The sequence below is a fragment of the Bacillus sp. mrc49 genome (assembly GCF_002803435.1).
Window position 1 is genome coordinate 287,283 of sequence record NZ_PHNG01000688.1, and the last position, 57,671, is coordinate 344,953.

Annotated in this window: 57 protein-coding genes and 1 riboswitch (2 of these 58 cut by a window edge); of the genes, 47 read left to right on the forward strand and 10 right to left on the reverse strand. The window is 41.8% G+C overall.

Annotation, left to right across the window (positions count from 1 at the left end; genetic code table 11):
- Window positions 1-123 carry the 5' portion of a DUF2294 domain-containing protein gene (locus tag CVN76_RS12685; RefSeq protein WP_100531529.1) on the reverse strand. It extends 252 nt beyond the left edge of the window, so the window shows 123 of its 375 coding nt (coding positions 1-123); it begins with the start codon at window positions 121-123; its stop codon lies beyond the left edge, outside the window.
- Between the two features lie 280 nt (window positions 124-403).
- Window positions 404-544: riboswitch (cyclic di-AMP (ydaO/yuaA leader) on the forward strand.
- Between the two features lie 391 nt (window positions 545-935).
- Here CVN76_RS12685 and CVN76_RS12690 point away from each other — a divergent pair.
- From CVN76_RS12690 to CVN76_RS12730, 8 genes are all read left to right on the forward strand, one after another.
- A complete protein-coding gene (locus CVN76_RS12690; RefSeq protein ID WP_100531530.1) occupies window positions 936-1,319 on the forward strand; it encodes a hypothetical protein in 384 nt (127 codons plus the stop codon).
- Between the two features lie 168 nt (window positions 1,320-1,487).
- A complete protein-coding gene (locus CVN76_RS32380) occupies window positions 1,488-1,562 on the forward strand; it encodes a potassium-transporting ATPase subunit F (RefSeq protein ID WP_442857571.1) in 75 nt (24 codons plus the stop codon).
- A gap of 25 nt (window positions 1,563-1,587) precedes the next feature.
- Window positions 1,588-3,261 (forward strand): potassium-transporting ATPase subunit KdpA, encoded by a 1,674-nt coding sequence (gene kdpA / locus CVN76_RS12700; RefSeq protein WP_100531532.1) that lies wholly within the window; start codon window positions 1,588-1,590, stop codon window positions 3,259-3,261.
- Between the two features lie 23 nt (window positions 3,262-3,284).
- Window positions 3,285-5,324, forward strand: a complete 2,040-nt coding sequence (kdpB, locus tag CVN76_RS12705; RefSeq protein WP_100531533.1) for a potassium-transporting ATPase subunit KdpB — start codon at window positions 3,285-3,287, stop codon at window positions 5,322-5,324.
- Window positions 5,325-5,348: 24 nt separating this feature from the next.
- Window positions 5,349-5,906: a potassium-transporting ATPase subunit KdpC gene (kdpC, locus tag CVN76_RS12710; RefSeq protein ID WP_100531534.1), complete on the forward strand. Its 558-nt coding sequence runs from the start codon at window positions 5,349-5,351 to the stop codon at window positions 5,904-5,906.
- A 228-nt stretch (window positions 5,907-6,134) separates the two neighbouring features.
- Window positions 6,135-8,309, forward strand: a complete 2,175-nt coding sequence (locus CVN76_RS12715; protein ID WP_100531535.1) for a DNA topoisomerase III — start codon at window positions 6,135-6,137, stop codon at window positions 8,307-8,309.
- A gap of 104 nt (window positions 8,310-8,413) precedes the next feature.
- Window positions 8,414-8,842, forward strand: coding sequence for a transcriptional regulator MntR (gene mntR / locus CVN76_RS12720; RefSeq protein ID WP_100531536.1), 429 nt, complete (start codon window positions 8,414-8,416; stop codon window positions 8,840-8,842).
- 308 nt (window positions 8,843-9,150) lie between these two features.
- Window positions 9,151-10,497 carry an FAD-binding oxidoreductase gene (locus tag CVN76_RS12730; protein ID WP_100531538.1) on the forward strand — a complete coding sequence of 449 codons (1,347 nt, stop codon included), beginning with the start codon at window positions 9,151-9,153 and terminating at the stop codon, window positions 10,495-10,497.
- 424 nt (window positions 10,498-10,921) lie between these two features.
- Here CVN76_RS12730 and CVN76_RS12735 read toward each other — a convergent pair whose 3' ends face one another.
- The 3 genes from CVN76_RS12735 to CVN76_RS12745 form a co-directional block, all read right to left on the reverse strand.
- The gene (locus tag CVN76_RS12735) at window positions 10,922-12,217 is read right to left on the reverse strand and encodes a hypothetical protein (protein WP_100531539.1); all 1,296 of its coding nucleotides are present in this window, start codon (window positions 12,215-12,217) and stop codon (window positions 10,922-10,924) included.
- 227 nt (window positions 12,218-12,444) lie between these two features.
- A complete protein-coding gene (argH, locus tag CVN76_RS12740; RefSeq protein ID WP_100531540.1) occupies window positions 12,445-13,764 on the reverse strand; it encodes an argininosuccinate lyase in 1,320 nt (439 codons plus the stop codon).
- 32 nt (window positions 13,765-13,796) lie between these two features.
- Complete coding sequence (locus CVN76_RS12745; protein ID WP_100531541.1) at window positions 13,797-15,368, reverse strand: APC family permease; 1,572 nt, start codon at window positions 15,366-15,368, stop codon at window positions 13,797-13,799.
- A 912-nt stretch (window positions 15,369-16,280) separates the two neighbouring features.
- On the opposite strand from CVN76_RS12745, the gene CVN76_RS12750 reads away from it, so the two are divergent.
- From CVN76_RS12750 to CVN76_RS12785, 7 genes are all read left to right on the forward strand, one after another.
- The gene (locus CVN76_RS12750; RefSeq protein WP_100531542.1) at window positions 16,281-17,324 is read left to right on the forward strand and encodes a LacI family DNA-binding transcriptional regulator; all 1,044 of its coding nucleotides are present in this window, start codon (window positions 16,281-16,283) and stop codon (window positions 17,322-17,324) included.
- A gap of 352 nt (window positions 17,325-17,676) precedes the next feature.
- Window positions 17,677-18,414 carry a class I SAM-dependent methyltransferase gene (locus CVN76_RS12755; RefSeq protein WP_100531543.1) on the forward strand — a complete coding sequence of 246 codons (738 nt, stop codon included), beginning with the start codon at window positions 17,677-17,679 and terminating at the stop codon, window positions 18,412-18,414.
- 391 nt (window positions 18,415-18,805) lie between these two features.
- Window positions 18,806-19,630, forward strand: a complete 825-nt coding sequence (locus tag CVN76_RS12760) for an SAM-dependent methyltransferase (RefSeq protein ID WP_100531544.1) — start codon at window positions 18,806-18,808, stop codon at window positions 19,628-19,630.
- Window positions 19,631-20,157: 527 nt separating this feature from the next.
- A complete protein-coding gene (locus CVN76_RS12765; protein WP_100531545.1) occupies window positions 20,158-20,493 on the forward strand; it encodes an ArsR/SmtB family transcription factor in 336 nt (111 codons plus the stop codon).
- 32 nt (window positions 20,494-20,525) lie between these two features.
- On the forward strand, window positions 20,526-21,524 hold the full coding sequence (locus CVN76_RS12770; protein WP_100531546.1) for an NADP-dependent oxidoreductase: 999 nt from the start codon (window positions 20,526-20,528) through the stop codon (window positions 21,522-21,524).
- A gap of 558 nt (window positions 21,525-22,082) precedes the next feature.
- Window positions 22,083-22,778, forward strand: a complete 696-nt coding sequence (locus CVN76_RS12780) for a class I SAM-dependent methyltransferase (RefSeq protein ID WP_100531548.1) — start codon at window positions 22,083-22,085, stop codon at window positions 22,776-22,778.
- Window positions 22,778-23,473 carry an AIM24 family protein gene (locus CVN76_RS12785; protein ID WP_061140401.1) on the forward strand — a complete coding sequence of 232 codons (696 nt, stop codon included), beginning with the start codon at window positions 22,778-22,780 and terminating at the stop codon, window positions 23,471-23,473. The genes CVN76_RS12780 and CVN76_RS12785 overlap by 1 nt, the downstream gene beginning before the upstream one ends.
- A gap of 115 nt (window positions 23,474-23,588) precedes the next feature.
- Here the strand turns inward: CVN76_RS12785 and metA are convergent, their stop codons facing one another.
- A complete protein-coding gene (gene metA / locus CVN76_RS12790; RefSeq protein ID WP_100531549.1) occupies window positions 23,589-24,497 on the reverse strand; it encodes a homoserine O-acetyltransferase MetA in 909 nt (302 codons plus the stop codon).
- Between the two features lie 162 nt (window positions 24,498-24,659).
- On the opposite strand from metA, the gene CVN76_RS12795 reads away from it, so the two are divergent.
- From CVN76_RS12795 to ilvD, 7 genes are all read left to right on the forward strand, one after another.
- The gene (locus CVN76_RS12795; protein ID WP_100531550.1) at window positions 24,660-25,193 is read left to right on the forward strand and encodes a hypothetical protein; all 534 of its coding nucleotides are present in this window, start codon (window positions 24,660-24,662) and stop codon (window positions 25,191-25,193) included.
- A gap of 84 nt (window positions 25,194-25,277) precedes the next feature.
- Window positions 25,278-25,754 (forward strand): glutathione peroxidase, encoded by a 477-nt coding sequence (locus CVN76_RS12800; RefSeq protein ID WP_100531551.1) that lies wholly within the window; start codon window positions 25,278-25,280, stop codon window positions 25,752-25,754.
- A gap of 113 nt (window positions 25,755-25,867) precedes the next feature.
- Window positions 25,868-26,713 (forward strand): DegV family protein, encoded by an 846-nt coding sequence (locus CVN76_RS12805; RefSeq protein WP_100531552.1) that lies wholly within the window; start codon window positions 25,868-25,870, stop codon window positions 26,711-26,713.
- A gap of 53 nt (window positions 26,714-26,766) precedes the next feature.
- Entirely contained in the window at window positions 26,767-27,411 is a 645-nt protein-coding gene (locus CVN76_RS12810) for an HD domain-containing protein (RefSeq protein WP_100531553.1), read from the forward strand.
- A complete protein-coding gene (locus tag CVN76_RS12815; RefSeq protein ID WP_100531554.1) occupies window positions 27,408-29,285 on the forward strand; it encodes an ABC-F family ATP-binding cassette domain-containing protein in 1,878 nt (625 codons plus the stop codon). Before CVN76_RS12810 ends, CVN76_RS12815 begins: the two co-directional genes overlap by 4 nt.
- A 129-nt stretch (window positions 29,286-29,414) precedes the next feature.
- Complete coding sequence (locus tag CVN76_RS12820) at window positions 29,415-30,554, forward strand: conserved virulence factor C family protein (protein ID WP_100531555.1); 1,140 nt, start codon at window positions 29,415-29,417, stop codon at window positions 30,552-30,554.
- A 285-nt stretch (window positions 30,555-30,839) separates the two neighbouring features.
- On the forward strand, window positions 30,840-32,525 hold the full coding sequence (ilvD, locus tag CVN76_RS12825) for a dihydroxy-acid dehydratase (protein WP_100531556.1): 1,686 nt from the start codon (window positions 30,840-30,842) through the stop codon (window positions 32,523-32,525).
- Between the two features lie 275 nt (window positions 32,526-32,800).
- On the opposite strand, the gene CVN76_RS12830 is transcribed toward ilvD, so the two are convergent.
- Window positions 32,801-33,235, reverse strand: a complete 435-nt coding sequence (locus tag CVN76_RS12830) for a hypothetical protein (RefSeq protein ID WP_442857572.1) — start codon at window positions 33,233-33,235, stop codon at window positions 32,801-32,803.
- A 281-nt stretch (window positions 33,236-33,516) separates the two neighbouring features.
- On the opposite strand from CVN76_RS12830, the gene CVN76_RS12835 reads away from it, so the two are divergent.
- Both CVN76_RS12835 and CVN76_RS12840 read left to right on the forward strand, forming a co-directional pair.
- Window positions 33,517-33,957 (forward strand): BrxA/BrxB family bacilliredoxin, encoded by a 441-nt coding sequence (locus CVN76_RS12835; RefSeq protein WP_100531558.1) that lies wholly within the window; start codon window positions 33,517-33,519, stop codon window positions 33,955-33,957.
- A gap of 66 nt (window positions 33,958-34,023) precedes the next feature.
- On the forward strand, window positions 34,024-34,812 hold the full coding sequence (locus tag CVN76_RS12840) for a class I SAM-dependent methyltransferase (protein WP_100531559.1): 789 nt from the start codon (window positions 34,024-34,026) through the stop codon (window positions 34,810-34,812).
- On the opposite strand, the gene ggt is transcribed toward CVN76_RS12840, so the two are convergent.
- Entirely contained in the window at window positions 34,803-36,491 is a 1,689-nt protein-coding gene (gene ggt, locus CVN76_RS12845; RefSeq protein ID WP_442857568.1) for a gamma-glutamyltransferase, read from the reverse strand. The genes CVN76_RS12840 and ggt overlap by 10 nt on opposite strands.
- 435 nt (window positions 36,492-36,926) lie before the next feature.
- Here ggt and CVN76_RS12850 point away from each other — a divergent pair, with 435 nt between their 5' ends.
- A complete protein-coding gene (locus tag CVN76_RS12850) occupies window positions 36,927-37,547 on the forward strand; it encodes a YpjP family protein (RefSeq protein ID WP_100531560.1) in 621 nt (206 codons plus the stop codon).
- A 196-nt stretch (window positions 37,548-37,743) separates the two neighbouring features.
- Window positions 37,744-38,514, forward strand: a complete 771-nt coding sequence (locus CVN76_RS12855) for a TerC family protein (protein ID WP_100531561.1) — start codon at window positions 37,744-37,746, stop codon at window positions 38,512-38,514.
- Between the two features lie 227 nt (window positions 38,515-38,741).
- On the opposite strand, the gene CVN76_RS12860 is transcribed toward CVN76_RS12855, so the two are convergent.
- The gene (locus CVN76_RS12860; protein WP_100531562.1) at window positions 38,742-38,984 is read right to left on the reverse strand and encodes a hypothetical protein; all 243 of its coding nucleotides are present in this window, start codon (window positions 38,982-38,984) and stop codon (window positions 38,742-38,744) included.
- A 200-nt stretch (window positions 38,985-39,184) separates the two neighbouring features.
- On the opposite strand from CVN76_RS12860, the gene CVN76_RS12865 reads away from it, so the two are divergent.
- From CVN76_RS12865 to CVN76_RS12915, 11 genes are all read left to right on the forward strand, one after another.
- Complete coding sequence (locus CVN76_RS12865) at window positions 39,185-39,895, forward strand: anthrax toxin lethal factor-related metalloendopeptidase (protein WP_100531563.1); 711 nt, start codon at window positions 39,185-39,187, stop codon at window positions 39,893-39,895.
- Between the two features lie 53 nt (window positions 39,896-39,948).
- The gene (locus tag CVN76_RS12870; protein WP_100531564.1) at window positions 39,949-40,743 is read left to right on the forward strand and encodes a thymidylate synthase; all 795 of its coding nucleotides are present in this window, start codon (window positions 39,949-39,951) and stop codon (window positions 40,741-40,743) included.
- On the forward strand, window positions 40,740-41,225 hold the full coding sequence (locus tag CVN76_RS12875; RefSeq protein WP_100531565.1) for a dihydrofolate reductase: 486 nt from the start codon (window positions 40,740-40,742) through the stop codon (window positions 41,223-41,225). Before CVN76_RS12870 ends, CVN76_RS12875 begins: the two co-directional genes overlap by 4 nt.
- Window positions 41,226-41,372: 147 nt before the next feature.
- Window positions 41,373-42,641 (forward strand): threonine ammonia-lyase IlvA, encoded by a 1,269-nt coding sequence (gene ilvA / locus CVN76_RS12880; RefSeq protein ID WP_100531566.1) that lies wholly within the window; start codon window positions 41,373-41,375, stop codon window positions 42,639-42,641.
- Between the two features lie 192 nt (window positions 42,642-42,833).
- Window positions 42,834-43,025: a twin-arginine translocase TatA/TatE family subunit gene (locus CVN76_RS12885; protein ID WP_061140421.1), complete on the forward strand. Its 192-nt coding sequence runs from the start codon at window positions 42,834-42,836 to the stop codon at window positions 43,023-43,025.
- A gap of 80 nt (window positions 43,026-43,105) precedes the next feature.
- Complete coding sequence (gene tatC / locus CVN76_RS12890; protein ID WP_061140422.1) at window positions 43,106-43,852, forward strand: twin-arginine translocase subunit TatC; 747 nt, start codon at window positions 43,106-43,108, stop codon at window positions 43,850-43,852.
- 155 nt (window positions 43,853-44,007) lie between these two features.
- Entirely contained in the window at window positions 44,008-44,253 is a 246-nt protein-coding gene (locus CVN76_RS12895; protein WP_332850635.1) for a DUF2535 family protein, read from the forward strand.
- Window positions 44,254-44,478: 225 nt separating this feature from the next.
- Complete coding sequence (locus tag CVN76_RS12900; RefSeq protein ID WP_100531567.1) at window positions 44,479-45,321, forward strand: DegV family protein; 843 nt, start codon at window positions 44,479-44,481, stop codon at window positions 45,319-45,321.
- Window positions 45,322-45,457: 136 nt separating this feature from the next.
- Window positions 45,458-46,048, forward strand: a complete 591-nt coding sequence (locus CVN76_RS12905) for an SCO family protein (RefSeq protein WP_100531568.1) — start codon at window positions 45,458-45,460, stop codon at window positions 46,046-46,048.
- Between the two features lie 446 nt (window positions 46,049-46,494).
- Window positions 46,495-47,337, forward strand: a complete 843-nt coding sequence (locus CVN76_RS12910; protein WP_061140426.1) for an SGNH/GDSL hydrolase family protein — start codon at window positions 46,495-46,497, stop codon at window positions 47,335-47,337.
- On the forward strand, window positions 47,334-47,918 hold the full coding sequence (locus tag CVN76_RS12915) for a YpmS family protein (protein WP_061140427.1): 585 nt from the start codon (window positions 47,334-47,336) through the stop codon (window positions 47,916-47,918). Before CVN76_RS12910 ends, CVN76_RS12915 begins: the two co-directional genes overlap by 4 nt.
- Before the next feature lie 52 nt (window positions 47,919-47,970).
- On the opposite strand, the gene CVN76_RS12920 is transcribed toward CVN76_RS12915, so the two are convergent.
- Complete coding sequence (locus CVN76_RS12920; protein ID WP_100531570.1) at window positions 47,971-48,714, reverse strand: DUF4397 domain-containing protein; 744 nt, start codon at window positions 48,712-48,714, stop codon at window positions 47,971-47,973.
- A gap of 222 nt (window positions 48,715-48,936) precedes the next feature.
- Between CVN76_RS12920 and msrA the strand changes: the two genes are divergently transcribed.
- Window positions 48,937-49,422 carry a peptide-methionine (S)-S-oxide reductase MsrA gene (gene msrA, locus CVN76_RS12925; RefSeq protein WP_442857573.1) on the forward strand — a complete coding sequence of 162 codons (486 nt, stop codon included), beginning with the start codon at window positions 48,937-48,939 and terminating at the stop codon, window positions 49,420-49,422.
- Window positions 49,419-49,847: a peptide-methionine (R)-S-oxide reductase MsrB gene (gene msrB, locus CVN76_RS12930; protein WP_100531572.1), complete on the forward strand. Its 429-nt coding sequence runs from the start codon at window positions 49,419-49,421 to the stop codon at window positions 49,845-49,847. Before msrA ends, msrB begins: the two co-directional genes overlap by 4 nt.
- Before the next feature lie 39 nt (window positions 49,848-49,886).
- Here msrB and CVN76_RS12935 read toward each other — a convergent pair whose 3' ends face one another.
- On the reverse strand, window positions 49,887-50,975 hold the full coding sequence (locus CVN76_RS12935) for an SGNH/GDSL hydrolase family protein (protein ID WP_157805656.1): 1,089 nt from the start codon (window positions 50,973-50,975) through the stop codon (window positions 49,887-49,889).
- Window positions 50,976-51,273: 298 nt separating this feature from the next.
- Between CVN76_RS12935 and CVN76_RS12940 the strand changes: the two genes are divergently transcribed.
- The 8 genes from CVN76_RS12940 to ablB form a co-directional block, all read left to right on the forward strand.
- On the forward strand, window positions 51,274-51,435 hold the full coding sequence (locus CVN76_RS12940) for a YjcZ family sporulation protein (protein WP_100531574.1): 162 nt from the start codon (window positions 51,274-51,276) through the stop codon (window positions 51,433-51,435).
- A 203-nt stretch (window positions 51,436-51,638) separates the two neighbouring features.
- Window positions 51,639-52,613: a S66 family peptidase gene (locus CVN76_RS12945; RefSeq protein ID WP_100531575.1), complete on the forward strand. Its 975-nt coding sequence runs from the start codon at window positions 51,639-51,641 to the stop codon at window positions 52,611-52,613.
- A 220-nt stretch (window positions 52,614-52,833) separates the two neighbouring features.
- Window positions 52,834-53,163 (forward strand): hypothetical protein, encoded by a 330-nt coding sequence (locus CVN76_RS12950; RefSeq protein WP_061140433.1) that lies wholly within the window; start codon window positions 52,834-52,836, stop codon window positions 53,161-53,163.
- Between the two features lie 177 nt (window positions 53,164-53,340).
- A complete protein-coding gene (locus tag CVN76_RS12955; RefSeq protein WP_100531576.1) occupies window positions 53,341-54,687 on the forward strand; it encodes an aspartate aminotransferase family protein in 1,347 nt (448 codons plus the stop codon).
- 11 nt (window positions 54,688-54,698) lie between these two features.
- A complete protein-coding gene (locus tag CVN76_RS12960; RefSeq protein WP_100531577.1) occupies window positions 54,699-55,418 on the forward strand; it encodes a CoA transferase subunit A in 720 nt (239 codons plus the stop codon).
- Window positions 55,385-56,050, forward strand: a complete 666-nt coding sequence (locus CVN76_RS12965) for a 3-oxoacid CoA-transferase subunit B (protein ID WP_100531578.1) — start codon at window positions 55,385-55,387, stop codon at window positions 56,048-56,050. Before CVN76_RS12960 ends, CVN76_RS12965 begins: the two co-directional genes overlap by 34 nt.
- A 17-nt stretch (window positions 56,051-56,067) precedes the next feature.
- On the forward strand, window positions 56,068-57,333 hold the full coding sequence (locus CVN76_RS12970; RefSeq protein WP_100531579.1) for a peptidase: 1,266 nt from the start codon (window positions 56,068-56,070) through the stop codon (window positions 57,331-57,333).
- 80 nt (window positions 57,334-57,413) lie between these two features.
- Window positions 57,414-57,671, forward strand: the 5' portion of a protein-coding gene (gene ablB, locus CVN76_RS12975; protein ID WP_100531580.1) for a putative beta-lysine N-acetyltransferase. 591 nt of this gene lie beyond the right edge of the window; only the first 258 of its 849 coding nucleotides appear in the window; it begins with the start codon at window positions 57,414-57,416; its stop codon lies off the right edge, out of view.

Here is a 57,671-nt window from a genome sequence, read left to right on the forward strand (position 1 = left end):
AATGACCATATCCTGTACAATGTATGTTTTCGCCTCTTGAGGACCTCGGCCCATAAGCTCTCGCTGAAATGTAATAAAGGCTGCACTTATTTCAGCCTCTAGTTTCTTTTTGGAATTCACCATATTGTCTCCCCTGCTTTTCTCCAAATTTATGCAACTTATCATAATGTCCGGCCTGATTCTTGTCAATAACATTCGAAAAAATGATTCTTAACTTGAAATAGTAAGATTTATAAAGAAAATAAGTTTTTTTAAACGGGAAAATTAGTGATATCATAAGGAAACATAAGGAATAATGAGAATATTATAGAATAAGTGGGAAAATTGGTCTTATTCGCCCCAAAATGCTAATTTACAAGTGGCAGGTAACGAGCTTAGAATAACAACATATTCAACACCAACAATTGCAATTCGGCTTAGTCCTGGGTGATCAGGAACGGAGGAACCAATTTTTTGGGGTTAATTCTGCTTATGCAGAAAGGATGAGAGAATCTTTCGCCATCCTACCCGTCAGCTAACTTCGTCGGCTAAAGCGAAGGAGGTCATGAGACCGCCTTAATCAAGGGGCTTTTTTGTTGTGAAAACGGCAAAAGGCAACTTGAATGATAAGTAGGTCTTTTTAATTTGCCTATTTTCATAAGAAGAAGGACCATGGAAGACAGAACGCAAAGGAAGCACATGCTGGCTGGGCGTTAAGTAGACCAATGAGTACTTTTTCTCCAATTATATTTGTTTGCTAATGCAGCGTATCCAATAACCGGTGCGTGAATCATTTTTGATTTGCGCGCGGATATGGATAGCTACTGCATGGCTGCATATATGGGGGAAAAGTAAGCATTGGTCTATTTTTTATGTTTTCAACTGGCAGGCTACACTTCCCCAGAAAGTATGCAGCTTGAAACTTGGTCACAAAAAGTAGTAATGAGGTGGATTGCATGGGAAAAGTATTGGTTGTTGGGAAAGGGGATTTATACAAATCTGTAAAGGGAAGTATAGGAGCCACCCACACGGATACAAGTAACTTGGAAATTGTAGATTATGAAGAAGAATGGTTGATGCCGACAAGAGAACTGGAGGATTGTGATGGATTAATGGTTGATAAATCGAACCAGTATAGCTGTATTTATTTGTTCCCAAATTGTCTACTTGATGGAATTAATCTTTTGAGGATCTTTTCAGGGCTCAAACATTTTAGGCTGTTTGTTGTCACTCATCATCATCGAAATTCCAGTCTATATAAAAAAATGGGAGCCGATTTTGTCATCGTCAGTAAACCAGACGGTAACAGCTATGACTGGCTGCTAACAAGCGGAACCTAATAACTTTAAGGGGGTGAGCCATTTTAATTGTTTAACATATTCATCGCTTGGAAGGAGAGATGATGATGGATCTTTTATCGGTGTCACTTACAACTTTTTCATTCTTGCTGTTTTTTGGATTTCTCCATTTTTGTAACAAAGTTATCGAAAAAAAAGGAGAGTAGAAGCATGCTTTTATTAATTATTGTTGGAGCACTTTCGTTGTACTTGGTTCATGCTTTAATTTATCCGGAAAAATATTAATCGCTACAAAACGGAGGAAATGCAAATGGATTATTTACAAATCGGTCTGGTATTGGCACTCGTTATTATTTTGGCCATACCACTGGCGAAATACTTAGTTAATGTTTATTCCCTTGAAACAACCAAACAAGATCGAATGTTTGGGGGAATAGAACGGGGCATTTTTAAACTATCTGGTATCCATACGGGTGATATGAACTGGAAGCAGTATGCTAAGGCCCTACTTTTGAGTAATATGGTCATGTTTATTATTTCGTACTTGATCCTTCGCTTTCAAGGCGGATTACCAGGTAATCCAAGTAATATAGCCAATATGGATCCGTTATTGGCATTCAATACCGCTGCAAGTTTCCTTACCAATACTAATTTGCAGCACTACAGCGGGGAATCGGGACTTTCTTATTTATCACAAATGGTCGTCATCATGTTTTTGATGTTCACGACACCGGCTACCGGCCTTTCGCTCTGTATGGCCTTTTTCAGAGGTCTGACCGGGCAGCGCAGTATGGGGAATTTTTATGTGGATTTAATTCGTTCCATCACCAGGATGCTTCTGCCGTTATCTATTTTAATCGGGCTTGTCCTAGTATCCCAAGGGGTGCCGCAAACCCTTGATCCCACAGCCGTTGCCACTACATTGGAAGGTGCGACACAGAATATTGCACGCGGACCTGTAGCGGCATTGGAGTCGATTAAACATTTAGGGACAAATGGCGGTGGATTCTTTGGTGTCAACTCGGCACATCCCTATGAGAATCCTAATGGTTTCACCAATATCTTAGAGATTCTATCTATGTTCCTGATACCTGTAGCTCTCCCGTTAACGTTTGGGTATATGGCAAAAAACAAAAAACTAGGGTGGATTCTTTTTGCGGCAATGGGATTAACGTTCCTTGTGTTTTTAAGTGTTACGTATTTCAGTGAACAAAATGGAAATCCATCATTAGAAAAAATGGGAATATCTCAAGAGAATGGAAGTATGGAGGGCAAGGAGGTTCGATTTGGAATCGCTCAGAGTGCCCTTTTCACAGCCGTAACGACAGCTGCTACGACAGGTACGGTCAATAATATGCATGATACGCTTACTCCGCTTGGCGGACTAGTGCCATTGGCAGAAATGATGTTGAACTGTGTGTTCGGCGGTGATGGAGTAGGTACGGTCAATATCCTTATGTACGCAATAATGGCAGTTTTCATTGCTGGATTGATGGTTGGACGTACGCCGGAGTTTTTAGGGAAGAAAATTGAAGGCAAGGAAATGAAACTAATAGCCATTGCCATCCTTTTACATCCATTATTCATCTTAGTTCCGTCAGCCATTGCTTTAGCTACACAAATGGGCACTTCGGCTATTTCTAATCCGGGTTTTCATGGAATTTCACAGGTTGTTTATGAGTTTACCTCCTCGGCAGCTAATAATGGCTCCGGATTTGAAGGTTTAGGGGATAACACTCCATTTTGGAATATATCCACCGGATTGGTCATGCTGTTTGGCCGTTACTTTTCCATGATTGCACTAATCGCTGTCGCAGGTTCTTTACTTACAAAGAAAGGAGTTCCCGAAACAATTGGAACGTTCAAGACGGATAATGGCACTTTCCTGGTCATTCTCTTGGCAACGGTTTCGGTTATAGGGGCATTGACGTTCTTCCCGGTCATTGCACTCGGACCAGTAGCAGAATGGCTGACAATTAGATAAACGAAGAAAAGGAGAATTCTAAAATGAGTACAAAGCGTAATGGGACTCTCAATAAGGAAATTGTCTGGAAAGCTATAAAAGATGCCTTTAAAAAGTTAGATCCAAGAATAATGGCTCGAAATCCTGTCATGTTTGTAGTTGAAATAGGATTTGTTATCACTCTTTTACTATCCATATTCCCGAACTTTTTTGGAGGAACATCGGATAGAGGTTATAACATTGCCGTAAGCGTAATATTGCTGGTTACAATACTCTTTGCTAACTTTTCCGAAGCATTAGCAGAGGGGCGGGGTAAAGCGCAAGCTGATAGTTTGAAAAAGACGAAACAGGATACTAAGGCAAAATTATTCCAAAAAGATGGTTATATAAAGATAGTGGATGCCACAGAACTCCGTAAAGGTGATATTGTCTTGGTGGAAACCAATGATTTAATTCCAACCGATGGTGATGTCATTGAAGGAGTAGCTGCTGTAGATGAGTCCGCAATCACTGGGGAATCAGCTCCCGTAATCAAGGAATCAGGTGGGGACTTCTGTTCGGTAACTGGAGGAACGAAAGTCATCAGTGACTTTATCAAAATTGTCGTCACTTCGGACCCAGGTGAATCCTTTCTTGATCGAATGATCAATCTCGTTGAAGGAGCTAAAAGACAAAAAACCCCTAATGAAATTGCATTGAGCACCCTGCTTGTCAGTTTGACCCTTATCTTTTTGCTTGTTTGCACGACACTAGTACCAATTGCTTCTTATATTAAAGTCACATTACCCATCACCACCTTAGTGGCATTACTGGTCTGTTTAATCCCAACGACTATAGGGGGCCTATTGTCTGCCATTGGGATAGCGGGTATGGATAGGGTTACTCAATTTAACGTCATTGCCATGTCGGGAAAAGCTGTCGAAGCAGCTGGTGACATTAATACCATCATCCTTGATAAAACAGGAACCATCACCCATGGGAACCGCATGGCTTCAGCTTTTTTACCGGTTAAGGGGATAAGCCAAGCTGAGTTAAATAAAGTGGCTGTTCATTCATCATTACACGATGAAACGCCTGAAGGCCGATCTGTCATCGAACTTGCTAAAAAAGCCGGTTTAGCTGATAAAGAATTAGATAAAACCGGGACAGTTGGAATTGAGTTCACGGCTGAAACCCGGATGAGTGGTACAGACTTTCCTGATGGTAGAAAAATCAGAAAAGGTGCTGCTGATTCAATAAGACAATATATACAGCAGCAAGATGGAAAAGTTCCTGGCGATTTAGAAAGCATTACGAATGAAGTCGCCACTGCTGGCGGTACTCCACTTGTTGTTGCAGACGGGAACTGTGTGTTGGGTGTCATTTACTTGAAGGATACAGTAAAACCAGGCATGAGGGAACGCTTTGATGAGTTGCGGAAAATGGGCATAAAAACCGTTATGTGTACCGGTGATAATCCATTGACAGCTAGTACCATTGCAAAAGAAGCGGGAGTAGATGATTTTATTGCTGAAGCGAAGCCTGAAGATAAAATTTCTGTCATTAAACAGGAACAAGCACAAGGCAAACTTGTGGCGATGACGGGAGATGGGACGAATGATGCTCCTGCATTGGCACAGGCAGACGTTGGATTGGCGATGAATACAGGAACCATCGCAGCGAAGGAAGCGGCGAATATGGTGGATTTGGATTCTGACCCTACAAAAATAATCGAAGTAGTGGCAATTGGGAAACAGTTACTCATGACACGGGGCGCTTTGACAACCTTCAGTATTGCTAATGATGTGGCCAAATACTTTGCAATTATTCCAGCTATGTTTATGTTGGCCATTCCTCAGATGAAGGCTTTAAACATTATGAATCTGGCTACACCACAAAGTGCCATTTTATCAGCTTTAATTTTTAATGCTATCATTATCCCCCTTCTCATCCCATTGGCAATGAAGGGTGTGAAATATGTTCCTATGAGTGCTTCAAAATTACTTAAAAAGAACTTGTTCATATACGGATTGGGCGGCGTAATCGTTCCTTTCATAGGAATTAAACTTATTGATATACTGCTGGTCATGCTACAAGTAGCTTAAAAATAAAAGTAAGGGTGGAAATTCATGATGAAAAATATTCGCTTAAGTTTAGTGCTCCTTGTTATGTGTGGAATTGCCTATCCGTTACTAATGACAGGTGTTGCTCAAGTTATAATGCCTGCAAAAGCAGATGGCAGTTTAATAAAAAACGAATCAGGAAAAATCATAGGTTCTGAACTAATTGGTCAATCTTTTAAAGACCCGGGGTATTTTCATGGTCGTGTTTCTTCTATAAAATATGATGCGACAGGATCAGGTACACCCAATTATGCCCCATCCAATGAGGACATGATCAAGCGCACAAAAAAAGATTTGGCAACATTTCTAAAAGATAACCCTACTGTCAAACAAGAGGAGATACCTGCTGATTTACTGACGAATTCCGGTTCGGGCCTTGATCCAAATATTTCATCCCAAGGGGCGAAAATTCAGGTATCACGCATTGCTAAAGAGCGAGGTGTATCTGAAAAAAGTATATATAATCTTGTTGATAAACATACTGAAGGACGGTCATTAGTAGTATTCGGGGATCCCCGGGTGAATGTATTAACGTTGAATATAGCATTGGACCAACTAAAATAGTGTAGAAAAGGAGGGTTCAAGGAACTCTCTTTTTTACTTCTTTTGGCTGGATCGGGGTATATAATGAACCTTTCGACCAGATAGCTTTTCCGATATTCGGTTGAGTTTTATGAATGTTCAATCATCATTTTCCTATTGTTTAATCCGAACTCATCTATAGCCGATTGAAATAATTAAGGTATAATAAATAGGGAAAGATATTTTGTTACGGATTAGGTGAAGATGAACATGAAGCTAATCATAGCGGAGAAACCGGATCAAGGTTCAACGTTGGCAGCTCAATTTAAAACGAAGAAGCAACAGGGATATATAGAAATCATGGCGAATGAACTTTTTCCCGATGGTGCTTATGTGACATGGGCAGTCGGGCATCTATGTCAACTCGTATCGCCGGAGACATATCATGCAAATTGGAAAAAATGGTCGCTGGATACGTTACCGATGATTCCAGAGAGGTTTCAATATGAAGTGACCAGGCAAAAGGCTAAGCAATTCAATGTCGTGAAGACGTTGCTTAGGAAGCAGGACGTCGATGAAATCATCCATGCCGGCGATGCAGGGCGTGAAGGAGAATTGATTGTACGCAATATCGTGAATTTATGCAGCATCCATAAGCCGATGAAGCGTTTATGGATTTCCTCTTTGACCCCGAAAGCCATTTATGAAGGATTCCAGAACCTGATCAGCGAAGAAAAAACAAGACCGCTTTATCATGAAGCCTATACAAGGGCATGTGCAGACTGGGTTGTTGGCATGAATGCATCCAGGGCGTATAGCATTTTATTGAAGCAGAAGGGTGTATCGGATGTTTTCTCAGCTGGACGGGTTCAAACTCCCACCCTCGCTTTGATCGTGAAGCGTGAAATGGAGATTGAACAGTTCAAGTCTGAACCGTTCTGGGAAGTGTTCGCTGACTTCAAGATGGATGGCAATAAATACCAGGGTAAATGGCAGCAGAACAACGATTCAAGAATAAAATCAAAAGAACTTGCTGAAAAGATTGCCGCATTCTGTAAGGACAAGGAAGCGGAAATAGCCGAAATGGCAACAGAAAGAAAGGAATTTCAGCCTCCTTTGCTGTTCAATCTATCGTCATTGCAGGCAACCGTGAATAAGATTTATAAATATTCACCAAAGCAGACTCTCGATATCGTTCAAAGCTTATATCAAAAAGGAATCGTCTCATATCCACGTTCCGACTCCAACTATGTGACAGAGGGGGAAGCCGCGACATTCCCTGATATCTTGCAAAAGCTAAGCGGCTTTTCGGAATATGAATCACTTTTCCCCTTGCCGCAGCCGAGTATCATGAATAATAAACGGTATGTAAATGAAAAGAAAGTGACGGATCACTATGCCATAATTCCGACGGAGCAGGTTACCGATCCTAAGCGTCTTTCCGCTGAAGAACGCAATATTTATGACTTGGTGGTCCTGAGGCTGATTGCCGCCCATTATGAGCAGGCGATTTTTGATTATACAACCATTAAGACGCTTGTCGATAGGCGTGCCGAATTCATTTCAAAGGGCAAGCAACAGATCCAAGAAGGATGGCGCAAGGTCATTTTCCAAAATGACAAAGAAGATGATGATGTCCTATTGCCGCAGGTTTCAAAAGGGGATTCCGGAAAGGTCGCCAAGATTAAGGTGAAGGAAGGAAAAACACAGCCGCCAAAGCGTTATACGGAGGGCCAGCTGATCACCTTGATGAAAACGGCAGGAAAACATCTGGATAATGAAGAGTTGGAAAAGGTCCTGATGAAAACGGAAGGCCTTGGCACCGAAGCAACACGAGCAGGCATCATTACCATGCTTAAAGACCGTAAATACATTGATGTCAAAAAGAACCAGGTATTTGCAACCGATAAAGGAAAAGTGCTGATCACAGCCATTGGGGAGAAAATCCTTGCCTCGCCAGAGATGACAGCCAAATGGGAACAGCGATTAAGGGAAATTGGTGAAGGGAAGGCTTCAGCCGGAGCGTTTATGGAAGCCGTTAAAAAAATGTCGGCAAAAATCATCAGTGATGCTGTGGAGTCGTCGGAAAGCTGGGATTTTCAAGGGCTGGATACCGAATCGATTCAAAGGAGCGGCCCTAAAAAGAGGAGTTCGGCATCCGTAGGCAATTGTAAGCTATGCGGTTCCAAAATTGTCGATAAAGGCGAGTTTTATGGATGTGTGAGTTATCAAAAAACGAAGTGTAACTTTACGATCTCCAAAAAAATCCTTAATAAGAAAATTAGCCAAGCCAATATCAAAAAGCTGCTGGCGAGCGGGGAAACGGACTTGATAAGCGGGTTTAAAAAAGGCGAAAAGACCTTTGATGCGATTTTATCCTGGTCCGAATCGGAAAAGAAAATCAATTTTACATTCCCGGCAGGACAAGCCGTCAAGCAAAATTAATCAAAAACTGCATTTAAATGGCGCCCTGAGACGATAACGGCTTGTTTCAGGGACGTATATATAGTAATATTTTTAGATATGCTTTTGAAATGGGAGGATTCCGAATGCCTACACCAAGCATGGAGGATTACATAGAACAAATTTATTTACTTATTGAAGAAAAAGGGTATGCAAGGGTTTCCGATATTGCTGAAAATCTTTCCGTCCATCCATCTTCTGTGACAAAAATGGTTCAAAAACTCGATCAAGAAAAATATTTGATATATGAAAAGTATCGTGGCCTCGTTTTAACGGCTAACGGGAAAAAAGTCGGGAAAAGGCTTGTATATCGTCATGAACTCTTGGAACAGATGCTAAGATTGATCGGGGTCAAGGAAGAAAATATTTATCATGATGTTGAAGGAATCGAACACCACCTTAGTTGGAATGCCATCGATAGGATTGGTGACCTTGTGGAATTCTTTGAGGAAGCTCCTGAGCGTGTCGAGGAACTACGAAAGATACAAAAAAGAAATGAAGAGAACCCAAAATAAGCTGCCGATGGCAGCTTTCAAAATGCAGACAAACTCGATAAAAATCGAATTTGTCTGCATTTTTTATGTCTGTACAATGTGGACGTTGATTTTAACGGGAGGAACTCGCTCATGAAGAGGCGGACCGCTACCGCCTGCGTGGTCCATCCTAGACGCGCTTTTCCCGCAATCAACTATGTTTTCACTCATAGATTATCCGGGAAGGTTAGTGGAAGAAGGGAATCCCGATCTCTAAATATTCTTCATAGTATTAATTCTCCATTCATACAATTGATAATCTACAAAAGTTTTGAATGGGAGTGGAATGCATGGGATCTAAAGAGTTAACAGGACGAGTAATTTTCATGGGAGACCCCGGCTATAAAGAAGCCATCAAGAATTGGAACCCTTATGTTGATACTCTTCCTTTGGTCTTTGTTTTTGCTCAAAATACCGTTGATGTAAGTAATGCCATTAAATGGGCACGTAAGAATAAAGCACCCGTGCGTGTGAGAAGTGGCCGTCATGCCCTTGATAAGGACCTCTCAGTCGTGAAGGGGGGAATTGTCATTGATGTTAGTGATATGCAAAAAGTGCACTTAAATAAAAAAAAGGCAACGGCGACCGTTCAAACAGGAATTCATGTAGGTCCGCTTGTAAAAGGATTAGCTAAAAAAGGGTTTATGGCTCCGTTTGGAGACAGTCCAACCGTTGGCATCGGGGGAATTACGATGGGCGGTGGATTTGGAGTGCTGTCACGATCGATTGGTCTTATAAGTGATAACCTCCTTGCACTGAAAACAGTGGATGCAGAAGGCAGGATCATTTTTGCAAATAAGGAGAAAAACAAGGATTTGTTTTGGGCTTCCAGGGGAGGAGGGGGAGGTAATTTTGGATATAATACCGAGTACACATTTAAAGTTCGCCGTGCCCCTAAAACCGCTACCGTCTTCAATATCATTTGGCCGTGGGAACAATTGGAAACAGTATGTCGTGCTTGGCAAAAATGGGCGCCGTTCGTAGATGAACGATTAGGGTGTATTCTTGAGATTTTCAGCAAAGTAAATGGATTGTGTCATGCCGAAGGAATTTTCCTCGGTTCAAAAACTGAGCTCATTAAATTATTGAAACCTTTAATGAATTCTGGAACACCAACGCAAATCGTTATAGAAACATTATCTTATCCAGACGCTATAGATTTCTTGGATCCTGACGAGCCAATCCCTGGTAGATCTGATCAGAATGTTAAATTCTCCTCGGCTTGGGGACTTAATCTTTGGCCGGAAAAACCAATTTCAATCATGAGGAAGTTTTTGGAGGAAGCGACCGGGACAGAATCCAATTTCTTTTTTATCAATTGGGGTGGGGCTTTAAGCAGAGTACCTAGCGATCAAACAGCCTTCTTTTGGCGTAATCCATTGTTTTATGTGGAATGGAATGCTAGTTGGGAAAAAAAATCACAAGAAGCTATGAATCTTGAATCGGTTGAAAGGGTGCGTAAGTTAATAAAACCATATGTAAAGGGTTCCTATGTTAATGTTCCAGACCAAAATATTAAAAATTTTGGAAAAGCATATTACGGCTCGAACTTTGCAAAACTTCAAAAAATAAAGGAGAAATATGATCCGAAAAATTTATTTCATTTTCCCCAGAGCATACCGCCATCCAACAAATGAGGTGTAGTTTTTGTATGGGGAAATTTACAATTCATTAAACTAGCATATACGTTAGTTTAGATCAGGGTGCTGCCATTGGGGGCTCTTTTTTCTTCATGAATTAAAGCGCAGCTGGAATGGAATAACCATTTCCCAATTTAAAGATGAAAACCCGTAGGAGAGATTTAACATTGGAAAGAAGTATACTCCTACCGCAAAGGCAGCAGAAAGTCTTAATTGAAAAGGCTTTTAATTTGTTATATCGAACGAATAATGGGATAAGGAAGATCCATATAAAATATCCAAAAAGGAGCTATTCAACAGCTCCTTTTTGGGTGGAAGGAGTGTGAACCATGATTTTTCAACACCGAAAAGCCATATTAAAGATTCATCATTGCGAAAGTGGAGTTCGTTGACCTAAAAAGCAAACCCGAAAAAGGCCTACTTATTTTAGACGATAAATTTTACTTGGCCTTCCGCGAGAAGAAGAAGACTCTTCACCAATGATTTCTGCTAAATTAACTTCACATAAATTTACTACAATACGCCGTGCATTACTTTCATCCCAATAGAGATGCGTCGTTAAATCTTTTATTGTAAAATCGTTCAATTTCAATCTTTTAACTAAAGCATATAATTTATTATAGTTTTTCACACTAATTTTGGCTTTTTTTAGTTTTTCCATAAAATCCTTGTCATCTATCCGGTAAGAAAAACGTAATTCCTTTTCTTCCCCCACGGATTGGATCATTGTTCCGTCCTCTTGTACGATAACGATGCCCTTCTCTGACTTTTCTTTAGAAAGTTGGATGGCACGCTGAGCGTTTATTTCTGCTGAGTGAAGTGTTTGGCCATATCCAATTCCTACGGTCACGGTAGCATTGGATTCGTTAGACAACAAAAAGACTGTATCTTTTAGATCTTTTATTTTGGATTCAATTGTACCTCGTGTACTAAAGATAAAATAACGGCCGTTCCCCTTCTCAACTAATGAACCTTCTAGCAGTTCGCAAAACCTAAGAAGGGTTTCTTTTAATTTTATCTCTAAAAATTGTAGATGGTACGAGCTTTTAGCTTTCTCAAATATTTTCTCGAAATGCTCAATTTCAATGATTTGGACACCGATTTGGGTGTCTCTAAAGTAAAAAGTTCTCGATTTTTCTGCAAGGATTCTTAATGATTGGCGAATTTCCATATCAGTTGTAGATATACGATAGGTCGGAACTCCTGCTTCTTTTAAATTTAGATATACGGCCTCGAAACAAGTCAGTGCACCTTCCGTTTTTCCCGATTTCCATAGGTCAAGATGGAATGCGATCAATTCTTCCGTGGTTGAATCAATATTGAAATTCTTTATATACATTTCTTTTGGTGTGATATCAATTTGTTTTAACGCCTGCTCTAAGTGGGTTGTCGTTATTTCATCGATACTCACTTTACTTAAAAATTCCTTTTGAAAATATCCCATATGCAAAAGACTTTTATAGATGCCAGATTCAGTATGATCGATATACAATAGATTTTCCCCTAGGCCTACCGTGTTTTTCGCGACCATATATGAAATTTGACCAGAAAAAAACCAAACATCCACATCTTTATTGAATGTCGAAACGATTTTTTCAGTTTCTCTGAAATCCTCATAGGGATAGGCTTTAAATTCCATGCTCGACGCATATTCTTTACCCAAATCAATAATGCGCTCAACAGATGAATAAGGACCGACTACTCCAATTTTATACATATTTTTCTCCTTGGTTCCCTAAGTTTAATTACTTTTAATAGTATCTTTAAATTAAAGGGAATTAAAGTTTAATCCTTCGTCATTTGGAAAATGTTTTAGTACTTGATTCTAAAAGGAACTTGATTATATGTTTTAAGAAGAATATAAAATGCGATCTAAAAAAGAGTCATAGGCATGGAACGTACTAATATTCCATGCCTATGGCTCCTCGATTGGAAGATGCTAGATCATTTTAATAAGTTCACCTTAATGCCTTTATTTAATATATTCTGATAGTCGATAAAGTCATATAAGTCTTCATCAATTAATGGATTCAAGCTCTTCAATTCGTCCAGTGTCAACTCTTCTATTGGTTTATTAGTATCTTCACAATAAATGACGATGGAGCCGACGATACTGTGTGCATCCCTGAATGCAACACCTTTGCTAACTAAATAATCGGCGACTTCTGTTGCATTGAGAAAGCCATATTTTACAGCTTTTTTCATATTTTCAGTATTCACCTTCATGGTGGAAATCATCTTGGACATGATCTCCAGACAAGACAAAACAGTATCCAACGCATCAAAAAATGGTTCTTTATCTTCCTGCATATCTTTATTATAAGCCAATGGCAACCCTTTCATCGTTGTTAAAAGTGAAGTAAGAGAACCGTATACCCGTCCTGTTTTTCCTCTTATAAGCTCTGCTGCGTCAGGATTTTTCTTTTGAGGCATAATACTGCTGCCTGTAGAATATGCATCATCGATACTAATGAATTTAAACTCTTGACTACTCCATAAAATCAGTTCCTCGCTTAATCTGCTAACATGCATCATGATGATGGAAAAACCAGACATCAATTCTAACAGGTAATCCCTATCGCTAACACCATCGAGGAAATTGTTCATGGGTTTTGAAAATCCCAACGCCTCTGCTGTCATTTCCCTGTCTATCGTATGAGTCGTACCAGCCAAAGCTCCGCATCCAAGTGGACTTTCGTTCATCATTTCAATTGCATTAAGAATTCTTTTTCTATCCCTATCCAGCATGCTAAAGTAGGCCATTAAATGGTGCTTAAGAGTTACGACTTGCGCTCGCTGAAGATGGGTGTATCCTGGCATGATCACATTGTTTGCTTTTGCCTTTTGTTCCAGGCTATGTTGAAGATCTTCTATATGCTCGATCACCTCTAATGCCTTATTTTTAGCGTAAAGCCTGATATCTAAAGCAACTTGATCATTACGACTTCTTGCTGTATGGAGTTTTTTTGCTGTTTCACCAATTCGTTTTGTTAAGGTTGCTTCAACAAAACTATGAATATCCTCAAAATCCCCTTCGATCAACAATGTTCCGTTCTCGATATCTTCCAATATCGAAAGAAGAGACTTTCTAATGCTTTCTCCTTCGCCCTGGGTAAGCAATTCACATTTCACAAGCATATTTACATGAGCAATACTTCCTTTAATATCTTCAGAATAAAGTCTTTTATCAACCTGAAGGGAACTATTAAAGTCCTCCATTAATTTGTTTTCTTCTTCTCTAAAACGCCCGCCCCATAACTTCATGACCATTTCTCCTTTTGTAATATCAAATTTATTCAACTATCGGTGTTATCCATATCTTGCAATTCTTGAATGTTCCCTTTGTTTCGCATATACCATACACCGTTATAAACAGCGAAGTAGTAAAAAACGAATCCGATTATTGCCACGATGTAAGACATGAATGGCTCTGGAATAATACCCTTGCCACCAAAATTTCCGATTGATGAAACACCGACGAGCATCAAAATATAAATAACCAGATAGATTCCACCGATGATTTCTATCGATTTATGTTTATTGATAAAATGAGTGATTAAATATCCGACAATTCCAATCGCTAATCCCCAAATGGCAAGTTGAATCCTACTCCAATTTGTCCAATAAATAAGAAGAGTGGCAAAAACAAAAGCTAAAGGAGCAATGAAATTCATGCCTGGGATACCGTTGTCTTTAGTTAACCCAACCTTACGAAACACCATTACTGTGACGCATGCTGAAGCATATTTGAAAATACCGATTGATCCGACAATGGCTACAATGGCAGTCCAACTCTTTAAAGGAAATAAGAAAAGCAGCCCAATAAGAAAATTGAGGGTAAGTGCACGTGTTGGAACTCCAAATTTTTTATTGATCGTTCCGAAATAAGATGGGAGGAATCGACTTTTAGCCATCCCAAAGACATGTCTTGAAGTTCCAGCAGTATAGGCTAGCGCTGATCCGGTTGGTGAAATCATTGCGTCTGCTGTTATGGTCCAAGACAACCAAACCATATTCGCCATAAGTGCTAAATTCGCAAATGGAGAGTCGAATTTAATTCCGCTCCAACCATTAGCCAGCATTTCAGGGGGCACGGCCCCTATAAAAACGATTTGAAGTAAAGCATATAAAATGGCTGAGACTCCCAGTGATGTGATAAGAGCAAGCGGAATATTCCGCCTCGGGTTTACCACCTCGCCACTCATCATTACGACATTCCCAAATCCGGTATAGGCAAAAAATATACCGCTAGTTAAGATTGCGCTTAATCCTGCGCCATATCCATTGGGGGCGAATCCATGACTTGTATAATTCTCTTCATGAAAACCTGTCATAAAAAAAGCAATGATGGTTAAGACAGGTACTAAAAATTTAATAGTGGTAATAATGGTGTTCGTGACTGCAAATAATTTGACTCCAAAATAATTCACCACAACAAAGAATACCATTAGGACAGTAGCTGCCAGAATTCCCGTTGTCGTTAGTTGTTCCTTGGATATATCATATAGGCCTGGCCAGAATTCATTGGCATATTGAATGACTCCAGATGATTCAACGGGTGCAGTGGCACAGTAACCAAGCCAAATAGAATAACTAGTCACTGTAGCAAGCAATCTTCCGTGGGAATAGAGGGGATAACGGCCTAACCCCCCGGTTTCTGGTCTTACCCTTGCTAATTCAGCATAAACAAGAGCTATTAGAGTGATGACGAATGCAGCAATAACCCAAGACATTATTGCAGCTGGTCCAGCCATTTTTGCTGTATTCCATGGTCCAAAAAGCCAACTCGATCCAATGATTCCTCCAAGAGATAGTGCAGTAAGTGACCAAAATCCCATTTTTTTCTTCAAATATTGCTCTTGATTCATGAATTTCCCTCTCTCTTAAATGGGGTATATTGATTTTCCCTGTAACTAGCATAATGATTCTTATACACATGAACGATGAATATTTTAATGATGTTCTCTAACTCCTTTCAAATTTATTAGTTAATACGCTGGAAACTAACTATCCTTAATGGGTCGAACATCATTTTATTTAACCATTAGGATCTTTTAGCTTAATCCATAAGCAATAACTCAGTTGGTATTTTTAAGGTAATAAAAGAGTAATTACCTTAAAATGATTTTATTTGATTTGCCGAAATTTCGCAATGCTAATTTTCGAAAATTCGAAAAACTAAACCGTGACATAGTTCATTCATTGAGTAAAGACATACACAATGCCCCATACAGGCAACAAAGCCCTCGGAAGAGAACTAGCGAATGGCATGTTTTCCCCTTCACTGGGTACTGTTTTATCTTGCTTAGGTTAACGTCTGGTTTGGCGGGCGCTCATTCTAAAAAGCAGCAAATGAGCGAAAAAGTTTCGTTCCAAGCCCTTCAAAGCGGGGCATGATGGTCATGAAACCCTCCTCCGGTAATGGATCTTTTAACAAAACTGCTTCCTTCATGCAGGAAAAGGGTTGATTTACTCTTAAGGGCTTCGTAGCAGATTTTTTATTTGAGTTAAGGTATGTCACGCGTGCGTTTAGTGATTCGAGTGTGCAAAAAGTTTAGCCAGAGTGCATTAATGAAGAATTTTATGCTATAGGGTGTGAAACTTTTTTATTTATTTTGCATAAAAAAGAGATTGAAATATTGAAATTTTTTGAATAAGATAAACGATATAAAGTATTTACATGTTATTCACACGAAAATAAATGACACTTCCAGTTAGAGAAGATTTTATTGATTCATCTTTTTATATAAATGTTAAAGAGGGGAGAGGGGAAACAGCGCATGGCCATCACGATAAAAGAAGTGGCACAAAGGGCGAATGTTGCTCCATCAACGGTTTCTCGAGTGATTTCGAATGATCCTCGTATAAGCGAAAAAACAAAGGTGCGTGTTCGAAAGATAATGGAAAGGTTAGGATATCATCCAAACTTTATAGCTCGAAGTCTTGCCAAACGATCAACCAGAATCATTGGCCTGGTCCTACCAAGTTCGTCAAACGTTTTTTATCAAAATCTATTTTTCCCTGCCATTCTCCAGGGTCTTAGTGAAGGGGCTCAAAAAGAGCAGTACTCCCTGTTATTAAGCACTGGGAAAACGGAAGATGAAATCTATGAGGGAGTCGTGAAGATGGTTCAAGGGGGAATAGTGGATGGGGTCATCCTTTTGTATTCAAGGATGAATGATCATATTCTCACCTATTTACGAGATAGGGCCTTTCCGTTCGTCAGTATTGGAAAACCATATGATTTCATTGAAGAGATCACGTATGTAGATAACGATAATGTCTTGGCTGCCGAACAAGCAACAGATTACCTTATTCAATTAGGACATGAAAGAATTGGATTCATTGGCGACGATTTAACCTTTGTCAAGACTTTAGATCGTTTATTTGGATACGAACGTGCATTGAAAAGGGCTGGTATCGTCCTAAGCGGGGAATATATCATACATGAGGATTTTTCACATGAAGGTGGACAAGCCGCTGCGAAAAGAATCCTATCAATCGACGAACCACCAACTGCTTTGGTAATGAGTGATGATTTTTTGGCACTTGGCGTTGTGCATTCTCTACGGGAAATGGGCCTACGGACTCCTGAGGAAATATCAATCGTCAGCTTCAATCAGGTTCTTTTCCCTGAACCATCATTCCATGGATTGACTTCTGTAGATATAAATATTTTCGATTTAGGATATCAGGCAGCTATAAGCATCATTCAGAAGCTGCAAACTGGAGATGCTTCGACTGGGTCTATCATTCCGCATCACTTTGTGGAGAGGCATTCATGCAAATCGATCAAGCGAACAGCGATGATGCTGACTAACTAAACAGAGCTGCGATATGCGTTAGCTTTATAAGAGGGCAGCCGGCTCGCTGCGTTTTGAACGTGGGATTTTTCATTGATGATGCATTCCATTTTAAATAAGAAGATTTTTATCGTTTTTCTTTGTAGTCCATTCCTAGGAAACCTTGCATGACCGTTGAAAATTGCTTGCAGGTTGCTTCACCTGTTGCATGAAGCAACCTGGATTACATGTCCATGCATCTGTTATGATTTAGGTAGAGACTTATCAAAAATATTGAGGTGAAAGATATGGTAAGAAGAAGATGGATAGCCTCCTGAAATAGATTGTTATTAATCTTAGGAGGCCATTTTAAAATATTGGAGATGTATATATAATGAAGCAAAACAAATACGATAATCCTGATTTCTTTTCTGCATATGAACAAATGCCGCGATCAATCAAAGGTCTTGAAGCTGCTGGAGAATGGCATGTATTAAAAAAGCTATTACCAGAACTGCGAAATAAAAGTATACTTGATTTGGGCTGCGGTTTCGGTTGGCATTGCCGATTTGCTCGCGAACAACAAGCAAGTTCTGTGATAGGTGTAGATATTTCTGCTAAAATGCTTCAAAAAGCCCGTGAAAAAACAGATGACCCTTTCATTTCATATATTGAAATGCCAATTGAAGACATCATTTTTTCGGACTCTACATTTGATGTAGTTGTAAGCTCGTTGGCTTTTCACTACATTAAGTCGTATGAAGCAATCAGCAAAAAGGTCTATGATTGCCTAAAGCCTGGGGGGACTTTTGTTTTTTCAGTTGAACATCCAATCTTTACTTCTCGAAACGATCAGGATTGGTATTTCGATGAACAAGGAAATCGTCTTCATTGGCCAGTGGATAACTATCAATCGGAAGGGGTACGGGAAACAACCTTCTTAACTGATAACGTTGTAAAATATCATCGAACGATTTCGACATATATAAATGACTTGATTGGTGCGGGGTTCAGCATAAGCGCAGTAAAGGAACCTATGCCTTCTGATGAAATGTTAAAAACTGTTCCTGAAATGAAAGAGGAAAACCGAAGACCTATGTTCCTAATCATCTCGGCAGTAAAGGTTGAATGAACGAACAGTACCTTACCGCCTTAAAAAGGCTGCCAATTGGCGGCCTTTTTAACGTATGATTCTTTAGACAATCTTACGAAATGTATATTTCATTAATAGTATCAATAAATTTATCCAAGGAGAATGAAATCCTGCGAATAAGTAAGTTTGTAAGTAAACCATGTGATTATTTTAATGAAATGGGTAATTGCAGTAATCTTGAAGATGATCTGGTAACGAGACTGGAAGCTTGTGAAATGGCGGTATCAAGGTTATCAGTAGTGAATATCAAGTTTCCCTTATCACTTATAACATTAATGAGCGAACTCGTGCATTACATCAATAAGGAAGGTTACTGAGGCAGCCTTTTCATTGCTGAATCAATACACAACAAATGTGGGGTGAATGATATTTGAAGTCATTTCAATTAAATGAAAAAACAAGATCTTTTTTATCCAACTATCAACTATTTGAAGAAGATTTGATACAACAAGTTCAGTTGCAGCACCGAATGGAATTAGTCGAAGCTTTTGGGATCCAAAAAGGAATGCGTGTATTGGAATTAGGATGTGGTCAAGGAGATACAACCGTTGCAATCGCAGACGCAGTAGGAGAAAACGGAAGAGTTGTCGCATTAGATATTGCTGGTCCCGATTACGGAGCACCATTAACAGTAGGTCAAGCAACTGGACGTATTAAGAAATCTCCACTAGGAGAACGGATTGACTTCCATTTGGAAATGGATTTTGACCTTTTTGAAGCAACCATACCATTTGACGTGGCGGTATTTTCCCATTGTTCATGGTATTTCAAGCAGCCGGAAGATTTATTGAATTATTTTAAAAAAATCCGAGGATTGGCAAAACATATATGCTTTGCAGAATGGGATCTCGATTTTACTTGCAGTACGCAACGTTCCCATTTTTTTGCAGTTTCCATCCAAGCCTTGCATTCAAACTTCGTAAAGAATGATGGGAATATCCAAAACCTTTTTCATAAAACGCAAATTCAACGGCTGCTCCAACAAGCAAATTTTGAAGTGGTCAAACAACTTACAGTCGATGCAAGCTTATTGCAAGACGGACGATGGGAAAAAAGCTATGCAAATGGCATCCGTGCAGATTTTATTAAAGTGCCTCCGATGATCCAAACGTTGATAACTGGTTATTATGAATTGATGAACACTTCAGATGGTAATGATCATTCATTAAATAGTTTCATTATTTGTGCTGAGTAAACCATTATGAACCAGGGATAATAAGGATTTTTTTATCTTTTGTCTTCGTGAAAAAAGGAAACAAAAATGATTCTCTAAGAAGCTTTGATTGTCTATTTTATTGCATTGTTTGCGCAAATTCAATGATAAGGGAAAGTGCTCTATCATCTCCCTTATGCGAATGGTGCTGGCAGATTTCACAGTAAACAAGTCAAAGGCGGACAATACAAGGAACCCTTTATTTTTAATAATTGAAGCTGAGAACATCGGGCACTTTTTAGTGCCTTTTTTAGCGCATAAGGTTGTGTCATCTCTGCACTAAAAGACAGATAACGGTTCAATACATATCGTGACAATAGACTCATCAAACATGGATTCCTTATCTTGGTCACTGAAAGTAAAGTTTATGATCTTCCGCTACTAAGATTTGATCCGTCTCGATTTACTTTCCCAATATTGCACAGAATACAATATTATTATATCGTTGTATCAATGATATGGTTCGTCAACTTAAACGATTGAACTGTTTATTGGAGGCAAATATTTAAATGAATAAATACGACCAACTAAATATTATTAGAGAAGATTTTATTAATTGTCAAAAAGTGCTTATGGCGATTGGCGATGAAACACGGCAGTCCATCTTGTTGGTTTTAATGGGAACGGACTGTGAAACAGGTTTGCGTGTAGGGGAAATCACTGAACAAACGCATCTTTCCCGTCCAGCGGTATCGCATCATCTTAAGATATTAAGGGATGCCGGTGTTATTTTAATGCGTAAAGAGGGCACGAAAAATTTTTATTATATTAATGTACGGACAAAATTAGATTTATTAAAAACACTAATGATGGATATTGATAAGTTTATGCTGGAGTTTTATTGAAAGTATCGCATCATTATTTGGAGGTATAGGCAATGAAAGCAATGGTTATTGATAAATACGGGAAAGCCCCACTTCGTCTGGCAGAAATGTCCACACCAGACATCGGTGAATATGAGGTACTCGCAGAAATTCATGCAGCTAGCATTAATCCTATTGATTTCAAGATACGAGATGGGAAAGTGAAATTGTTAATAAAGTATAAAATGCCGCTTATTTTGGGTAATGATTTTTCTGGGGTCGTGACGAAGGTTGGAGCAAAGGTGACCCGCTTTAAAGTCGGCGATGAAATATATGCACGTCCACGTAAGAGTAACATCGGAACTTTTGCCGAATTTATTTCAATTCATGAAAATGATACGGCCTTGAAACCTCATAATTTGAGCTTTGAGGAAGCGGCATCCATCCCATTGGTTGGCTTAACCTCGTATCAAGCCTTACATGACATCCTGCAATTACAAAAAGGACAAAAGATTTTGATCCAAGCTGGGGCTGGCGGAGTCGGTACCTTTGCCATTCAGCTGGCAAAACTAATGGGTGCCACTGTTGCCACGACTGCCAGTGATGCCGGCATGAATTTAGTGAAATCTCTTGGTGCAGATGTAATAATTAATTACAAGACAGAAAAATTTGAAGACATCCTGAAAAATTACGATGCGGTCTTTGATACACTTGGTGGCAATACTCTTGAAAAATCTTTCGAGGTTATAAAAGATGGAGGGAAAATTGTTTCCGTTTCAGGAATGCCAAATGCTCGTTTCGCTAAAGAATATGGTTCAGGATTATTTAAAAAAGTATTGTTTATAGCAGCAAGTAAGAAACTTACTGCACTTGAAAAAAAACATAATGTTCAGTATTCGTTTTTGTTTATGAAACCAAGCGGAGATCAATTGAGTGCGATAGCCAACTTTATTGAGTCTGGTAAAATCAAACCGATAATCGATAAGGTATTTCCATTTAATGATGCTCAAAAAGCGATGGAATATGCGGAGTCGGGAAGGGCTAAAGGAAAAATAATTTTAAAAATCAGGTAGCGTTTTCATTCAATAGCGCATGTTGCCTTTAACCATAAAAATCCATCTTGTAGAATGTTTGATCCCAATGGATTGTATTCACAATGGCTGTTTCGCATACTTTGTTGCTATTCACCAAGTAATGCGGTGTGGTTAAATTTCCTGCCATGTTCGCTTATCCAGAGGACGGGCGGTGAGGTCTCGCCTATACCGCTGCCCGCACGGGAGTCTCGCACTTCCGTTCAATCGTTTCGTAAAATAACAACCTTCCTATTAATCTTTATTTTTAAGATGCTTATGATAATAACGGTTTTCTCAGCTCCTAAAACGATCGATAAGTTTTTTTTGATTAAACCACTTCCCATATTCCAAGGTAAAGAAAAAGAAACCCCACGAGGCCCTTTCAGACATATTTTTTCCATTTATGATAATGCCTCTAAAAAAAGGTTTTATTGATGAGAAACAGAATAGTTATAATCAGGCCCTTGTATTTTGTGAGTCAATGATGGGCGATAGCCTAGTTTTGTGTGTGTTTCTGAAATTATTTTAAGGTCTGGTGGCTGGAAGGGAGTTTTTTCGATGAATATACATACTTGGCATAAGGAATCGAAAAAGGAATGGGATGACTTTGCGCCTATGTGGGTGAAGAATTCGCAAGAAATGTGGGGGACGGGTAGCCGGAAAAATATTATTCCGTTTATTTCCGGCTATGTGCAATCGGGTCTGAAAGTGGCCGACATAGGCTGTGGAGATGGAGTGGGCTCATTAAAACTTGCAGAAGCGGGATTTGAAGTGATTGGCGTCGATTTATCAAGTGTCATGATAGAATTTGCAAAAGGGAAAACGGCCAATCATCCCAATCTATCATTTCTTCAAGGAGATTTTACTAACCTGCCATTCAACGATGAAGAAATGGATGCGGCAATGGTCATTAATTCGTTGGAATACACGGGTGAACCTTTAACCGTGATGAAGGAAATCTGGCGGATCATGAAGCCCGGGGGGCATGTTTGTTTCGGGATACTTGGTCCGACAGCGGAACCGCGGAAACATTTCAGTTATCAACGGTTATTAGGGGACGAAGTGATCATGAATACCATGCTGCCATGGGAATTCGAAAAAATGGCAACGGAAATGGGATGGAAAACGGTCGCTGATACCGGAGTAGCGAAAAGAGGGGTCGACTATACTAAACTAGGACATTTCTCGAAGGATTTAAAGCAAGCGGTATCGTTCATGTGGTTATTCCTCCTTCAAAAAGAGGTGGCAGAGTGATGGAGAAGTATCAAATATATCAATTCGTCGAAAAGACGAAGCAGCAGGATAAAGGGCAGGGCTTATTCGAGTTAGAAACGGAACGAATTCTGGAAATCAACCTGGAAGAGCAAATCTGGGCAAAAATGGGGACGATGGTATCTTATCGGGGACAGATTAAATTCGAACGGGAAGGAATCTTGGAGCATGGTTTAGGTAAGCTCTTCAAAAAAGCGTTAACTGGCGAGGGTGCATCTTTAATGAAAGCGACCGGAACCGGCAAGCTATATGTCGCGGACCAGGGGAAGAAAATTTCAATTTTACAGTTGAATGGCGAATCCATCTGTGTCAACGGAAATGATTTACTCGCCTTTGAACCGGGCATTCAATGGGATATAAAAATGATGCGGCGCATTGCCGGTTTACTGGCGGGGGGATTATTCAATGTCAGGCTCGAGGGGAAAGGGATGGTGGCATTCACTTCCCATTATGAACCGCTTACGTTAATTGTGGAACCTGGTAATCCGGTTTATACGGACCCGAACGCCACTGTTGCCTGGTCCGGGGATCTCCAGCCTGAATTCGTGACAGATGTTTCATTAAAGTCGTTTTTCGGACGGGGAAGCGGCGAATCCGTCCAAATGAAATTCAATGGTCGGGGTTTCGTGGTTGTCCAACCTTATGAAGAGGTTTATTTCGGCAATAAAGAGTCATGAAACAAAAAACCTGGGTAAAAACTCAGGTTTTTTTGTTTCCCAAGAGATATATGAAAGGGGCTGCCCGAAGAAAAAACTACCTAGTAAAAGCATAACCAACCTTTCCCTTTCTCTTTCAATCCCACTCATAGGGAGTAGACTGGTAGACATAATAGTTGAGCCAATTAGAGAACATCAGGCTGCAATGGCTCTTCCAGCGGTGAAGCGGGACCTTCGAAGGGTCATCATCAGGAAAATAATTTTCAGGCAGCTGCGTATCGACCCCTCGTTCCCTATCGCGCCTGTACTCGTCACCGAGGGTTTCGGCATCATATTCGAAATGGCCGGTCACCATGATTCTTTTGCCATCGCTTGAAGCGGCAATCAAAACACCGGCTTGATCGGATTGAGCCAAAATCTTCAATTCGGCAATGCTGATAAGCTTTTGATAGTCAATATCCGTATAGCGTGAATGAGGAGCCATGAAAAAATCATCGAACCCGCGGACGAGATTTTCTTTTGGTTCAAGTACCTCATGCCTGTAAATGCCAAAGCATTTCTCCGGCAGCTCGTATTTGCCTATCCCATAATGATGGTACAGGGCAGCTTGGGCTCCCCAACAGATATGTAAGGTGGATGTAACATTTTTTGAGGACCAGTCCATGATGCTTTGCAGTTCTTCCCAATAATTCACGTCAGAGAATTTCAGCTTCTCGACGGGGGCGCCTGTAATGATCATGCCGTCGAATCGCTTTGTCCTTATATCATCAAAGGATTTGTAAAACTGATCCAAGTGAAATTTGCTTGTGTTTTTTGATTCGTGAGTGCTCAAGCGCAGGAATGAAATATTTACTTGAATCGGAGTATTGCCAAGAAAGCGCAGTAACTGAGCCTCTGTTTTTTCTTTCTCAGGCATCAGGTTCAAGATCAATATATTCAATGGGCGGATTTCCTGCTTGGTAGCTCTCTCCTCATCCATCACAAAGATATTTTCCTGTTCTAAAATCTCCTTAGCCGGCAGTTGTTCCGGTATTCTGATTGGCATGTTTATCCTCCTTCACCAAAATCATAATATTTTAATTATATAGAAAATTATCGAATAGAAAAGCTATTTTAATAATTTGTTGTAAATCGGAGAAGGAAATGGCCCGTTAATGGTAAAATGGGATGACGATAATAAACGCAAGAAGTCGGAGGTGTATGGAGATTGTTTGATCCTACAGCATTTGAAAACATGAAAGTGGTATTGGAAGGAGCGGTTTATGACCGTGATTTCGTCGGCGACATAACAGTCATAAGCCGTGATGATATCGTGAATCTCTCTACCATGTCCAGAACCTATAAGATTGGGCTGGAATTGAAGCAATCCGTGGCGCCCATTTCCATTAGCGGTGCAATCGAGATACACGCTGGAATCGAGAACCTAAGTGCAGAGTTACTTGAAGGCCATATTAATGAAACTCATACCGGATGCACGGTCGATATTTTCATCTCCATCCCGGCAAAGCTTGATGAAGTGATAGCCCAAGAGCTTTTGAACCAGTTGGAAAGAATATGGGGAGATCAGAGAATCATAACTTTCAAGACCAGCAAAACGGTTCGTAAAAAGGAGAAGCCCGATTATTCTACTGTTTGCAAGGTTTCTTTCGGAAGACTTGTGAAAGAAGAACAAATGGAAGACTTGGAAGATATGGTGGAGTATTTGATACAATCCATACAAGTAGTGAAGATTCAGGAATAATGGGTAAAGCAGAATAGTAAAATTGGTAAATGCACCTCTATATACGGTAAAATGACAGCATCATACCATAGGGGGAGATCATACATGTCCATATATGAATTTAAGGTCAATAAAATAAATGGCGAAACCATCTCGCTTGAAGAATACAGAGGCAAAGTAATGATTATAGTGAATACCGCAAGCAAATGCGGTTTTTCGCCACAGTATAATGATTTGCAAAGCCTGTATGTACAATATGAAGGACAGGGATTGGTCATCCTTGGGTTTCCGTGCAATCAGTTTTTGAACCAGGAGCCAGGAGATGATTTGGAAATCGATTCATATTGTAAACTGAATCATGGCGTCACCTTCCCGATGTTTGCAAAAGTGAATGTCAATGGAAAGGAGGCTCATCCATTATTCAGCTATCTGGCTGAAAATGCTCCAGGATTGATGGGGTCGAAATCGATAAAGTGGAATTTCACGAAGTTCTTGATCGATCGTGAAGGAAATATCATCAGTCGCTACGCACCCAAAACAAAACCATTGGAGCTTGAAAGCGATATAAAAAAATTATTATGAAAAATCAAATCGAGTTCATCAGAAAGAGCATGTTCTGTTGAGCTCTTTTTGTGCACCGCAGTTCCTTTTTCTAATGAATTAGTTGGAGTGGGATATAACTAGGGGGGGAAACGATGGAGCGAATCGCATGGGTAACGGACAGTACGGGAACTTTGGACGAAGATTTATCAATGAATGAACATGTTTACGTCGTTCCGATGGTCGTCATCATCGATGGAAAGGAATATGAAGACGGTGTCGACCTTTTACCTGAAGAGCTATACCGGAGGATGCGGGAGGAAAAAATAAACGCAACGACTTCACAGCCATCGGTCGGCAGATTCCATGCATTGTATAAGGAACTGGAAAAAGATTATGATCGGATCATAGCTGTCCACCTTTCAGGTGAATTGAGCGGGACCGTTTCTGCAAGCAGGCAAGCTGGCCAAATGGTTACGATTCCCGTTGACGTATTTGATACGTTACTTATCTCCTTTCCGATGATCTTGATCTTGAAAAGGCTGATGCAATATATGAATGAAGGGCTTTCCATCGAAAAAGCCTTTGCGAAAACGAGGGTGTATGCGGATAACCATGAAACCTATGTTGTAATCGGTTCTTTGGATCAGCTCCATCGCAGCGGGAGGCTAACGAACACACAATATATTCTTGGAAGTCTTTTGAGCTTCAAGCCGATCATTTCGATCGAGCACGGTTTGCTTCAGACTAAGTCGAAGCCTCGAAATCTAAAAAAAGCGGAAAAGCTGATTTTCTCGGATCTTTACCGATCCGTCGAAACGGGAAAAGTAAAAGAGTGCACCATCTTATATGGTGAGATGCTGGAAGAGGCCCTTAAATGGAAAAAACGGATTTCTGAAGAATGTCCCCACATCATTTCCCATATATCACCGCTTGGCAGTGCGATAGGCGTCCATACCGGGGAACAGACGATTGGACTGAGTTGGTTCAATGAAGATTAAAGCACAACTATACTGAGAACCATGGTAAAATGGAAAGGACATGGAGTGGTGATATGAAGCAAAAGATGATCGGTTTAACGGAGAAATATGTTTATGATCAATTGAATTTAGATGCCAGCGGCCATGATTGGTTCCATATCGATCGTGTTCGGAAGCTGGCTTTACATATTGCAAAAGAAGAAAAAAGGGGGAATGTGTTCATCATTGAAATGGCCGCACTCCTTCATGATATCCCGGATGATAAGTTAAACGACGATGTTGATGCAGCGTGGGGCAAGCTGGACGCTTGGTTGCAGGAATTAAAGCTGGATGAAGATCGTGTTAAGGCCATTCAAGAGATCATCCGCACCATTTCGTATAGTTCCGGGCAGCTGAAGCTGCCTTCCATCGAGGCTGAAATCGTTCAGGATGCCGATCGCCTCGATGCAATTGGCGCCATCGGGATTGCCAGGACATTTGCTTTTGGGGGGAAGAAGGGACAGCCCATGTATGATCCCGAGCTGCCGGTAAGGGAAAATATGTCCAAGATGGAGTACAGGAAGGGGAAAAGTTCTTCCGTTCATCACTTTTATGAAAAATTACTGAGCTTGAAAGATATGCTTAATACAAGTACGGCGAAGAAGATTGCTAGTGAAAGACATGAATATATGGTTGGATATTTAAAGGAATTTTATAAGGAATGGGATGTACGCTTATGAAAGTTTTTAGCATGGAACATGTAATGAAAACGCAAGGGGAGAAACTCCTTTTTAAGGATGTGTCTTTTTCCATCACTGAAGGGGAAAGAATCGGGATCGTGGGTATTAACGGCACCGGTAAATCGACATTGTTGAATATCATTGCCGGATTGGAAGATAGTGATCTGGGAACGAAGGATCACCCCAATGATTACACGATTTCTTATCTTTCGCAAGATCCGCATTTTGATGAGAAAATGACGATCATGGAATATATGTATGAAAGCTCAACTCCGGTATTCTCGTTGATTAAGGAGTACGAAAAAACGTTGGTTCAACTCCAGCTGGACCCACAGAATGGCGCTGTGCAGGATCGGTTGTTAAAACAGCAACAGGATATGGACACGCTTGGCGCCTGGGATACGAGTGCCAATGCCAGAACGATACTGACCAAGCTTGGCCTTCCAGATCACTCAAGGAAGCTGGGGGAGCTGTCAGGTGGCCAAAAAAAACGTGCGGCTCTGGCAAAAACATTGATTGAAACCCCTGATTTACTGATTTTGGATGAGCCTACCAACCATCTTGATTTCGAAAGCATCACTTGGCTGGAAGAATACTTGGGGAAATACCAGAAGTCGGTTTTATTCGTAACCCATGATCGCTATTTTCTTGATCGTATTTCCAATAAAATTTGGGAAATTGCTCAAACGCAGCTTTTCGAATACAAAGGAAATTATGCAGATTATTTAGAGTCCAAAGCCATCCGTGAAGAGAACGAATCCGCCGAGAGGTCGAAAAAAGAAAGTTTATTCAAGAAAGAGCTGGCCTGGATCCGTAAAGGTGCAAAGGCACGTACAACGAAGCAAAAGGCACGTATCCAGCGCTTTGAAACGTTGGAATCGGGTGTGAAGGATAAGCAAAAAACGGAGAGCCTGGAAATGGAATTGAGTGGCGCCCGACTTGGAAAGAAGGTACTGGAGCTGCAAGATATCTCTAAATCCTTTGGAGATCAGTCCATTATCAGCCGGTTTTCCTTCCTCTTCAAGCCAGGAGATCGAATTGGCATCGTCGGCAATAATGGCAGTGGGAAATCGACCCTGTTGAATATATTGGCCGGACGGGAGCCAATAGATGAAGGAAATGTGGAAATGGGGCAAACCGTTAAAATCGGCTACTATACCCAGGAAAGCGCCGATATGGATGAGAACCTCCGCATGATCGAGTATATTCGCGAAACGGCCGATTCGATCGCCCTTAAAGATGGAAGCTTCATTTCCGCCGCACAGATGCTTGAAAGGTTCCTCTTTCCGATGGGATCTCATGGAACACCGATCCGCAAGCTTTCCGGTGGCGAAAAAAGGCGATTATATCTCCTGAATATATTGATGGGGGCACCTAATGTGCTGCTATTGGATGAACCGACGAATGACCTGGACACGCAAACCTTAACGGTACTTGAAGATTATCTAGAAACGTTTTCAGGTGTCGTCATCACCGTATCACATGATCGGTATTTCCTTGATAAGACGTGCCATCAGCTTCTTGTTTTCAAGAAAAAAGGGGAAATCGATTTCTATTATGGGAATTACTCAGAGTTCTTGGAAGAAAAGACGGAAGAGGCCGCACCGGTAAAAGCGCCTGAGCCTCAGCCGAACCGGACAGAAAAGAAAAAGAAAAAGCTGACCTATGCCGAAAGTAAGGAATGGGAAGAGATAGAGGGGAACATGGAGCAAGTCGAGCTGCGCCTGAAAGACATCACGACAGACATGTCATCAGCCGGGAGCGATTTTGAACAAGTCCGCCTTCTGCTTGAAGAAGAAAAGGAATTAACGGAAAAACTGGAGCATATGCTGGAAAGATGGACGTATCTAGCGGGAAAATTGGAAGAAGAATAAGCGGGGACTGGCCCAAGGGAGAAAGCTGGGGTCAGTCTTTTTTTTCGTCAACCCCAATTGCATGAGAAACTGGAGCCGTTGTGATAATATCTAGTACATGGAAACGTTTTGTAAAAGGAGAGATACACATTGAAAATTAAATCAATAGAACCGACACCAAGTCCAAATACAATGAAAATCAATCTGACAGAGGAGCTTTCAGCAGGTAAAAGCAATAATTATAAGAAGGATCAAGCTGAGCAGGCTCCACAGTTAATCAAGGATTTATTCACGATCGATGGGGTCAAGGGTGTCTATCATGTTGCGGATTTCCTGGCGATCGAGCGCAATGCGAAATATGATTGGAAAGATATTTTGGTCCAGATCCGTCAGGTATTCGGGGAAAAAACCGAGGAACAAAACGAGCAAACGATCTTAAATGAACATTATGGTGAAGTGACTGTTGCCATTCAACAATTCAAAGGGATTCCGATGCAGATCAAAGCCAGTGATAGCCAGCAGGAAAAACGTTTTGCATTGCCTGAGTACTTCCTGAAGGGCATTGCTGCTGCACAAAAAGAAGATGATAACGTGGTCTTGCTTCGAAAATGGAAGGATTACGGGATAAGATATGGAGATATGGAAGATATCGTCAAGGAAGTATCGGACGAGCTAATCGCGGCTTATCCGGAAGAACGGATTAACCAGCTTGCAGCGGCAGCTGATCATCTGACTGATAAAAAAGAAGCATTCGTGAAACGTACAAAAATAAAATTGACTGCCGAAATGCTGAATGATGAAAGCTGGGAAAAACGGTATCAGGCGTTAGAACAAATGGAAGATCCAACCGTCGATGATATTCCGGTACTGGACATGGCCCTTGCCGATAGCAAAGTCTCCATCAGAAGGCTAGCGGTTGTCTATTTAGGCATGATCGAAGATAGACAAGTGCTTCCAAGCCTGTATAAGGCATTGAAGGATAAGAGTGCTGCCGTAAGACGGACGGCTGGTGACTGTTTATCCGACCTGGGCTTTGAAGAAGCGATGGGGGAAATGTCACAATCACTATCGGATAAAAATAAATTGGTCAGATGGAGGGCGGCGATGTTTTTATACGAAGCTGGCGATGAATCGACCCTCCAGTCCTTAAAGAAAGCTGAGCAGGATCCCGAATTCGAAGTCGCCCTGCAAATCAAGATGGCGATCGCCCGGATCGAAAATGGTGAAGAAGCAAAAGGCTCGGTGTGGAAGCAGATGACAGAATCAAGACAACCGAACGATGAAAGATAAGCAAAAAAATAAGAAGGTCCATAAAAGGTAAAGGCATGGGGTGAATCCCCATGCTTTTTCTTTTTTGATCCAGGCATTTTTGCCTAGCATGTAGGAACGATTTTTGCTACGATATCGAATTTATATCAATAATAACGGGTTCTATTATTTTAGAAAAATGATTTTTATAAAAATTTAAACAATGATGGTTGCAATTGCATATAAATATGTTAGAATTTTTAGAGTATACTAAAAATTATATTATCTGAATTATCAAACATTTAGTAGAAATTGGGGGTACAACAAATGTCTACATCAAACAAGAGAAGTGACATGATAACAAAAGGAGTCGATCGTGCTCCTCACAGAAGTCTGTTGCGTGCAGCGGGAGTTAAGGAAGAAGATTTCGGGAAACCGTTCATTGCGGTTTGTAATTCCTATATTGATATCGTTCCAGGGCATGTCCATCTTCAGGAATTCGGAAAAATAGTGAAGGAGGCCATTCGTGAGGCTGGCGGAGTTCCTTTTGAATTCAATACGATCGGAGTCGACGACGGAATTGCAATGGGCCACATCGGCATGCGTTATTCCTTGCCTAGCCGGGAAATCATCGCCGATTCGGTTGAAACGGTTGTATCGGCACATTGGTTTGACGGAATGGTTTGCATTCCAAACTGTGACAAGATAACACCGGGAATGATGATGGGGGCTCTTCGAGTCAATATCCCGACCATTTTCGTAAGCGGAGGGCCAATGAAAGCAGGTAAAGACAAAAACGGGAAATCTCTTTCCTTGACATCTGTTTTCGAAGGAGTCGGTGCTTATCAAGCGGGTAATATCAATGAAGAGGATCTGCAGGAAATCGAGCAAGTGGCATGCCCGACTTGCGGATCATGTTCGGGAATGTTCACGGCAAACTCCATGAACTGTCTCGCTGAAGGTTTAGGACTTGCACTTCCGGGAAATGGCACGATTTTGGCGGTCGCCGAGGAACGGAAAGAGTTCGTCAAGAAGTCGGCAAAGCAATTGATGGAAATCATCAAGCAGGATATCAAGCCTCGTGATATCGTGACGATCGATGCCATTGATAATGCTTTTGCATTGGATATGGCAATGGGGGGATCGACTAACACCGTTCTCCATACACTTGCATTGGCGCATGAAGCAGGATTCGAATATCCAATGGAACGCATCAATGAAATTGCGAATCGGGTACCGCACTTGGCGAAAATTGCTCCGGCATCGGATTATCATATTGAAGATGTACATAATGCCGGTGGTGTAAGTGCCATCATCAACGAGCTGCTCAAAAAACCAGGTGCCTTCAATGGAGATTGCCTTTCCGTTTCAGGTAAAACACTACGTGAAAATGTTGCCGGTTGTGAAATATTGGACAAAGATGTTCTCCATCCTTTGGATAACCCGCATTCTGAGCGAGGTGGTCTTGCCGTATTGTTTGGGAACCTTGCTCCGCAAGGTTCGATCATCAAGGTGGGTGCCGTTGACGCATCGGTTGGTGGTTATCACAGGGGACCTGCCATATGCTTCGATTCCCAAGAAGATGCACTATCCGGAATCATAACTGGAAAGGTGAAAGAAGGGAATGTAGTGGTCATCCGCTATGAGGGACCGAAAGGGGGACCAGGCATGCCGGAAATGTTGGCCCCCACTTCCCAAATCGTCGGAAGGGGACTTGGAGCCAAGGTCGGTTTGATCACGGATGGGCGTTTTTCCGGAGCGTCCCGCGGCATCAGTATCGGCCATATATCTCCTGAGGCAGCTGAGGGAGGCCCGATCGCCTTTGTCGAAAATGGTGATATCATCGAGCTGGATTTGGAAAACAGAACGATCCAATTGGAGATTTCCGATGAGGAATTCGAAAACCGCAAAGCCAATTGGAAAGGTTTCGAGTCCAAAGTGAAAACAGGCTATTTAGCACGCTACTCCGCGCTTGTAACGAATGCAAGCTCAGGCGGCGTCATGAAAGTTTAATTTCAGGGTGTGCTCAAAAAGGCATTGACTATATTATTTTAAATTGAAGAGGACCTCATCAGGTCCTCTTCAATTATTTTAGAGCATGTTTATTGAACGTAAAACAAATGGATTGAAGCGGATCAGTAAAACTTCCCTAAGGGTGCCAGTCCAAGGAGATCCCAAAGGTGTTAAAGTGCGGACCGCTCTGGAAAGCTAAGTGCCTGCAGTTGAAAGGAAGGTCGAAGTCGATGTCCAACCCTTCCAAAGCTCTTTCCAATCATCCATCGATTCGCTCAATGACAGTTCTTGATATCGCTTCCTAAGATGGCCGGTCCCAGTTTCGCGGTCTTTGAATTGAAAAGACGGACCTGTACCTTAGCTTTTTCCATTTCCGCTGTAATCTCATCAAATCTTCCAGCCCAGGTCGGACTTTCTTCTTCTTGAGAAGGATCGAGCATGAACTGCCAACTTATGACGCGGGGTATGAAAGCAAAACCTTGATAGCCATCATAATTTCCGTAGGAAGAAGGGGGTGGAAGGTGCACACCAAGGATGCTTACATTAGTCCGTGCAGAACTTGGCGGCCGTAACTGAACCTTGTAAATTAACGCCGATCCCTTTGCATTAGCCAGTTTTTCATCAATCGGTTCCAGCACCATACTACAAGGCATTGTTATTGCCTGAGAATGGGGCGGGGCGATTACCGAGGTGGAGAAGAATAATATCATCACGAGCAATGCTTTCATATGTACACCTCTTCGGTTTATTTGGTGTTAATTTACCCTTATTGAGGTTTTACTATTAATGGGGTTGCAGTACATTGAGAGGGTATTTTTGTCGAGCCTTCGTATAAACTTGGTTTGGCAAAACCATCTTGCTCCTTCCGGCTGAAAGAAGGATAAAGGCGGAGCAATGAATCCAATGAGAAGTAAGCGCCAATTTTGCATAATCACGCAATAATATAGTATGATTAAATTATTGGAAGAATTGTAATACAGGAGGTTTTTAGATGTCGATGGCCTATGATGAATATATGAAACAAATGGTGAAGCCGATGCGTGCGGAACTGGTGCAGGCAGGGTTCGAGGAGCTGGAAACGGCTGATGCGGTTGAAAACTTCATGGAAGCTGCAGAAGGTACGACATTGGTGGTCGTTAATTCAGTTTGTGGCTGTGCCGCGGGATTAGCCCGTCCAGCTGCCACCCAGGCCGTATTACAGGCAGATGAGGGTAAGCCCAATCATCTTGTGACGGTTTTTGCCGGTCAAGATAAGGATGCAACAGCTAAAATGAGGGAATATTTCACAGGAATAGAACCTTCTTCCCCGTCCATGGCTCTTTTGAAGGGCAAAGAAGTCCTGCACTTCATTCCCCGCCATGATATAGAAGGGCAGCCAATGGAAGCCATAATGGAAAATTTATTAAGAGCATTCAGCCAAGTAAATAAGTGATGAATCGGAATGTCCCGGCAACGGGGCATTCCTTTCAAGTTTAGGCGTGTAAAAAGGGGGAGGCGCATGTTTGTCACAACAGTTGGAAGAGCCGATAAAGAAACGGCAATGTTAGCAAAAAGGGTAGCTGAAGAATTACAAATCCCCTTTATAGCCCGGAAAAAACGCTCGGTGCGCGATATTCAATGTGATAATGGAGAAGAAGACTGTCTTGTATATGGGAAAAATAGAATGGAGCTATATCGTTACAACGAGAAGGACCCCTTCTTTTTTCATCCGAACCTTGCCATGATCCGGATAAAAAGGATCATTCGCGGCGAAAATGACCCGTTTCTCTTTGCCGGAGAGATAACAGCAGGCAGCTCTGTGCTGGATTGTACCTTGGGCTTGGGCTCCGATGCGATTGTCGCGAGCTATGCAGTAGGGGCACAGGGAAGAATCGTTGCAACGGAAGGCAATCGATATTTGGCCCTCCTAGTGGAACATGGTTTGAAGACGTGGAGTGATGCAGAAGAAAAGATGATTGAAGCGATGAGAAGGGTTGAGGTCATTCATGGCGATCATTATGAAATGTTGAAAACCATGCCGGATAATCATTTTGATGTAGTTTATTTCGATCCCATGTTTGAGGAAACGATATCAGAATCAAATGGAATAAAAGGGCTGACCCACTTTGCAGAAGGTAAGGGGCTATCGTTTGAATTAATGGAACAAGCCAAGCGGGTGGCGCGGAAGAGAGTCGTTTTGAAAGACCACTTCCGCAGTTCCCGCTTTGAGGAATTCGGATTTGAGGTGCAGAAGAGAAAAACATCCAAATTCCATTTTGGCTACATTTCCGTTTCAGATCAAGAATGATAATCTGTTTCTTCAAGTCCCATGGCACAGCCTTCGCGGCTTGAATCGGCTGCTCCATAGTTAGAGCCATCCGGGTTGATTTGTATGGCCTGGACGTTCCCGATAGAATGGGGGACGTCGTTGAAGACGAAGCCCATTGCTTCCAATTGTCCTTTGCTTGTCATGTCCATGCCTGCTTCCCATTCGATGTGCGGGCCCATCGGCGTGAAAATCCTTGGCTCTTCAATGGCAGCTTTCAAGTCCATTTTCAAATCTAGTACATTGATGATCGTTTGAACCACTGAGCTGATGATGGTTGGCCCGCCAGGCGATCCAAGCGTTAAAATAGGCTCGCCGTCTTTAAAAATGATGGTCGGGCTTTTGCAGCTGACAGGCCGCTTGTTCGGCTGCACTTCATTCATGCCGCCCGGAACGGAATCGAAATCCGTCAATTCGTTATTCAACATGAAGCCATAGTCGGAAACCATGATCCCCGATCCGAAGGGGTGCTCTACCGTTGATGTGCAAGCGGCGATGTTGCCCCATCTGTCACGAACCGTGAAGTGTGTCGTTTCACTGATATCTTCGTCATTGGGCTGCGGAATCACTTCCCTTTTGTTGACCGAATCATAAATCCAGGGGTTTCCGTAGTCGATGGCATTATTCCTCGTCTTGAAATTAATGAAAGAGCGGCGTTTCGCTATATAGTCATCATGCATGAGACCTTTCAATGGCAATTCGGCAAACTCCGGATCAGCAAGAAATGCCTTTTTGTCGGTGAAGGCTAAACGCATCGCTTCGGCAATTAAATAATATTTTTCCCAGGAATGAACATCATATTGCTCTATATGGAAGCTCTCCAGGATTTTCAAGATTTGAATGACGGTGAAGCCGCCCGCACTTGGTGCCATCGATGAAGCGATGGAATAATCCTTGTACGTCCCAAACATCGGTTCATCAATGGTCGCTTTATAGTTCTGTAAATCGGAAAGCTCCATGAAACCGCCAAGTTCCTTTATACAGGAAATGATGCCTTTCCCGATCTCGCCGTCATAAAAAGCCGAAATTCCCTCACGTTGCAATATGCGATACGTATTCGCCAATTTTTCTTTTACCAGCAAGTCGCCGGCTTTATATCGTTTACCTTCGGGCATAAAGAAATTACGTGCTTCTTCACCCAATCGGTATTCAAAGTTTTCAAGAGCATCACAGAGTACCCAATTGACCGGAACGCCTTTTTCTGCGTATTCAATCGAAGGCTCAATCAAATCCCCGAGTGGTTTGCTGCCATACTCAGATAATGCTTCATCCATCGCCTTCAGGATTCCGGGGATGCCCACTGCCGTAGCTTTGATCGAACGTTCTCTAAAGGGAATGACTTCACCATCTTCATCAAGGAACATGTTCGGATGGGCCGCTTTAGGTGCCCTTACATGACCGTCGAATATTTTCGTCGTCTTTTCTTTTGCATTATATACCATCAGGAAACCACTGCCGCCGATTCCTGTCATCATCGGCTCTACAATATTGAGGGCGAATTGGATGGCGACGGCTGCATCAACGGCATTCCCGCCTTCACGTAATATTTTTTCCCCAATCGATGTAGCTACGGGGTGTGCCGTTACGACCATTCCCGCATTACCTGTTGCCGTTTCCCGTTTATAGTTTTCTTCTTTAGTGTTTCCATTATTGTTTTCCAAGGTCATTCCTCCAGTATCAAGTCCATTTAAAACCACAACGAGCAGCTTATGTGAAAAGAAAACCTTGCCATCGTAGGTGAATGACAAGGAGCTTCTTCGTAACTATTCATTTATTCTTAATCGGCAAATGATAAATATACGAAAAATGCTAATGTTACAAGACATAAAGCGACCATGGCAGTCGTGGTCAAAGCCATATAAGAACCCTCCTTAAAAAGACTTGAATCTAATTAAGTTCTCCAAATATCGCCAAAATCCTTCATGTAAATTTGGGTTTCGAATTATTTAGTGAAAAGGTTGGGGTTCATATCGCGTATATAGGTATTTATCCTTTTTTAAATTATTTAAAACATAGGACACTATATATTCGTAATTGGCAAAAAATAAAAGTATACTAAATATAAAGAAAATACAATCAAGAAGGGGGAGTGTGAGTTGAAAGCAACGGCGTGGTTCAGGAAAAGTCTCGTCATTTTGGTATCCGTTTTGACGTTCGGTCTTGTCACCCCTTCAGATTTGGCGTGGCTTGCCGAGGCCGATTCGTTAAAGGATACGAAAAAGGGGCTCGTCGAAGAAGAAGGTTTAGCCTATCTTGCTTCACAGAATTCGACTGAACGGAAAGCGGAATTCAATCGGGAAGAGTTTTTATCAGGCATACTGGACAAAGCAGAGGAAAGCGCTTATATGAAATTTGGCGAAAAAATCAATCCTAAAATCGGTGAAGAATTCAAGCTGGCGATCTTACCAAAAATGCAAGAAGCCCTAACAGAAATGGCCTCCCAATTTCCGGATGAAAAATTACAGCAATTAACGATCACGGAGCAGCCAAGTGCTGGCAGGGCAGAGAAAATTTTTCATATTTATGATTCATTAAGCGGCAAGGATATCATCCGCTTTCACGTCAGGCAGGAAAACCCTCCGCTTGAGGGGTATTGGTTCGATTTTCATTATCATACCTATCATGATGCGTTTACGGCCCACCATGATCTCGGGAAAATATACTGGGATAAAAACACACCGCCTGAATGGACAAGCAAACAACAAAAGCTCTCCTAGGTTGGTTTCATTGATTTAATTTCATGGTAAGAGTAAGATGAAGATAAAATTTCCTATAAGCAGTAAATGATACGTTGTCATGCAACGTATTTATTTTGTTTTCCGTTCGAAATGGAGATATTATCCCCCGCGTTAGTGGGAATAATGGTAAATGACCATTGATTCATGCAGTAATAGGAGCAGAGGAGTCTTTTTCATGTCTGAGTTGTTGAATAACATTATTCAAACATATGCCCAATTTTTCGATTGGCATATGTGGGTGGAGGTTTTATCCGATCCAGTGAGCTGGGGGCTGATTGGAACGCTCGTTTTGATGGAAGGATTGCTATCTGCGGACAATGCTTTGGTATTGGCTGTAATGGTCAGGCATCTTCCGGTTAAACAGCGTAAAAAAGCCCTTTTTTATGGTTTATTGGGCGCATATGCTTTTAGGTTCGTGGCGATTGGAATCGGTGTTTTCCTCATTAAACTATGGTGGGTGAAAGTGATTGGAGCAGCCTACCTTGCTTGGCTCTCATTTAAATACTTCCGGAACAAAAGAAAACGGAAGGCCGGGGACGATGAAGCGATTCAAGGAATGAGTAAAAACAGCCTGTTGATCCGGATGTTCGGCATGTTTTGGGGAACGGTTGCATCAGTGGAACTGATGGATATCGCATTCTCCGTCGATAGCGTCCTGGCTGCCTTTGGAGTGAGTGAAAAAGTCTGGGTCCTCCTGACCGGCGGGATGATTGGAGTCCTGATGATGAGGGGCGTTGCAGGGGTATTCTTAAAATTGATCGATAAGGTTCCGCAATTGGAAACGGCGGCCTATGTGCTTATCGGTTTCATTTCCATTAAAATGTTGATTGCCGTTGCGGGAATCGAAATACCGCCCGCAATCTTTTTTGCCTTCATTTTACTGATTTTCGGGACCACGCTCGCATTGCACTTCAAAAAAGGAAAAAAGCTGAAAGAACATGGATGACAAAAAGCTGACATCAAAAGTGATTCATCTTAGTTTGCAGACAAGAGGGGTTCGGAAAGTGAAAATTCCAACCCCCTCTATCCTTTTCAAGTGCTTCCTTTCCGCGGGCGGCTTGGGAGCCTCCGGACGTTACAATCAACGGCCACATTGTACAACTCATAAAAATAGACAAACTCGATTTTTTTGTCGGGTTTGTCTACAGTCTGTGCTGACACCAAAAACTGGTGTCAGCTTTTTTTATGGAGTATATCAAGAATTTGAAGAAGGACTGTAAAAGTAGTGAAGAAAAGCAAAGGCAATAAAAAATTTAGCCAGAGAGAAGGCAGCAGCGGATGCAGCAGGATGCCAAAGAAAATGGAGAACAGCAAAAGGTCGAGAATGATGAATACTTTTAAACTGTAGATATCAAGAACTTCTTCAGCTAGCTCCCTTTGCTCTTTCAAAAGGTCATTTTTATTATTGGTTTCCATGAAATCACCTTAAACCTTTTACATTATATATGGTTGATATATGAAAGGGTTGCAGAAATGGTGCTCCAATAATAAGCGTTGCCATAATTACCAATAAAACATGGAGTTTTCGCTTCCGATCCGTATGTTATACTAGAATAATAGTTTAAGGGAACGAACATACATACATTTTCAGGGGAATGGTGAAGGGGGAGAAGTTCATGCAACGGAAAAAGTGGCTAATCATATCGGCGTTATTTGTCTTTTTTTTAACCATGCTCTCCTATTCATTAGCGAAGGAAGATGGTATGAGATGGCGTGAATTGCCAAAAGATAGTCTTTTGAGGCAAGCTGACTTGTTTAATGACAATAAAGTTTTGCGGAAAATATTTTTATTTCCTGAAGAGGATTTCAATGAAAAGGAAGCGTTGAAAATTGGAGGAACGATCGATGAACTGCCCCAATCGTTATTGGAGAAAACGGCTGAGAGCGGTGTCAGGATTAAATTATTCCAAGGTAATCTAACAGAAAACCAATCGGCAGCTAATTTAAAGGGACATACGCCCCGGGGTTATTTGAATAAAAAAACGACCTGGGATGACGTGCCTGGCATGGGCGGATCTCATACCGTATTGGTCAAGATCGGCGCAAGCGATAAGGGCAACGGGCATGGGTCGGTCAATTTGGAGCTCCATGAACTGGCGCATTCGATCGATAATATCGTATTCGATGGAATTCGGGATGACATGGATTATTTGAAAATCTGGGGTAAGGAAGTCGATGTCTTGTTTCCCGGGCAGTCGTATTTTTCCAATTATCCTGAAGAATATTTTGCCGAAACGTTTGCCATGTTTTATGTAAACTCTGAACAAAACCAATTACTTAAACAAAAGGCACCCAAGACATATCATTTTATTAAACAATTAGATTAAACATTGGACTTACGTTAAAATAAGATGAATGAATGTAGAAAAGGTGGTATAGCATGAAGCAGTATTTGGATTTATGTAAGCATGTCCTGGAAAATGGAACTCAAAAAGGCGATCGTACGGGAACGGGAACGATCAGTACCTTTGGCTATCAAATGAGGTTCAATTTGCAAGAAGGATTTCCTGTCCTTACGACGAAAAAGGTTAGTTTGAAAGCGATAATCCATGAATTGTTATGGTTTTTGAAGGGAGATACAAACGTCAGCTACCTCCAGGAAAATGGCGTGCGCATCTGGAATGAATGGGCTGATGAAAATGGTGAACTAGGTCCGATATATGGTCATCAATGGCGATCATGGGGGACGGCTGATGGTAGGCAAATCGACCAGATCAGTGAATTGATCGAGCAAATCAAAACGAATCCCAATTCAAGAAGATTGATAGTGAGTGCTTGGAATGTTGGGGAATTGGATGAGATGGCCTTGCCGCCATGTCATGCCTTCTTTCAATTCTATGTGGCTGACGGTAAGCTTTCGTGCCAATTATATCAACGTTCGGCGGATGTTTTTTTAGGCGTTCCCTTTAATATAGCATCGTATGCCCTTTTAACGATGATGATTGCCCAGGTATGTGATCTGGAGGTCGGTGAATTTGTACATACATTTGGGGACGTTCATATTTATTCCAACCATCTTGAACAAGTTGAGTTGCAATTGACTCGTGACCCTAAACCATTGCCAACCATGAAAATAAATCCGGAAGTGAAAAATATCTTCGATTTTAGCTTTGAGGACTTCGTTCTGGAAAATTATGAAGCGCATCCTCATATAAAGGGTGAGGTAAGCATATGATTTCGTTAATCGTCGCCATGGATCAGAATCGGGTGATTGGAAATGATAATCGACTCCCGTGGCATTTGCCGGCAGATTTGCAGTATTTTAAAAAAGTGACGTTGGGCCATCCCATCGTCATGGGACGAAAAACATTTGAATCGATAGGGAAGGTGCTCCCTGGCAGGGAAAATGTCATCGTAACCCGCAATCAGGATTTCAAAGCGTCTGGTTGTGAAGTCTTGCATGCCATTTCCGAAATCAAAACATATGCCGACAATCGTGATGACGAGGTATTCGTGATTGGCGGTGCCGAAATCTTCAAAGAAGTCCTGCCGTTTGCCGATCGATTATATATAACGGAAATTCATGAAACATTTGCAGGTGATACCTTTTTTCCTGCCATCGAAGAAAATGAATGGGAAAAGGTTTCCTCAATCCGAGGTACCGTGGATGAAAAAAATCGCTTTGCACATGATTTCATTATCTTGCAAAAAAAATAAACGACTAATCCGGTTATGGGAAGTACCCATGATCGGATTTTTTGCATGAAAAGGATAAAAGATGGAATTTTTAGAAAAATCAATTACATTACCTGTAGTAAAGTGCTATAATGATTGAATTGATTAGGAAGGAAATGAGGGATAGTTATGAATCAGACTGCATCAATGAACAGGGGGATCCAATTGGAGGATATTCTAATTGCCTATAGAGAACTGAAAGACATCGTTCTACATACTCCTCTACAAAAAAATCAGAGACTATCTGATAAATATGAATGTAATGTTTATTTAAAACGCGAGGATCTACAACATGTGCGCTCCTTTAAATTAAGAGGGGCATTCTACAAAATGAAGAGCTTGACCCACGAAGAGACGGAGAACGGAGTCATATGTGCCAGTGCAGGCAACCATGCACAAGGGGTCGCTTTTTCCTGCAGCCAGTTGGGGATACATGGCAAAATTTTCATGCCTGCCACAACACCAAGGCAAAAGGTCGATCAAGTACAGCTATTTGGCAAGGATAACGTCGAGATCATTCTTGCCGGTGATACATTCGATGATGCATTTGCAATGGCGATGGAATGCTGTGAAAAAGAAGGGCGCACTTTTATCCATCCATTTGATGATGATAAAGTTATTGCCGGACAGGGTACGACGGCTGTTGAAATCCTGAATGATTGTGAAGATGAAATTGACTATGTCTTCGCGGCAATCGGCGGCGGCGGACTGATGGCTGGTGTATCCAGTTATTTCAAATCGGTTTCACCTAATACGAAATGCATTGGTGTGGAGCCGCTTGATGCGGCATCGATGGAATATTCGTTCAAGGAAGGGAAAGTGACTGAACTTGAAAGCATAGATACCTTCGTGGACGGTGCAGCAGTCAAGTGCGTAGGACAAAAAACATTTCGGTTATGCAAAGATAACCTGGAAGACATCGTTGTCGTTCCTTCCGGGCAAATCTGTACGACCATCCTCGATTTATATAATCAGCATGCGATTGTCGCCGAACCGGCAGGAGCCATTTCTGTAGCGGCGTTGGATTCGTACAAAGAACAAATCAAAGGGAAAACGGTTGTTTGCATGGTCAGCGGCGGGAACAACGATATTGGGCGGATGCAGGAAATCAAGGAGAAATCTTTACTATATGAAGGGCTGCTTTATTATTTTATCGTCAATTTTCCACAACGGGCCGGCGCATTAAGGGAATTCCTTGACGAGGTTCTAGGGCCGAATGATGATATCAGCCGTTTTGAATACACAAAGAAAAACAATAAAGAAAGCGGTCCTGCATTGGTGGGTATCGAATTGAAAGTCAAGAATGACTATGAGGGACTCATCCAAAGAATGAATAAAAAAGGTTTCTCATTCGTCGAGGTCAATAAAGACAGTAATTTATTTCACTTGTTGATTTAAGCAGCTACAACATGATAAATTAGGATAGAATAATATTCTTTTTTACATTTTTATTCTACCTTCCCAGTCGTAACGAACACCCTGTCGATAATTGTTACCATTATATGACGGATTGTCGGTTTACTTTCAATTGGTTGGAAATGGTATTATAATCAAGGTATGTTTAATTATAACACCAAAGGGGTTGTATCCATGTCGAACATTGGAGTACCTGGTCTAATTCTCATCCTGATATTGGCACTAATAATATTTGGTCCGAAGAAACTTCCTGAGATTGGCCGTGCATTTGGACAAACGCTTCGTGAATTTAAAAAGTCCACGAATGAATTAACAAAAGGCGATTATGAGGAAGATAAGAAATTACAACAAAAAAATCATGAATGATTAAACGGTGGGCGTAAGATGGAATCGTCTTGCGCCTTTATGCTGGAACAAAGACACTGATTTTGAAGGCGTGATCAATAGTGGAAGATAAAGAATTAAATATCATCGATCATCTCGATGAACTAAGAAAACGGCTCATCATAACGGCTGTTGCTTTTATCATCTTTTTTATCGCCAGTTTTATTTATGTTGAAGAAATTTATCATTGGTTTGTAAAGGATCTTGATTTTGACCTAATGGTATTGGGCCCAAGTGATATCATTTGGATTTACTTCATGCTTTCCGGCGTGGTGGCCATTGCAGCAACGATACCGATAATTGCCCTGCAAATCTGGTTATTCGTCAAGCCTGCCTTGATGCCGAATGAAGTAAGGGCGACGCTTTCCTATATCCCGGCACTTTTTCTGCTATTTATTGGAGGCCTGGCATTCGGTTATTTCGTCATTTTCCCGACGATCCTCCAGTTCTTGATTGAATTGGGAGATGGGATGTTCATAACGAATTTCACTGCGGATAAGTACTTTTCATTCGTCTTCAATATGACCATGCCATTTGCAGTTTTGTTCGAGCTTCCCGTCGTTACGATGTTTTTGACCTCCATCGGCATCATCAATCCGTATGTGCTTCAAAAGTTAAGGAAATATGCGTACTTTGTTCTGGTGGTCATCGCCGTATCGATCACGCCGCCTGACTTTATGTCAGACTTCCTGGTAATGGTTCCGTTGCTGCTATTATATGAAATCAGCATTTCCTTATCAAAGGTCGTCTATAAACGCAAGGTGAAACGTGAAAGTTTGCGTGATGGCAACATTGAAGAAGGTATATGAAAAAGACCCATGAAGGCACCCGTCCTTCATGGGTCTTTTTGTATTCTTGATAACAAGCATGATTTGTCCTATTTTTTACACATTTGAATATTTATACTTTTGGATTTATTGTGTATAATGTAAGCAATCGGTTGAAAATGAGGATTGATATTTTGATGTTCAAATGCTTGGAATTCAAAGATTGTTTTGGACATAAGGTCACCATTTCAGAAATACCTGTCTTACTGCCTAGTGATCCGAATTTTTTTATGTTGACCGTGCGTTTGGAAGTATTCGTAAAGAAAGTTTTTGCCAATAAAGATCATAAAGAGAGTTACTCATTTAAGCAATATTTAGCATCCGTGCTCAAATGGCCTGTATATAACACAATTTTTCCTGGGAATTTACTTAATAATGCTTGATGCGGACTGTTCCATCGCTAACTAATCCGATAATAGAGATGCCCCGAATTCCACGAGATATCGAATGAAGCGGCATCATTTAAGGTTAGTGGATGGAACGGTCTTTTTTTGTGTAATCATTTCGAGGGGAAGAATGCCTCGGGATGACAAAAAGGACCTTAGGTTTAAATGCTTACCTTGAGTAGGTATAATACAATAGATATGTTAATTTAGGGATGTGTATTGATGAATAAAGTAAAGATAGTGACAGACTCAACGGTGGATATGACACCTGAAGAACTGGAATATTATGATATCACGATGGTTCCTTTATCGATCTCCATTGATGGGGAAACCTTTTTGGATAAAGTAGAAATCGAACAGGAAGAATTCCTGAAAAGGATGAACCGTTCAAAAGAACTTCCGAAAAGCTCACAGCCTGCGGCAGGAACGTTTATGGAGGTTTACAACAAGCTTGGCAAAGACGGCACGGAGGTCCTTTCCATCCATATGACAGGTGGTATGAGCGGGACTGTACGCTCTGCGGAAAGTGCCGCAAGCATGTCCGACGCGAAGGTAACCGTTTTTGACTCGAAATTCATTTCCAAGTCGATGTCTTTCCAGGTGATCGAGGCCGCAAAGCTTGCAAAAGAAGGGAAATCCGTTGCAGAAATAATCGAAAGGCTGGAGCATATCAAGAAACAGTCAAGCCTGATCATTGTCATCGAAACACTGGATAACCTTGTTAAGGGCGGCAGGATTGGGAAAGTTTCCGCTTTCATCGGTTCACTGCTTCACATCAAGCCGATTGCGCTTTTGGAGGATGGTGTATTGCATCCGGTTTCCAAAGCCAGAAGCCAGTCACAGGTCGTGAAGTTCATCATCAAGAAATTCAAGGAAGATACGGATGGTAAAAAAATCAGGGGCATTGGTTTTGTACATGCAAACGGTTTCGAATTGGCAGATAAAGTCCGTCATGCCATCAGTGAACTATCGGGCTTTCAGGATTTAAAAATAGAAGAAACGACCGCCGTTGTCAGTACCCATACAGGTGAGGGCGCCATGGCAATCATGTATTATTGGGATTGAGATGAATATTATAGGTTAGGTTCTTCCTTTTCACATAGATTTTCGCTCCATAGAAAGAGGTACTGTCCTCCATGCAAAGGTTCTGTTAGAATGAAAGAAGTATCAGAATATTTTATACATAAAGGACGGGGTAGAAATGAGAAAGCTGCATGTGCTAATGGCAGCTATGGGGACATCGATACTATTGCTATTGACGGCATGCGGTTCAAATGGTGTCCCGGATGCGAAAAATTGGGACCTTGAGGATTTTAGTTACATCGATCAGGATGGCAAGCCTTTTTCAAAAAGTGATCTCAAGGGTAAGGTTTGGGTAGCGGATTTTATCTTTACCAGCTGTGAAACGGTCTGTCTGCCGATGACCTCCAATATGTCGAAGCTGCAACAGCAATTGAAGGATGAAGGGATAGAGGATGTGGAATTCATCTCCTTTTCTGTCGATCCCGAAATAGACAAGCCAGATGTATTAAAGAAATTTGGTGATCAATTTAATGTTGATTATAAAAATTGGCATTTTTTGACTGGTTATGACCAGGAAGAAATCGAGCAATTTGCACTGGATAATTTCAAGACGATCGTCAAAAAACCAGAAAAAGAAGATCAGGTCATTCATGGAACCAGCTTTTTTCTCATGGATCAAGACGGCAAGATCATTCGGGATTATACAGGTCTGCAGGACATCCCCTTTGAGGACATGATCAAGCATATAAAAATCCTGCAAAATTATTGAACAGGTTACTGACCTGTTCTTTTTTTTCGGCTGTTTTCGCACAATTTGTTGGTATTGCCCAAGTAATGCGTTGTGGTTGATATCCCCGTGAACGCCCTTGGTTTCATCAGACCCGCTCTTCCCGCAGGAGCCTTGCATTTCCGCCACGATCAACCTTAAATCGCTTCGTTTTAAAAACAAAACCTTTACGAAAAGAACCTTTTTTGTTTACCTTGCTTTATATTGGGGTAAGTGGAACAGTCGAGTGGATTTTTGAAGAAACGGATGAACTGAAGAATGATTTTACATGCTCAGTACATGCTAAATTTTATAGGACTAGCTTTAATTCGCGGCATTTTTCATATCATATGGTAGGAAAGGCTATAGCTTGAATTATAGCGGAGGTATATTGTTTGCAATCTTTCGTTTTCTACATGATATAATATATGGGTAGGAAGGTGAGGGCCATGAGATACAGAATCACCTGTCTTTTCATATGCATAGTTTGGATTTCTGGTTGCGGTCAAAGCGAAACGGCTTCAAGCCAACCAGCTGTTCAGCAGAAAAGCATCGTTAAGCTGAGTGAAAAGGAAACGATTCCTGCCAGCTTTTTTCCGGATCCTGTGAAAATCGTGTCAATTGGCGATTCCTTGACTCAAGGCGTCGGTGATAGCAAAGATAATGGCGGGTATCTGCCTTATTTACAAAATAAGCTGGAGAAAGAACCATCGATTACTTCTGTAGAGATGATCAATCATGGTATACGCGGAAATCGGACCGATCAACTTTTGAAAAGACTGGATAAGGCAAGAATTAAAAAAGACATTGAACAAGCTGATTCGGTCGTCGTCACAATCGGTGGCAATGATATCATGAAGGTCTTTAAAAAGAATTTCTCGAATTTGGAATTGAATCAGTTTAAGGCTGCAAAATCAGGGTATGAAAAAAGATTGAGGCAGATACTCGATAAGGTGCGCTCAGAAAATGACCATGCCCAAATTTACCTTGTAGGCGTGTATAATCCGTTTTCCAAGTGGTTCGGGGATTTTTATGAGCTTGATCTGATCATGAATGATTGGAATGAAAGTGGCAAAGAAATTATTGAAGAATATGATTCAGCTTATTTTATTGAAATAGCAGATATTTTCAAGAATTCCGATGAAGATTTGCTTTATGCTGAGGATTATTTTCATCCGAATGATCGTGGTTATGAATTGATTGCGACAAGAATTTATAATGACATGGATATCACCACTATTGGAAAGGACACGTTGGAAGCAAGTGCCAAAGGAGATGATGACCAAGAATGACAAAGGTCAAATGGAAGACTTTGTTTTTTTCCCTCTTAGCGATAAACATCCTGGTCATCCTGTTCGTTCTGATTTTAGTGAATTTACCCGCTAAAGACAAAGAACTCATACCAAAGGTTAGCCACGAGGAAGATATCCAATTTCAAATTCACACAAATCGTGAAGATTTGACAAGACTGATCAATCAGTATCTCGATAAGGAAGGATTGACAGGTCCCATGCATTACGAAGTATATTTGACGGACGAGGTCGAGCTGTATGGGACGATGCCATTTTTCAATCGTGAAGTGGAGATGAAATTAACTTTCGAGCCGATTGCCCAAAAGAACGGGGACTTGGTGCTAAAGCAAAAATCTATTGCGGTCGGCCGAATGAATCTTCCTGTGTCATATGTAATGAATTTAATAAACGAACGCTATAATATGCCGGAATGGGTCAGCATCAGGCCAAATGATGAAAGTATTTACGTTTCGTTACAGGATATGGAATTGAAAAGCGACATCAGGGTCAAAGCGAAGGATTTCAATCTTAAAAAGGATGATATTTCGTTTTTATTGACCATCCCATCATCGTTTCAGTGATCGAGGGGAAATGGATGAAAAAACCAGGATTGATATGTCCTGGTTTTTTTATTTATGGAGATAACATAATTGATTCTAAGCGGTCTGTTTCATGATTCAAGCCGATCATATAAAGGGTCGAAGCTGTATTTTCTTTAAATTCCATATCAGGCAATGAGGATACGATCCGTTTTGTCCCGGCTTCCCTTGCATCGAAATCAACAATCATGGGATGGATCGTGAGATAGTCACTTGCCTGTTGGAAAGAGATCTCTTCAAATACGACATCCCCATCTTTTACGGCAATATCGACCGAAGGCATTGCGGGTACCAAATGTATGAAGCGGAACTTGGCTTCATTTTGAGGGACAAAGGGAAGATCAATGAATGGTAAGAGTGTCAAGGACTCATTGGCAAAAGCGGCGGCGAGCGTATAAGATGTCCCGCCTTCGAGCTCCAGGTTCCGGCTGAGCAGGGGCGAACGGGTTTCTTCATTCAAATATATGTCCAACTGGTGCCTTCCAGCAGGGAAGGTCATGTAACGACTGCTTTCTTTAAATGAGAGGTTTTTGAAAATAGGGACTCCATTTACATGAATATCCATGGAGGGGGCAGCTGAAGAAACTTGTAAAATGCGCATTTGTGCAGGCAGTGTGACTTTCATTTGTTCATATTTCAGTTGTTGTGCCGCTTTTTCAAGACTTTTCATATGTTTCTGGGAATAATACTCATGTAGCTTTGGATTGCTGTATTGATAATAAGACGATAGTAAACCATAGGTTTTCGCTTTTTGTAAAAATGATTGTGTATCGCTCATTTCCAAACACCTCGCATTTTTCCATTATGACTCCAGCTTACGGGGGAATGCCAATGTGTGTGTCTGACCCATTCATTAAAAAGAAGGATAAAACGGCATATTATTTTACAGGGCAAAGTAAAAGCGTTAAAATGCATTCAATGAATCGTTTGTAAAAAGGGAGGATTTCTTTTGACGAAACAGTTAGAGAAAGCAACATTCGCAGGCGGATGCTTCTGGTGCATGGTGAAACCGTTCGATGAGCAGCCTGGTATCGAATCCGTTATTTCCGGATATACCGGCGGGACAACGGAAAATCCTACGTACAAGGAAGTTTGCTCTGAAACCACGGGACATTTTGAAGCTGTTCAAATTACATTTGATCCAAAAGTCTTTCCATATGAGGACATAGTCGAGTTGTTTTGGCAGCAAATCGACCCGACCGATGCCGGAGGACAATTTTTTGACCGGGGAAGTTCCTATCAAACGGCGATTTTTTATCATGACGAAAAACAACGCGAAATTGCTGAAGCATCCAAAGCCGAGCTTTCGGCGAGCGGCAAATTTTCGAAACCGATCGTAACGCCGATCATACCAGCGGCTCCATTTTATCCAGCAGAGACCTATCATCAGCATTATTATAAAAAGCAGCCTGAGCATTATGAAAGATATTCGACCGGTTCGGGCCGAAAAGCATTTATACAAAATCATTGGGGGGATAAAAAATGAAAAGTAAAGACGAATTGAAGCAGAAACTTTCACCGATCCAATATGAAGTCACGCAAAATAACGGAACAGAACCAGCGTTCCATAATGAATATTGGAATTTGAAGGAAGCAGGGTTATATGTGGATATCGTTTCAGGTGACCCACTGTTCACTTCAAAGGAAAAATTCGATTCAGGCTGCGGTTGGCCAAGTTTTACGAAACCGCTTAAAGAAGAAGAAGTGGTGGAAAACCTTGATACGAGCTACGGGATGAGAAGAATCGAGGTTCGTTCAAAAACTGCCGATTCCCATCTTGGTCATGTTTTCAATGATGGGCCGGGACCATCCGGGCTTCGTTATTGCATCAATTCCGCATCTTTAAGGTTCATACCGCTTGAAGACCTTGAAAAAGAAGGGTACGGAGAATACAAAAAGCTATTTGATTGAATGTAAAAACCCCGATTCATCAATCGGGGTTTTTACAATTTAGTCGGTGATGATCGATGCAATCCTGACATACGGGATGGTATCCTGGTCGAATGCTTTTATTCTCCCCGCTACCTCAAAACGGACGGTATGCGGACCGGGAGGAAGTCCGTTTGTGACGTATATATATCTTTCCCGGGCGAATGGCCACCATGTATTCAAAGTCGTGACTTCATTGCCGTCGATCCAGACTTTGACCTCTCCGCCATCCGGACTTCTCAGCAGTTTTACACCAAGAATGCTTCCGTTGAATTGATAATCTATCACACTGCCTTTTTCACTGCTTGTATAATAGCCGCCTTTAGGACGGAAGCCCTTCATTTTTTCATAGTGTTCAATTACCGATAACTCTAATTCCGCATGGGCGTGAAGCTTAGAGGGAAGCGCTGCAACAGACTTTTCCCGTTTAACGTTATCATGGAAACGATCATAAATGGCATTCGCATAAAATCTATAGCCAAGACCATTCGGATGAACCAGATCTTTAGTCAACTGTTTCTCCGTATAACCGGAATTCTTGAATACCGGACGCATATCAACATTCGTTGCACCGTAATGATCGGATAAACGTGCAATCGCGGCAGCAAATTCGTCCTGCTTCAAGGAACTTTCCGTTATCGTAAACAATTCTGCATGAGGGTGAAGGTGTTTTGCTTTTCTGATCAATGCCTCATAGGTCATCGTAAAATCGTCGACACTCATATATTTTCGGTCATTTTCACCAAATACGATGAAAATCAAATCCTTATGTTCATGTTCCCTTCTTTGGGAAAGCTTGAATAGACCCTCAAAAGCAGTGGAGCCGCTTTGGACTACATAATCGCCGTGTAAACGGGAATCATCTTTATCGTTCATTTTATGTTCTAACTGTTTGAACCATGTCAGGCTAGGATTTTCAGCGCCAGATCCCCTGCCGATACTGTCACCGATAACGAGATATTGAATGGGCTGTCCTGACTGGAATTTCTGATAAACATTTACCGAATCATCTGATCCATAGGTTTTAGGAACTTTTTGAAGGATATAGCTGATAAGAAGAATCGTGGCGATTGCAGCGAAAGGGATGAAGGATTTTGCGTTCTTTTTCAATTGTGTTCCCCCGTTTAACCCTTTTATGTATCCATTATAGGAATGGGATAGCTTAAAGAGGCTAAGAATTGTTTTTTTCCTTATTATATCCCAAATTCAACGTAACACAATAAAATAAGAAACGTTTTTTGACATTTTTCTTTGTTATTTTTAGTGGTTCATTCCTGACGGATGAAGCGATGAATTCGAAAGTTTTCCCTAAATCAAGAAAAATGGGCAAATACACAGACCAAGGCGGGCGTATTGACATATGGTAAGGTGTAAAGAGAAATCAGAATTCTAAAAGGAGTGAAACTTTATGTACGGATATGGTGGATTTGGCGGAGGATACGGCTATGGTGGTAACTGCGGCGGTGGCGGTGGATACGGTGGCGGTTGCGGCGGATTTGGATCAGGCTTCGCATTAATCGTTGTCTTGTTCATTCTGTTGATTATCATCGGTGCTTCATTCTGTTGCTAATGGAATAGACTAAAAGACCAGTTGAGAAACTGGTCTTTCTTCATGTTGGAATGACAGGGAAGGGAATGACTCTAAAGAAGGCCGGCCATATATGCACAGACAGGATTCATTGCAGTGCAACCTTTTTAAGCGGCTGGATTTTTCTTTATTGACCATTTCTGCTAAAATAACGACTATGTGATGTAATAAAGGGGGAAATGGAAATGATACCTTCCCGTCTGCAAGCAGGGGATGAAATACGCGTCATTGAGCCTTCGAGAAGCTTGGCGATTGTCAAGGGGGAGCAACGGAGATTGGCTGAAGAAAGATTGACGGAGCTTGGTTTTAAGGTGACATATGGAAAAACGGCTTTGTTTCATGATGACTTTTTTTCGAATTCGATCGAGGATCGAATTGAGGATTTGCATGATGCATTCAGGGATCCGAATGTAAAAGGAATCTTCACAGCCATCGGGGGTTATAATGCCAATCAATTATTACGGTATATCGATTACGATTTGATTGAAAAAAACCCTAAAGTGTTGATGGGATATAGTGATATAACCGCCATTTTATTGGCTATCCACAAAAAAACAGGCTTAACTACATACTCCGGTCCGCATTTTTCTACATTCGGGATGAAGGCCGGGCTTACATACACGATGGAGCACTTCAAAAAGGCCACAATTGAAAGTGACGGCTTCTTTCTAGCACCGAGTGAAACGTGGAGTGATGATTCTTGGCATTTGGAACAGGATGACCGCACCTTCCACCCGAATGACGGGTATATGGTCATCCAGGAAGGGGATGCAACCGGGACTGTCATTGGCGGAAATCTTTGCACGCTCAATTTATTGCAAGGAACAGAGTTCATGCCTTCCCTTAAAGGACGTATCCTGTTCATAGAAGATGACGAAGAAAGTCATCCATTCAGTTTTGACAGGGATTTACAATCATTGCTGCACCAGCCAGATGCAGGCGGAATCAAAGGAATCATCATCGGCCGTTTCCAAAAGGAATCGGGAATGACCGATTATGCGTTGCAGGAAATCATTACAACAAAAAAAGAGCTAAAGGGCATTCCTGTCATCGCAAATGCCAACTTTGGCCATGTTCATCCATTCGTGACGGTACCAAACGGTTCGAAGGCATCCTTGAATGTTAAGAACGGAAAAGCAACGATTCATATTCAATCATGAATTCATATGAATGCGCCGTTCAGAAGTGGACGGTGTTTTAATCTGTTTGGGCCGGCAGAAATATATTTTCGTTTTTGGCGTTTTTTAGGAGGGGAGCGTTTAATCCGCTCTGGAAATTTCCTTGTTTAATAAGCATTATTAGGGAATATGAGTCTAATTGTTCAAATTCTATATTTTTCTGATATAATACTAAGAGATTTAAAATAGAAAAGGTGATTATGTGTTATTAACAATTCAAGCATCCAGTCGTTTAGAAGGGGCTTTGGCCGAGTATAATAAAAAGGGCCGTGTGAGCCATACTTGCTTCGTATGTAACGAAGACACTTCCAATGGGGATGCAAGTAACTTGAACTACTATAAGTTAGGAACTAAAAAGGTTTGTCTTTCTTGCATGAAAGATGTTTTGCGTCATCCATCTTTAAAAGAGTATGAATATGTACATACTTCAGTTATCGATAAAACTGCTTTTTATAAAAATGTGCTGGCTGTTTTAAAGGATGAAAGTTTTTTGGAATCGATTCGTGAACAAAAACTAATACCCGCATTGTAAGAAAAAAGTGTATCTCTCGTGGATACACTTTTTTTGTCGATTTTTTTTGCCAATTCTTCGAAACTAAGAAATTGAGTCCTTTACAGGCTTAAAGCAAATTCCTAGCAAGATTGCCGTACACAGGACATACACTGTATTATACTGCATGTGTTTTTTAGAGAAGGAGAGTGTGGGCTTATGCAGCAGTCTTCATTAATTAAGCCGGTCCTAGGGGGAGCCTACCCGACCATCAGTCATGGTCAAGGCATTTTTTTATATGACAATAAAGGAAAGGATTACCTGGATGCCTCCTCCGGTGCGGTTACTGCCAATATTGGCCATGGTGTTCAGGAAGTCATGGAGGCGATGGTCAAACAGGCTAAACAGGTTTCATTCGTTTATCGGTCACAGTTTACTAGTGAAGCAGCAGAAGAACTTGCCGAGAAAATTGCTGAATTGACAAAGGGGGACCTAACGTATAGCTTTTTTGTGAACAGCGGCTCCGAAGCGACTGAAACTGCTTTGAAAATTGCGATTCAGCATTGGCAGGAAAAAGGAAAGCCACGGAAGCAAAAAGTCATTTCGCGCTGGATGAGCTACCATGGTATTACGATGGGGGCGCTATCGATGTCTGGTCATCCGATTCGCCGGGAACGGTTCACCTCCATGCTTGAATCCTATCCTTCCGTTTCCCCGCCCTATTGTTACAGGTGTCCGCTTCAACTTGATGCACATACGTGCGGGATGGCCTGTGCTTCGGAATTGGAAGCATCGATACGCAGAATTGGCAGTGACAACATAGCGGCCTTCATTGCCGAACCTGTCATCGGTGCTGCGGGAGGGGCCATCGTCCCGCCTGATGGATATTTTCAAAAGCTAAAGAAAATCTGCGAGGAGCATGACATATTATTCATTGCCGATGAAGTCATGACAGGCTTTGGCCGGACCGGTAAGATGCTTGCCTGTGAGCATTGGGATGTTGAACCTGATATCGTTACATTTGGCAAAGGGATGAGCGGGGGATATACCCCGATAGCTGCGGCAGTCATGACCAAAAAAGTGATGGAGCCGATACTGGGGGGATCAAGATCCATCATGGGCGGTCACACGCTTAGTGCGAATCCATTATCGTGTGCCGTTTCGTTGGCCGTCTTGAAATATGTCGAGGAGAATGAACTGGTCGAGAAATCAGCCGATCGTGGGAAAGACCTGAGCAGTGGCCTGAAGAAACTGGCGCGGAAATATTCCTTTATTGGTGATATCCGTGGCAGAGGTTTATTGATTGGCCTCGAATTCGTTCAGGACAAAGTCGCAAAGACCCCATTTTCAAACCCGGCCGATGTGACCCAGGCAATCATTGAATTGGGCATGAAAAATGGTATACTCCTCTATCCTGCAGCAGCAGGCCTTGACGGTGTAACCGGATCGGCGATCATCATTTCCCCGCCGCTGACGATAACGGAAGAAGAATGTGCAGAATTGTTAATGAGAATTGATATAACTTTTCAGCAATTTAATCAAACTTTGGGCAACCTGCCATCCTAACGAGGAAGTGAATCGTCGTGTCTGAAAATACATTTGGGAAAATTTGCCGTTTTGAAGATATTGTCCATCTGTTTAAAGATCACCAGTCGATCCTTTATGGCGGCTTCGGTGGCATAGGGACACCTCCGGGCTTAATCAATCTGATTTTGGAAACAGGCATTAAGCATCTAACCTTGATTGGTAATGATACGGGCTTCCCCGAGATAGGCATCGGAAAACTGGTCACGCAGCGCCGTGCCAAAAAAGTCATCGCCTCCCATATCGGTTCCAATCCCAACGCTGGTTCCCTAATGAACAACGGTGAACTAGAGGTGGAATTCTCCCCGCAAGGGACACTTGCCGAACGCATCAGGGCTGGCGGGATGGGGCTCGGTGGGATACTGACTGATATCGGCATCGATGCCGATATCGTCCGGGACGGCAAGCAGATCATCAACCTCGGTGATGAACGATATTTGGTTGAACCGTCGTTAACGGGGGATATCGCCATCGTATATGCAGAAATGGCAGATTCGTATGGTAATTTAATATTTGATAAAACCGCGCGGAATACGAATCCGCTCGTGGCGATGGCCGGCAAAATCACGATTGTCGAAGCAAAGCATATCGTTCCGCTAGGCTCAATGGATCCCGAGAACATCATTGTACCGGGAGCCTTTGTCGATCATATCATTCCTTCGAAAGGAGTCGATTGGAAGTGGGCTTGGGAACCGAAGATAGAAATCGATTAGCGAAACGTGCTGCAGCTGAAATTAGCAATGGAATGCTGGTCAACTTAGGGATCGGAATGCCATCGCTCGTCCCGAATCATCTCATCCATGCTCATGATGTGATGTTTCATGCAGAAAATGGCCTTGTGGGAATGGGCAGTGCTCCTGACAAGGGAAAAGAAGATGCTCATCTTTGCAATGCCGGTGGACAGCCGATCACCATCAGGGACGGGGCTTCCTACTGCGATAGCACGATAGCATTCGGCATGATACGGCGGGGCTTGGTGGATATCACGATTCTTGGAGCCCTTCAAGTCAGTGAAGCGGGAGACCTTGCCAATTGGATCGTCCCGGGCAGTCGGGTGCCAGGCATGGGCGGTGCCATGGAACTGGCGGCAAAAGCTAAAAAGGTCATCGTCTTGATGGAGCATACGGATAAAACGGGAATGTCTAAAATAGTCGAAACATGTACGTTACCGTTAACGGCCAAAAAATGCGTACATATGATCATCACGGAGCTTGGCGTGTTTTCCGTAACGAAAGCAGGCCTCTTATTGACCGATATATTTGCAGCCGCAAGCATAAGTGAAATCAGGAAAAAGACCGGAGCCTCCTTTACTGTGTCTAATAACATCCATATTTTACAAGAGTGAGAGAGGAGAATGGATATATGTACGAGAACGAAATAAGGACGTGGCTGAAGGATTCACGGACAAAGGCGGTTCAATTGCTGCAAAAGCTGGTCCAGGAACCGAGCAGGAGAGGGCAGGAAGGGAGTGCACAAGCCATAGTCGTCGAGAAGTGCAGACAACTTGGGCTTGAAATAGACTTGTGGGAAATCGGGGATGAGCAATTGCGGAATCATCCTCATTTTTATTGTGATCGCAAGGATTTTAAAGGAAATCCGAATCTTGTCGCGATAAAAAGAGGAACCGGCAGCGGGAAGTCGATTATTTTGAACGGTCATATTGATGTAGTCCCAGAAGGTGATCATTCAGCATGGCAAGACGAACCGTATAGCGGCAGATTAATGGACGGAAAAGTATTCGGAAGGGGAACGACCGATATGAAAGGCGGCAATGTTTCCTTATTGCTGGCGATTGAAGCGATTGTCGAGTCAGGTATCCAATTGAAGGGAGACGTGATTTTTCAGAGTGTGATTGAAGAGGAAAGCGGGGGTGCAGGGACGCTAGCCGCGGTCATGCGCGGATACAAAGCGGATGGGGCGATCATCCCGGAACCTACCAATATGAAACTATTTCCGCTGCAGCAGGGATCGATGTGGTTTCGGCTGATCGTAACAGGAAAGTCTGCGCATGGAGGCACAAGGTACGAAGGAGTTAGTGCCATTGATAAAGCAGTGGTCGTCATGAAGGAAATCAAGCAGCTTGAACAAGTTCGGAACGAACCACTCCGTCATTCGCTTTATAAAAATGTCCCCATCCCGGTTCCGATCAACATAGGAAGCCTGACAAGCGGCAATTGGCCATCTTCCGTGCCCGATACAGCCGTTCTTGAGGGACGATTCGGCATTGCCCCTACAGAAACCATGGAGGAGGCACAGAGGTCGCTGATCCAATTGATCGAAGCCATGAATGAACGTGATGAATGGTTCAAGGAAAAGCCGATTACATTGGAATGGTTTGGCGCCAGGTGGCTGCCTGGCAGTCTCGAAACGGACCATCCACTAATGAAAACGATTGGAACGTATTATGAAAAGGTGAAGGGAAAAGAGCCGGTTGTCGAAGCATCTCCTTGGGCGACGGATGGAGGCTATCTGTCAACGGTGGGTTCGACCCCCGTCGTCGTGTTTGGACCGGGAGAAACGAAGCTGGCCCACGACGCCAACGAATATATAGAAGTGGATAAAATGATGCAGGCTGCGGAAATCATCGCCTTGACCATTATCGATTGGTGTGAGGCCGAGCAGATTTAATCATTTTCCGAGGGGTCTGATTCCAATAAGGGTCAGGCCTTTTGTTACAATGGTAACTGGGTGTGAAAGGAGCGGGAAGAATGGAAACGGGAATCATTGAAAAACAAATTAAAAAGCAACGCTGCACCATTCATTTGACGATCGACCACTTTAATAAGCGAGTAAGGGTGGAGGATTATCTCGGTCATTTTCAAGAATGCATCGAGGAAACTTTAAAGGCGGCCGCCGACATGGCAGCAGAGAAAATCATTTTCAAGACACGCAAAGAAAACCTTCAGGAGTTGCTCTCCCGGGGCTTCTTATACGAAGGCAGCATCGATAGGTTCTTTTTGGGAAGC

What these genes read in the sequence shown, in the direction of transcription:
- CVN76_RS12690 (WP_100531530.1), top strand. Translation starts at nt 936, where the DNA reads ATGGGAAAAGTATTGGTTGTTGGGAAAGGGGATTTATACAAATCTGTA.
- kdpA (WP_100531532.1), top strand. Translation starts at nt 1,588, where the DNA reads ATGGATTATTTACAAATCGGTCTGGTATTGGCACTCGTTATTATTTTG.
- kdpB (WP_100531533.1), top strand. Translation starts at nt 3,285, where the DNA reads ATGAGTACAAAGCGTAATGGGACTCTCAATAAGGAAATTGTCTGGAAA.
- kdpC (WP_100531534.1), top strand. Translation starts at nt 5,349, where the DNA reads ATGATGAAAAATATTCGCTTAAGTTTAGTGCTCCTTGTTATGTGTGGA.
- CVN76_RS12715 (WP_100531535.1), top strand. Translation starts at nt 6,135, where the DNA reads ATGAAGCTAATCATAGCGGAGAAACCGGATCAAGGTTCAACGTTGGCA.
- mntR (WP_100531536.1), top strand. Translation starts at nt 8,414, where the DNA reads ATGCCTACACCAAGCATGGAGGATTACATAGAACAAATTTATTTACTT.
- CVN76_RS12730 (WP_100531538.1), top strand. Translation starts at nt 9,151, where the DNA reads ATGGGATCTAAAGAGTTAACAGGACGAGTAATTTTCATGGGAGACCCC.
- CVN76_RS12735 (WP_100531539.1), bottom strand. Translation starts at nt 12,217, where the DNA reads ATGTATAAAATTGGAGTAGTCGGTCCTTATTCATCTGTTGAGCGCATT.
- argH (WP_100531540.1), bottom strand. Translation starts at nt 13,764, where the DNA reads ATGAAGTTATGGGGCGGGCGTTTTAGAGAAGAAGAAAACAAATTAATG.
- CVN76_RS12745 (WP_100531541.1), bottom strand. Translation starts at nt 15,368, where the DNA reads ATGAATCAAGAGCAATATTTGAAGAAAAAAATGGGATTTTGGTCACTT.
- CVN76_RS12750 (WP_100531542.1), top strand. Translation starts at nt 16,281, where the DNA reads ATGGCCATCACGATAAAAGAAGTGGCACAAAGGGCGAATGTTGCTCCA.
- CVN76_RS12755 (WP_100531543.1), top strand. Translation starts at nt 17,677, where the DNA reads ATGAAGCAAAACAAATACGATAATCCTGATTTCTTTTCTGCATATGAA.
- CVN76_RS12765 (WP_100531545.1), top strand. Translation starts at nt 20,158, where the DNA reads ATGAATAAATACGACCAACTAAATATTATTAGAGAAGATTTTATTAAT.
- CVN76_RS12770 (WP_100531546.1), top strand. Translation starts at nt 20,526, where the DNA reads ATGAAAGCAATGGTTATTGATAAATACGGGAAAGCCCCACTTCGTCTG.
- CVN76_RS12780 (WP_100531548.1), top strand. Translation starts at nt 22,083, where the DNA reads ATGAATATACATACTTGGCATAAGGAATCGAAAAAGGAATGGGATGAC.
- CVN76_RS12785 (WP_061140401.1), top strand. Translation starts at nt 22,778, where the DNA reads ATGGAGAAGTATCAAATATATCAATTCGTCGAAAAGACGAAGCAGCAG.
- metA (WP_100531549.1), bottom strand. Translation starts at nt 24,497, where the DNA reads ATGCCAATCAGAATACCGGAACAACTGCCGGCTAAGGAGATTTTAGAA.
- CVN76_RS12800 (WP_100531551.1), top strand. Translation starts at nt 25,278, where the DNA reads ATGTCCATATATGAATTTAAGGTCAATAAAATAAATGGCGAAACCATC.
- CVN76_RS12805 (WP_100531552.1), top strand. Translation starts at nt 25,868, where the DNA reads ATGGAGCGAATCGCATGGGTAACGGACAGTACGGGAACTTTGGACGAA.
- CVN76_RS12810 (WP_100531553.1), top strand. Translation starts at nt 26,767, where the DNA reads ATGAAGCAAAAGATGATCGGTTTAACGGAGAAATATGTTTATGATCAA.
- CVN76_RS12815 (WP_100531554.1), top strand. Translation starts at nt 27,408, where the DNA reads ATGAAAGTTTTTAGCATGGAACATGTAATGAAAACGCAAGGGGAGAAA.
- ilvD (WP_100531556.1), top strand. Translation starts at nt 30,840, where the DNA reads ATGTCTACATCAAACAAGAGAAGTGACATGATAACAAAAGGAGTCGAT.
- CVN76_RS12830 (WP_442857572.1), bottom strand. Translation starts at nt 33,235, where the DNA reads ATGATATTATTCTTCTCCACCTCGGTAATCGCCCCGCCCCATTCTCAG.
- CVN76_RS12835 (WP_100531558.1), top strand. Translation starts at nt 33,517, where the DNA reads ATGTCGATGGCCTATGATGAATATATGAAACAAATGGTGAAGCCGATG.
- CVN76_RS12840 (WP_100531559.1), top strand. Translation starts at nt 34,024, where the DNA reads ATGTTTGTCACAACAGTTGGAAGAGCCGATAAAGAAACGGCAATGTTA.
- CVN76_RS12855 (WP_100531561.1), top strand. Translation starts at nt 37,744, where the DNA reads ATGTCTGAGTTGTTGAATAACATTATTCAAACATATGCCCAATTTTTC.
- CVN76_RS12860 (WP_100531562.1), bottom strand. Translation starts at nt 38,984, where the DNA reads ATGGAAACCAATAATAAAAATGACCTTTTGAAAGAGCAAAGGGAGCTA.
- CVN76_RS12865 (WP_100531563.1), top strand. Translation starts at nt 39,185, where the DNA reads ATGCAACGGAAAAAGTGGCTAATCATATCGGCGTTATTTGTCTTTTTT.
- CVN76_RS12870 (WP_100531564.1), top strand. Translation starts at nt 39,949, where the DNA reads ATGAAGCAGTATTTGGATTTATGTAAGCATGTCCTGGAAAATGGAACT.
- CVN76_RS12875 (WP_100531565.1), top strand. Translation starts at nt 40,740, where the DNA reads ATGATTTCGTTAATCGTCGCCATGGATCAGAATCGGGTGATTGGAAAT.
- ilvA (WP_100531566.1), top strand. Translation starts at nt 41,373, where the DNA reads ATGAATCAGACTGCATCAATGAACAGGGGGATCCAATTGGAGGATATT.
- CVN76_RS12885 (WP_061140421.1), top strand. Translation starts at nt 42,834, where the DNA reads ATGTCGAACATTGGAGTACCTGGTCTAATTCTCATCCTGATATTGGCA.
- CVN76_RS12895 (WP_332850635.1), top strand. Translation starts at nt 44,008, where the DNA reads ATGTTCAAATGCTTGGAATTCAAAGATTGTTTTGGACATAAGGTCACC.
- CVN76_RS12900 (WP_100531567.1), top strand. Translation starts at nt 44,479, where the DNA reads ATGAATAAAGTAAAGATAGTGACAGACTCAACGGTGGATATGACACCT.
- CVN76_RS12905 (WP_100531568.1), top strand. Translation starts at nt 45,458, where the DNA reads ATGAGAAAGCTGCATGTGCTAATGGCAGCTATGGGGACATCGATACTA.
- CVN76_RS12910 (WP_061140426.1), top strand. Translation starts at nt 46,495, where the DNA reads ATGAGATACAGAATCACCTGTCTTTTCATATGCATAGTTTGGATTTCT.
- CVN76_RS12915 (WP_061140427.1), top strand. Translation starts at nt 47,334, where the DNA reads ATGACAAAGGTCAAATGGAAGACTTTGTTTTTTTCCCTCTTAGCGATA.
- CVN76_RS12920 (WP_100531570.1), bottom strand. Translation starts at nt 48,714, where the DNA reads ATGAGCGATACACAATCATTTTTACAAAAAGCGAAAACCTATGGTTTA.
- msrA (WP_442857573.1), top strand. Translation starts at nt 48,937, where the DNA reads ATGGTGAAACCGTTCGATGAGCAGCCTGGTATCGAATCCGTTATTTCC.
- msrB (WP_100531572.1), top strand. Translation starts at nt 49,419, where the DNA reads ATGAAAAGTAAAGACGAATTGAAGCAGAAACTTTCACCGATCCAATAT.
- CVN76_RS12940 (WP_100531574.1), top strand. Translation starts at nt 51,274, where the DNA reads ATGTACGGATATGGTGGATTTGGCGGAGGATACGGCTATGGTGGTAAC.
- CVN76_RS12945 (WP_100531575.1), top strand. Translation starts at nt 51,639, where the DNA reads ATGATACCTTCCCGTCTGCAAGCAGGGGATGAAATACGCGTCATTGAG.
- CVN76_RS12955 (WP_100531576.1), top strand. Translation starts at nt 53,341, where the DNA reads ATGCAGCAGTCTTCATTAATTAAGCCGGTCCTAGGGGGAGCCTACCCG.
- CVN76_RS12970 (WP_100531579.1), top strand. Translation starts at nt 56,068, where the DNA reads ATGTACGAGAACGAAATAAGGACGTGGCTGAAGGATTCACGGACAAAG.